Annotated in this window: 36 protein-coding genes, 2 tRNA genes and 6 pseudogenes (1 of these 44 cut by a window edge); 17 read left to right on the top strand and 27 right to left on the bottom strand. The window is 70.4% G+C overall.

Translation table 11 applies throughout. The annotated features are described in order from the left end of the window. Positions 1 to 184: 184 nt before the first annotated feature. Positions 185 to 1,036, bottom strand: a complete 852-nt coding sequence (locus tag JGS22_RS09370; protein WP_211041731.1) for a ScbR family autoregulator-binding transcription factor — start codon at positions 1,034 to 1,036, stop codon at positions 185 to 187. Positions 1,037 to 1,559: 523 nt separating this feature from the next. On the opposite strand from JGS22_RS09370, the gene JGS22_RS09365 reads away from it, so the two are divergent. Together JGS22_RS09365 and JGS22_RS09360 are read left to right on the top strand one after the other, a co-directional pair. Next, positions 1,560 to 2,858: an IS701 family transposase gene (locus JGS22_RS09365; RefSeq protein WP_211041730.1), complete on the top strand. Its 1,299-nt coding sequence runs from the start codon at positions 1,560 to 1,562 to the stop codon at positions 2,856 to 2,858. A gap of 866 nt (positions 2,859 to 3,724) precedes the next feature. Further along, positions 3,725 to 5,260 (top strand): FG-GAP-like repeat-containing protein, encoded by a 1,536-nt coding sequence (locus JGS22_RS09360; RefSeq protein ID WP_211041729.1) that lies wholly within the window; start codon positions 3,725 to 3,727, stop codon positions 5,258 to 5,260. 55 nt (positions 5,261 to 5,315) lie between these two features. Here the strand turns inward: JGS22_RS09360 and JGS22_RS09355 are convergent. After that, positions 5,316 to 5,666 (bottom strand): annotated as a pseudogene (locus JGS22_RS09355) (IS110 family transposase); the annotation flags it as partial. Between JGS22_RS09355 and JGS22_RS09350 the strand changes: the two are divergent. Then, positions 5,626 to 5,961, top strand: a pseudogene (locus JGS22_RS09350) (methyltransferase, FxLD system); the annotation flags it as partial. The pseudogenes JGS22_RS09355 and JGS22_RS09350 sit on opposite strands and share 41 nt — an antisense overlap. Positions 5,962 to 6,520: 559 nt before the next feature. On the opposite strand, the gene JGS22_RS09345 reads toward JGS22_RS09350, so the two are convergent. Beyond that, positions 6,521 to 6,593 (bottom strand) — tRNA-Ala (locus JGS22_RS09345). Between the two features lie 128 nt (positions 6,594 to 6,721). Here JGS22_RS09345 and JGS22_RS09340 point away from each other — a divergent pair. Next, positions 6,722 to 7,270 carry a helix-turn-helix domain-containing protein gene (locus JGS22_RS09340; protein ID WP_211041728.1) on the top strand — a complete coding sequence of 183 codons (549 nt, stop codon included), beginning with the start codon at positions 6,722 to 6,724 and terminating at the stop codon, positions 7,268 to 7,270. 237 nt (positions 7,271 to 7,507) lie between these two features. Beyond that, positions 7,508 to 8,824, top strand: a complete 1,317-nt coding sequence (locus JGS22_RS09335; protein WP_211041727.1) for a serine/threonine-protein kinase — start codon at positions 7,508 to 7,510, stop codon at positions 8,822 to 8,824. Between the two features lie 390 nt (positions 8,825 to 9,214). On the opposite strand, the gene JGS22_RS09330 is transcribed toward JGS22_RS09335, so the two are convergent. Together JGS22_RS09330 and JGS22_RS09325 are read right to left on the bottom strand one after the other, a co-directional pair. Beyond that, positions 9,215 to 10,612 carry a hypothetical protein gene (locus JGS22_RS09330; RefSeq protein WP_211041726.1) on the bottom strand — a complete coding sequence of 466 codons (1,398 nt, stop codon included), beginning with the start codon at positions 10,610 to 10,612 and terminating at the stop codon, positions 9,215 to 9,217. Positions 10,613 to 11,338: 726 nt separating this feature from the next. After that, on the bottom strand, positions 11,339 to 11,476 hold the full coding sequence (locus JGS22_RS09325) for a DLW-39 family protein (RefSeq protein WP_211041725.1): 138 nt from the start codon (positions 11,474 to 11,476) through the stop codon (positions 11,339 to 11,341). A 330-nt stretch (positions 11,477 to 11,806) separates the two neighbouring features. Here JGS22_RS09325 and JGS22_RS09320 point away from each other — a divergent pair, with 330 nt between their 5' ends. Then, positions 11,807 to 12,730, top strand: coding sequence for a PE-PPE domain-containing protein (locus tag JGS22_RS09320; protein ID WP_211041724.1), 924 nt, complete (start codon positions 11,807 to 11,809; stop codon positions 12,728 to 12,730). A gap of 199 nt (positions 12,731 to 12,929) precedes the next feature. On the opposite strand, the gene JGS22_RS09315 is transcribed toward JGS22_RS09320, so the two are convergent. From JGS22_RS09315 to JGS22_RS27590, 10 genes and pseudogenes are all read right to left on the bottom strand, one after another. Further along, positions 12,930 to 13,003 (bottom strand) — tRNA-Ile (locus JGS22_RS09315). 150 nt (positions 13,004 to 13,153) lie between these two features. Then, positions 13,154 to 13,771, bottom strand: coding sequence for a DUF3566 domain-containing protein (locus JGS22_RS09310; protein WP_211041723.1), 618 nt, complete (start codon positions 13,769 to 13,771; stop codon positions 13,154 to 13,156). Between the two features lie 105 nt (positions 13,772 to 13,876). Next, on the bottom strand, positions 13,877 to 16,534 hold the full coding sequence (gyrA, locus tag JGS22_RS09305; protein WP_236073091.1) for a DNA gyrase subunit A: 2,658 nt from the start codon (positions 16,532 to 16,534) through the stop codon (positions 13,877 to 13,879). 41 nt (positions 16,535 to 16,575) lie between these two features. Further along, complete coding sequence (gyrB, locus tag JGS22_RS09300; RefSeq protein ID WP_211041722.1) at positions 16,576 to 18,654, bottom strand: DNA topoisomerase (ATP-hydrolyzing) subunit B; 2,079 nt, start codon at positions 18,652 to 18,654, stop codon at positions 16,576 to 16,578. Between the two features lie 316 nt (positions 18,655 to 18,970). Then, positions 18,971 to 19,480, bottom strand: a complete 510-nt coding sequence (locus JGS22_RS09295; RefSeq protein ID WP_308405587.1) for a DciA family protein — start codon at positions 19,478 to 19,480, stop codon at positions 18,971 to 18,973. 200 nt (positions 19,481 to 19,680) lie between these two features. Next, positions 19,681 to 20,835: a DNA replication/repair protein RecF gene (gene recF / locus JGS22_RS09290; RefSeq protein ID WP_211041720.1), complete on the bottom strand. Its 1,155-nt coding sequence runs from the start codon at positions 20,833 to 20,835 to the stop codon at positions 19,681 to 19,683. Between the two features lie 143 nt (positions 20,836 to 20,978). Next, a complete protein-coding gene (gnd, locus tag JGS22_RS09285; RefSeq protein WP_211041732.1) occupies positions 20,979 to 21,857 on the bottom strand; it encodes a phosphogluconate dehydrogenase (NAD(+)-dependent, decarboxylating) in 879 nt (292 codons plus the stop codon). Between the two features lie 171 nt (positions 21,858 to 22,028). After that, positions 22,029 to 23,159, bottom strand: coding sequence for a DNA polymerase III subunit beta (gene dnaN / locus JGS22_RS09280; protein ID WP_211041719.1), 1,131 nt, complete (start codon positions 23,157 to 23,159; stop codon positions 22,029 to 22,031). A gap of 1,413 nt (positions 23,160 to 24,572) precedes the next feature. Further along, a pseudogene (dnaA, locus tag JGS22_RS09275) lies at positions 24,573 to 26,120 on the bottom strand (chromosomal replication initiator protein DnaA); the annotation flags it as partial. A 344-nt stretch (positions 26,121 to 26,464) separates the two neighbouring features. After that, positions 26,465 to 26,729, bottom strand: a pseudogene (locus tag JGS22_RS27590) (chromosomal replication initiator protein DnaA); the annotation flags it as partial. Between the two features lie 652 nt (positions 26,730 to 27,381). Here JGS22_RS27590 and rpmH point away from each other — a divergent pair. The 8 genes and pseudogenes from rpmH to JGS22_RS09235 all read left to right on the top strand — a co-directional run bounded on the left by rpmH (position 27,382) and on the right by JGS22_RS09235 (position 33,032). Further along, positions 27,382 to 27,519: a 50S ribosomal protein L34 gene (gene rpmH / locus JGS22_RS09270; RefSeq protein WP_211041706.1), complete on the top strand. Its 138-nt coding sequence runs from the start codon at positions 27,382 to 27,384 to the stop codon at positions 27,517 to 27,519. 23 nt (positions 27,520 to 27,542) lie between these two features. Next, positions 27,543 to 27,911, top strand: coding sequence for a ribonuclease P protein component (rnpA, locus tag JGS22_RS09265; RefSeq protein ID WP_211041707.1), 369 nt, complete (start codon positions 27,543 to 27,545; stop codon positions 27,909 to 27,911). Then, a pseudogene (gene yidD / locus JGS22_RS09260) lies at positions 27,908 to 28,153 on the top strand (membrane protein insertion efficiency factor YidD); the annotation flags it as partial. The gene rnpA and the pseudogene yidD, both read left to right, overlap by 4 nt. Positions 28,154 to 28,198: 45 nt before the next feature. After that, a complete protein-coding gene (gene yidC, locus JGS22_RS09255; RefSeq protein WP_211041709.1) occupies positions 28,199 to 29,248 on the top strand; it encodes a membrane protein insertase YidC in 1,050 nt (349 codons plus the stop codon). A gap of 11 nt (positions 29,249 to 29,259) precedes the next feature. Further along, a complete protein-coding gene (locus JGS22_RS09250; protein WP_211041710.1) occupies positions 29,260 to 29,763 on the top strand; it encodes a Jag family protein in 504 nt (167 codons plus the stop codon). Beyond that, the gene (rsmG, locus tag JGS22_RS09245; RefSeq protein ID WP_211041711.1) at positions 29,760 to 30,503 is read left to right on the top strand and encodes a 16S rRNA (guanine(527)-N(7))-methyltransferase RsmG; all 744 of its coding nucleotides are present in this window, start codon (positions 29,760 to 29,762) and stop codon (positions 30,501 to 30,503) included. The genes JGS22_RS09250 and rsmG overlap by 4 nt, the downstream gene beginning before the upstream one ends. A 325-nt stretch (positions 30,504 to 30,828) precedes the next feature. Continuing rightward, the gene (locus tag JGS22_RS09240) at positions 30,829 to 31,878 is read left to right on the top strand and encodes an AAA family ATPase (RefSeq protein WP_308405586.1); all 1,050 of its coding nucleotides are present in this window, start codon (positions 30,829 to 30,831) and stop codon (positions 31,876 to 31,878) included. Beyond that, complete coding sequence (locus JGS22_RS09235) at positions 31,875 to 33,032, top strand: ParB/RepB/Spo0J family partition protein (protein WP_211041712.1); 1,158 nt, start codon at positions 31,875 to 31,877, stop codon at positions 33,030 to 33,032. The genes JGS22_RS09240 and JGS22_RS09235 overlap by 4 nt, the downstream gene beginning before the upstream one ends. 273 nt (positions 33,033 to 33,305) lie before the next feature. Here JGS22_RS09235 and trxB read toward each other — a convergent pair whose 3' ends face one another. The 6 genes from trxB to JGS22_RS09205 form a co-directional block, all read right to left on the bottom strand. Continuing rightward, positions 33,306 to 34,289, bottom strand: a complete 984-nt coding sequence (trxB, locus tag JGS22_RS09230; RefSeq protein WP_211041713.1) for a thioredoxin-disulfide reductase — start codon at positions 34,287 to 34,289, stop codon at positions 33,306 to 33,308. Between the two features lie 177 nt (positions 34,290 to 34,466). After that, positions 34,467 to 35,507, bottom strand: a complete 1,041-nt coding sequence (locus JGS22_RS09225; RefSeq protein WP_211041714.1) for an RsmA family anti-sigma factor — start codon at positions 35,505 to 35,507, stop codon at positions 34,467 to 34,469. After that, positions 35,504 to 36,277, bottom strand: a complete 774-nt coding sequence (gene sigM / locus JGS22_RS09220; protein WP_211041715.1) for an RNA polymerase sigma factor SigM — start codon at positions 36,275 to 36,277, stop codon at positions 35,504 to 35,506. The genes JGS22_RS09225 and sigM overlap by 4 nt, the downstream gene beginning before the upstream one ends. Positions 36,278 to 36,290: 13 nt before the next feature. Beyond that, positions 36,291 to 38,069: a protein kinase family protein gene (locus tag JGS22_RS09215; RefSeq protein WP_211041716.1), complete on the bottom strand. Its 1,779-nt coding sequence runs from the start codon at positions 38,067 to 38,069 to the stop codon at positions 36,291 to 36,293. A 296-nt stretch (positions 38,070 to 38,365) separates the two neighbouring features. Continuing rightward, complete coding sequence (gene murJ, locus JGS22_RS09210; RefSeq protein WP_308405585.1) at positions 38,366 to 40,486, bottom strand: murein biosynthesis integral membrane protein MurJ; 2,121 nt, start codon at positions 40,484 to 40,486, stop codon at positions 38,366 to 38,368. A gap of 49 nt (positions 40,487 to 40,535) precedes the next feature. Next, positions 40,536 to 43,130 (bottom strand): DUF6049 family protein, encoded by a 2,595-nt coding sequence (locus tag JGS22_RS09205; RefSeq protein ID WP_372454213.1) that lies wholly within the window; start codon positions 43,128 to 43,130, stop codon positions 40,536 to 40,538. 330 nt (positions 43,131 to 43,460) lie between these two features. On the opposite strand from JGS22_RS09205, the gene JGS22_RS09200 reads away from it, so the two are divergent. Continuing rightward, a complete protein-coding gene (locus tag JGS22_RS09200; protein WP_211042145.1) occupies positions 43,461 to 44,915 on the top strand; it encodes a CCA tRNA nucleotidyltransferase in 1,455 nt (484 codons plus the stop codon). A 164-nt stretch (positions 44,916 to 45,079) separates the two neighbouring features. Here JGS22_RS09200 and JGS22_RS09195 read toward each other — a convergent pair whose 3' ends face one another. The 5 genes and pseudogenes from JGS22_RS09195 to JGS22_RS09175 all read right to left on the bottom strand — a co-directional run. After that, on the bottom strand, positions 45,080 to 45,631 hold the full coding sequence (locus JGS22_RS09195; RefSeq protein ID WP_211042144.1) for an LppU/SCO3897 family protein: 552 nt from the start codon (positions 45,629 to 45,631) through the stop codon (positions 45,080 to 45,082). Between the two features lie 390 nt (positions 45,632 to 46,021). Further along, positions 46,022 to 47,326 carry an MFS transporter gene (locus JGS22_RS09190; protein ID WP_211042143.1) on the bottom strand — a complete coding sequence of 435 codons (1,305 nt, stop codon included), beginning with the start codon at positions 47,324 to 47,326 and terminating at the stop codon, positions 46,022 to 46,024. 248 nt (positions 47,327 to 47,574) lie between these two features. Further along, a complete protein-coding gene (locus JGS22_RS09185) occupies positions 47,575 to 49,113 on the bottom strand; it encodes a glycosyltransferase family 87 protein (RefSeq protein WP_372454212.1) in 1,539 nt (512 codons plus the stop codon). Between the two features lie 121 nt (positions 49,114 to 49,234). Beyond that, positions 49,235 to 50,158: a carbohydrate kinase family protein gene (locus JGS22_RS09180; RefSeq protein ID WP_211042141.1), complete on the bottom strand. Its 924-nt coding sequence runs from the start codon at positions 50,156 to 50,158 to the stop codon at positions 49,235 to 49,237. Positions 50,159 to 50,220: 62 nt separating this feature from the next. Then, positions 50,221 to 50,979: pseudogene (locus tag JGS22_RS09175) on the bottom strand (substrate-binding domain-containing protein); the annotation flags it as partial. A 103-nt stretch (positions 50,980 to 51,082) separates the two neighbouring features. On the opposite strand from JGS22_RS09175, the gene JGS22_RS09170 reads away from it, so the two are divergent. Both JGS22_RS09170 and JGS22_RS09165 read left to right on the top strand, forming a co-directional pair. Continuing rightward, positions 51,083 to 51,847 carry a sulfite exporter TauE/SafE family protein gene (locus JGS22_RS09170; RefSeq protein ID WP_211043731.1) on the top strand — a complete coding sequence of 255 codons (765 nt, stop codon included), beginning with the start codon at positions 51,083 to 51,085 and terminating at the stop codon, positions 51,845 to 51,847. Between the two features lie 306 nt (positions 51,848 to 52,153). Then, a complete protein-coding gene (locus tag JGS22_RS09165; protein ID WP_236073089.1) occupies positions 52,154 to 52,675 on the top strand; it encodes a DNA-binding protein in 522 nt (173 codons plus the stop codon). 115 nt (positions 52,676 to 52,790) lie between these two features. Here JGS22_RS09165 and JGS22_RS09160 read toward each other — a convergent pair whose 3' ends face one another. After that, positions 52,791 to 52,823, bottom strand: partial view of a class I SAM-dependent methyltransferase gene (locus JGS22_RS09160; RefSeq protein WP_211043729.1) — the final stretch only. 576 nt of this gene lie beyond the right edge of the window; the window shows 33 of its 609 coding nt (coding positions 577–609); the start codon falls outside the window, past its right edge; the stop codon is at positions 52,791 to 52,793.

Raw genomic sequence — 52,823 nt, 5'->3', positions numbered from 1 at the left:
CCCCGGTGCACGCCGAACTCCGCGCACACCGGGGCCCGTTCGCCCCGACGAGCCCGGCCGATCAACCGGAAGCGACAGGCCGGACAGGCGAGACAGGCCGGCCGGGCCAGACCTGCTCGACGCAGCACAGCCCCGGCGCGGCCCGGCCCGGCGCACGCTCGGGGCCGGGCCCTGCGGCCGGCACTCAGCCCTCGAGGAGCCGTCGCCGCGCGGACCTGCCTGCCGGCGCCCGGCAACCGGGCCGCGCCGCGGAGCCCGACGCGGCGGCAGCACCGGGCCGGGCAGGGTCGGTGGGCTGAGCAGGGTCGGTGGGCTGAGCAGGATCAGAGGACAGGGCGGGAGCACCGGGCCGGGCGGGAGCGCCGGGCGCAGGCGCCTGCGTCGGGGGCGCGCCCGGCTCGCCAGGCGCACCCGCATCCGGCTGCCCGACGCCCTCCGCACTGAACTGCCACCCCTCGACGCTCGACGCGAGCGAGGGCAGCAGCATCGCCCAGAGTTCGGCGACCCGTCCACGGACCTCCGCATCCGCCTTGCGGTGCCTCGCGTGCGCGTACGACACCACCGAGATCGCCAGGGTCGCGACGGCCTGCGGCGCGTGACTGGGCAGCAGGCTGCGGTCGCTCTCGGCCTCGGCCGCCACCTCCCGGAAGGTTTCGTACCAGGTGCCGAAGAAGTGCATCGGCGAGGCGCAGTCCGTGTCGCGCTCGGCGGCCAACCGGACGCCGGCTCTCACCAGTTCGTCCCGCATCAGCTGGTCGGCGATCAGATGGGTCATGTCGACCAAGGTCTGCAGCGCGGGCCGCCCGCGGTCCCGCAGGCGTTCGAGGCTCTTCCTGGACGCCTCGCAGCCCGCCGTCTGGACGGTGTCGGCGAGTTGGGCCTTGTTGGAGAAGTGGAAGGACAACGCCCCCTTGCTGACGGACGCGCGCCGGCTGACGCCGGTGAGCGTCGTGCGCTCGTAGCCCTCTCTGTCGAACATCGCCGCGGCGGACAACACGAGTGCGGCTCTCGTCCGTTCGGCCCGCTCTTGTCTCATCACGCAGTCCTTCGGCCGCCGGTGGCCCCTCCGCGCTTCGCCCCCGCGCGTACCGACCGGCAGGCGGGCGAAGGACTGCGGGGCCTGAAAGAGATTGGTCCTTGCAAGAGTAAAAACAGCACGAGCGGTATGTCAATGAGCCGGTCACTCTCCTTACGGCCTCCCGGAAGGCGCCCCGCACCCTCCGCACGGCAGCGCAGACACGTCCCGTACGCACCACGCAGGAAACACCGCCGATCCACCCTTTCCCCCGAACACCGCGATGACCTGCGATTTCCCCCATATCCCCCGAAGCCTCCACCCTGCACCACCAACAACTCCTTCTTCTGGGCTTTACAAACATACGGGTTGGTTTGTTATCGTCGTCAACACGATGCCTGCGGTGTTGGCGCGTACAGCACAGAGCGGTGGTCGACTCACCGCCAGTGCTCCCACCCACCGCCGGAGGCGTCCCACCCCCCGCGGGAGAAGCGGCTGCGAGGGCCTTCCCAGATCCGCAGAAGACGGCACCGAGGGGGATGAAGTGAGCACGACGACGAGTCCGGTTCTCCGACATCTCACGCCAGACACTCCTGCCCACGAACTGAGCACCGTCGCCTTCGCCCCGCTGCGCCGGAGCGACCAGCGCCGGAAGGCCGCGAGCTACGTGCGCGGACTGCTGGAGGTGGAGGGGCGCAAGTCGATGCGCGGCATCGCCACTCTCGCCGGCGACAAGTCGCTGGAGCAGAGCCTCCAGCACTTCGTCAGCAGCTCCACCTGGCGCTGGTCCGAAATGCGCGCGGCCGTCGCCCAGTACCTCGACCACACCCTGCGCCCCAGCGCCTGGGTGGTGCGCCGGCTCGTGATCCCCAAGGCCGGTTCGCACTCCGTCGGTGTCGCCCGGAGGCCGCTGGTAGGGTCGGGCCGCGCGGTCAACTGCCAGGAGGCGTACGGGGTCTGGCTCGCCAACGAGCAGGTGGGCGTGCCCGTGCAGTGGGAGTTACAGCTGCCGCCCGAATGGCTCGACTGCCCCGAGCGCCGCAGCGGCGCCGGCATCCCGGACGACATCCACGCCCGTTCGCCGCTGCACATCGCCGTCGCCGCCGCTCGTGAGATGGCCGACGACTGGGCCCTGAGCCGACGCCCCGTGGTCTTCGACTGCGGCGAGGACGTCACCGCCGCGGTCGCGGCCCAACTCATCGCCTCCCGCCTCCCGTTCATCGCCAGGATCGGCGTGAACACCGAAACCCTGACCCCGGCGGACACCGCGCTCTCCGGCTACCGAAGACAGCTGGTGTCCGCACGGCAGGTCACGGACGCGGCGCGGCGGATGCGTCGCCCCGTGGAGTGGATCGATCCGGTCTCGGGCCTGCTGCGGACCAGCCTGGCCGCCAAGGTCCCGGTCTCTCTCGGCACCCCGCAGCCCGGCCGGACGAGAGGCGAGCTCCGTACCGCCGGCACAACCCAACTCACTTATCAGCCGGGTCAGTTCAGCCTCGTGGCCGAGTGGGAGAACCCGTACGGCAGGCTCTCGCACGCCTGGCTGACCGACCTCACGGACGCGCCCGTGGACACGCTGCTGCGGCTGACCAAGCTCGTCCGCAGGGTGGACCGGGACCTGGTCGACATCTCCTACCCCGTCGGCCTGCGGGACTTCGAGGGACGCACGTACGCCGGCTGGCACCGCCACACCACGCTCGCCTCCGTCGCGCACGGCCTCGTCGCACTGTCCGCCGACCGGGCCCGCCGGCAAGTCCGGCACGTCCCGCGCACCGTCGGTGCCGCCTTCCGCACTCCCGCACCCACGCCCGCCCCCGCCGCTGCCGCGATGCGCACGGGCTGAACCGGCCTCGCCGCGACGGGCACCGTCCCGGCCCCGGGCCGGGCCCGGGCCGGGCCGGGCCCGGGACTGCCGGCCTCCGGAGGCGGGGGCCGGCAGTGCGCGCCCCCGTCCGCCCGTCGAACGCGGTTCGTGCGAGCGCCCGCGCGAATTGCCGACTCCGCGCATCGGGGCTCGTACCGGTGGCCCCGAGTCGCCCGCGGGCCCGCTCGTCCCGTCCGTCCGCGCCGCGGGTGCCGCCGGGCACCCGCGGGCCCGGCAGGCGATCCGCGGCCCCGCGGACAACCGTCGCCGCCCGACGGCGAGAGGCACAGCCCACATGCGCCCCGCAGGCCCCCGCGGGCAACGCGGACCCCCGCGATCACAGCAGCCGTTCACAGAAACCGAAAGAGGTCCCCCGACCTGCTCGGACACAGGTAGGGGGACGTCTTTCGGAGTGGAGCCCAGGAGAGTCGAACCCGAAACAAGCGACGCTCCCACCTGCGGCTTTACCGAGTCTTTGCGGGAGAATCGGACTTTCCCACCCGTTTCAGTCCCGTTCCATCCTGCTCGATCCCACTGCCCCGACTCGATGTGCCCACTGATGGGCACACCCTCAAAACCTGTCGCGGCTGCAACTCTGATGCATTCCTCGCCCGAGAATCACAGGCTTTCGGCCCTCCACGTCCGGCAAACACGCAAAGAGAGTGTGAGCGCCGGTTCCGTGGGCGGCGAACGTTCGGCCTCCCCGTCGGGCCACCGGGACCTGGAAATGCTCTCGATCGATGACATCCCTCGTGCAACCCCGCTGTGCTCTCGCTCGTCTGACTTCTCGTAGTTCGCCACGTGTACACCGCTGCGCAAGGCCCAGCCGACCTGGGGGAGGACCCATGGAACAGCCACCCACATCGACCACACACGGGCGTTCGCGCCGTGCGCGGGTGCGCCGTACCGCCGCACTGAGCACCGGTGTGGCCACCGCCCTGGCCGCGGCGATCCTCGTGCCGACGTTCGCATCGGCCGGTTCGGAGGACGACTCGAAGCCGAAGGAGCCCCAAGGCCCCGCCGTGAAGGAGGACTTCAACGGTGACGGCTTCCAGGACATGGCCGTCGGCGCTCCCGGCAGTCCGAGCGAGGACTCCGGCAACGCCGGCTACGTCACCGTCTTCTACGGCACCCCCGACGGCCTCGACCGCGACAACGCCGTCACCGTCAGCCAGGCCACGGACGGCGTCCCCGGCGACCCTGCGCCCCACAACCACTTCGGCCAGAAGGTCGCCGGCGCGGACCTGGACCAGGACGGTTACACCGACCTCGCCGTCCATGTTCCCGGCGCCCGGCAGGTCATCGTGCTGTGGGGCGGCAAGACCGGCATCAACGGCAAGGGCTCCAGCGTCATCGAGGCCGACGAGGACTTCGGCTCCGTCGGCAGCCGGCTCACCGCGGGTGACTTCAACGGCGACGGCAGCCCCGACCTCCTCATGACCCGCGGCCACGAGCGCGGCACATACGGCGTTCTCCAGGGCCCGTTCACCCGTGACGGCGAATGGGCCGACGAGCAGCAGGTCCAGCTCACCACCGGCGACAGCGAGGCCACGGACATCCTGTCCGTCACCGCGGGCGACGTCACGGGCGACGGCGCGGACGACCTCGTCGTCCACCAGGTGTTCGAGGAGATGTCCCTCGAGAACCTCTTCTTCACCGGCGGCAAGGACGGTCTCACCCGTGCCGAGGACGTGTCCCTCCCGCACGCTGCCGCGGGCGCGATCGGCGACTTCGACGGTGACGGCCACGGCGACCTCGCCTACCGCGAGGTGCCCGGCAATCTCATCGAGAACCTGCCGTACGACGAAGGCACCGTGAAGGTCGTCTACGGCACCTCGGACGGCCTGGGCAACCGCGAGCAGACATTCACCCAGGGCACGCCGGGCGTACCGGGCACGCCCGAGGAGGGCGACCAGTTCGGCGCGGGCCTGAGCGCCGGGGACGTTACGGGGGACGGCGTGGACGACCTCGCCGTCGCCGTACCGTTCGAGGAAGTCAACGGGCAGGACGCGGCAGGCGGTTTCGTACTCCTCAAGGGCTCGGAGTCCAACGGCCTGTCGGGCAGCGGCGCGCAGGCCTTCCACCAGGACACCCCCGGTATCGCGGGCGTCGCCGAGGCGAACGACCTGTTCGGCGGCTCCGTACGCCTGTTGGACGTCAACGGGGACGGCAAGGCGGACATCACGGCCGGTGCGCCGGGCGAGGCCATCGGTGACGTCGCCGACACAGGCGCGATCTGGTACGTGCCCGGCGCCGCCGACGGACTGACCGCAGAGGGCAGCAACGCGGTCAACCCCGGTGAGATCGACGCCGAACTGCCCGGTGTGCGTTTCGGTACGACTCTCACCAACTCGGGTTACGCGCCCCTGCCGGCTCGTTGAGGGCTGTCCCACGATTGCGAGCGGTGACCCGAACCGGTCGAGCAGGCGAGGACGGCCGGGTGCTGATCCTGGTCGCCTCGCCGGCAAGGTCGTCGTCGAAGCCCACGACCATCTCCAGCTCGGCGATCGCCTCATCTTCGAGGGCGATCGTGCGGAGGGTATGGGGCATGGAACGGGCGGCGTCCCCGATGGCGAAAGCGTCGCGGGCGACCGCGACAGGCAGGGCTCCTGCGGAGGCCGGCTGGTCGACGACCACGAGCACGGTGCCGTGCTTCGCGGTCAACTTGCCAAGAACTTCGCGGAGTTCGGGTTCGCTGTTGGGCAGTCGCTTGTCGAAGGCTTTCTTCCCGGCCGGGGTGACGGCGAAGGTCGATGTCGTCCCGGTGACCGCCGGGGCCTGGGACATCGCCCCGCCGTGGATCGCCCAGCTCAAGCAGGGCGGTCGGCTCGTGGTGCCGCTGCGGATGCGCGGCCTGACCCGTTCGATCGCCTTCACCCGGGTCACGGGCGAGTACGGCCCCTGCCTGGAGAGCGAGTCGGCGCGGATCTGCGGCTTCGTCCCGATGCAGGGCTCCACCGCCCACCGCGAAGAACTCCTTCTGGTCAACGGAACCCCGGAGATCGGGCTGAAGTTCGATGACGGGCTGCCGGCCCTCCCGCACCGGCTGGACAACGCGGTCACCCTCCCCCGCCACGAGCTGTCGGTCCGGGGTTTCCGGTCGCGGGGGTCGAGCGGAGCGAGACGACCGGCTTCGAGGTCGTTGACCCAGCCCTGGACCATGGCGCGGACGATGCTGCCTTCGCCGTCCTCCATCGAGTAGGGGCCGAACCAGGGAACCATGCTCTCCCTGATCTCCCTCTTGTACTTGCTTCGGGTGTCACCCTGAACACCAGTGAGGCGATCGACGCAGGCCAGAGCAAAGGGCTCGAACATCGTCTCCTTGCGGCGCCGGTCTACAACGAAACCGTGGCCTCGGGTCCACCCGGGCGGCCAGTGCTCCCCGTGCGCCTTCACGAGGTCACGGAACCGCTTAGCGGAAGTGAGGTCGTCGAACGTCTCCGACTCTCGGTTGCCGCTTCGGGCTCCGGCTGCACGCCGGCGGACGACGAACGTGGGGTCTCCGCCCCTTCGCTCCTTGGTTTCGATGTAGGCCGTGGGACGACGGTAATCGACCGGATGTGCCCACCGTGTGCCCACCAGAGGAAACAAAAGAGCCCTCCTGACCTGCGTTTCCGCAGGTCAGGAGGGCGTTCCTTCTGTGGAGCCTAGGAGAGTCGAACTCCTGACATCTGCCATGCAAAGACAGCGCTCTACCAACTGAGCTAAGGCCCCGAAGCACCACAAGCGTACCTGGTCCCCGGACTGATCACCGACCGGGTATCGCCCCGCACATCCGCGCTCCGTAGGATGCGGGGAAGTTCGCTGGCGCGAAGCGGACAGGGGAGACCAGGGGAGACACCATGGACGCAACGCAGCAGGACTCGACGGCGAAGGCCAGGGAGCTCCAAAGCTCCTGGTACGGCGAGCCGCTGGGGACTCTGTTCCGGCGGCTGATCAGCGACCTGGGTCTCAACCAGGCCCGGCTCGCGACCGTGCTCGGGCTGTCCGCGCCGATGCTCTCCCAGTTGATGAGCGGCCAGCGCGCGAAGATCGGCAACCCGGCGGTCGTCCAACGGGTGCAGGCGCTCCAGGAGTTGGCCAGCGAGGTCGCCGGCGGACACCTGAGCGCGGCCGAGGCCACCAAGCGGATGGAGGAGATCCGCCGGACCGCCGGCCAGAGCGTGCTGGGCAGCACCGCCGGCGCGGCCGGCACCGGACAGCAGACCACCGTCAAGCGTGCGGTGCGCGAGATCCAGTCGCTGCTGCGCGCGATCTCCGACGCCCAGGGCATCATCGAGGCGTCCCAGCTGCTCGCCGACGACCATCCGGAGCTCGCCGAGTTCCTGAAGGTGTACGGCGCGGGGAAGACCTCCGACGCGGTCAAGCACTACGAGGCACACCAGGGTTGAGCACGGTCCGCTCGGCCGGAACGTCACGGCTGAAGCGGTTCCGGCCGGATCGTCCCCAGCAGACCGCGGAGATCCGACAGGTGTCGGTCGCCCGGCGGCGATCACCGGCCCCTGCGGCGCTCCGCAGTCCCGAGCGCGACCGGCGGCACCAACAGCGAGCGGCAGTGCCTGCTGTCGGCAGCAGTAACGAACAACCCGAGCAGATGGTCGACAGTTCGAGAGGGCGGGCACAGCAGCATGGGTGAGGTCTTCGCGGGCCGGTACGAACTGGTGGACCCGATCGGGCGCGGCGGCGCGGGCGCCGTCTGGCGCTCGTGGGACCACCGGCGAAAGCGCTACGTCGCGGCGAAGGTGCTGCAGCAGTCGGACGCGCACACGCTGCTGCGATTCGTGCGCGAACAGGCGCTGCGGATCGACCATCCGCACGTTCTGGCACCCACCAGTTGGGCCGCGGACGACGACCAGGTGCTGTTCACCATGGACCTGGTCAGCGGCGGCTCCCTCGCCCATCTCCTCGGCGACTACGGGAAGTTGCCGCCCGCGACCGTGCTGACGCTGCTGGACCAGCTGCTCGCCGGACTGTCGGCCGTGCACGCGGAGGACGTCGTCCACCGGGACATCAAACCGGCCAACATCCTGCTGGAGGCGACCGGTACGGGCCGCCCCCACCTGAGGGTCTCCGACTTCGGCATCTCGATGCGCAAGGGCGAGCCGCGGCTGACCGAGACCAATTTCATCGTCGGCACGCCCGGTTACTTCGCTCCCGAGCAACTCCTCGGTGCCGACCCGGACTTCACCGCCGACCTCTACGCGGTCGGCCTGGTCGCGCTCTACCTGCTGACCGGCGTCAAGCCGGACTCGCGCGCGCTGGTGGAGACCTACCGGCGCGAGGGCGGCGTACCGGCGGCACCCGAGTACGTGCCCGAACCGCTGTGGCACGTACTCGGCACGCTGCTCCAGCCCGACCCGGCGGCGCGGTTCAAGACCGCGCTCGGCGTGCGCAAGGCGCTCGCCGACTGCGGAGAACTGATCAAGAACCCGGCCGACGGGGGCAGTTCACCGACCGTCGAGGTCTTCGACCAGATCGGTCCGCTGCCGGCGGGCTACGGACCGGACGGCCCTCAGCCGTCCGGCGCCCGGGCCCTCCAGGACGAGCCGACCAGGACAGCGGCCGGCCCGCCACCGGGCGCGCCCCCGACCGGCGCGGGTTCCACCGGCACCGCCCGCCCCGGTGCGGCTTCGGAGACCGGCAGCTTCCGCCTCGCCCCGCCGAGTTCACCGCCTCCCGCTTCACCGCACTCCCCGCCACCGGACCCCGCCGCCGTATCGCCCGGGGCGCCGTACCCGTACCCGACGGAAGGCACGTACGGGTATCCCCCGCACGGGGGCGGCGCGGCGCCGCACCCGTCCACGGGCCAACCCCCGGGCTCACACCCGCAGTCGGCCCGGAGCGCCGCACCACGTCCCGGCCCCTCGGCGAAGGTGGCCGTACCGGTGCTGATGCTGGCGTTCGTCCTCATCGCCGTCGGCGTCTGGGCACTCACCCAGAGCTGACCCGCCGCCCCGTACGCCGGCCTGCCCCGCAACTCCGCCCGCCCGCAACCGGGTTCCGCCCGTTGCCGGCCCGTCCACAGGCCGGCTCGGCAGCGCCCGTGCCGCGTGCGCCGTACTGTCCGTACTCCTGTCGGCCGCAGCTTCGTACCGCGGTACGCCCGTACCGCCCGTCGGCCCGTACCGCCGTACCGTTCGCGGGTTCGCGGCCCTCGGCGCCCGGCCCGGAGGGAGCGCGCGTCGTACCCGCCGCCGGTGCGGCAGCTCGACTCAAGTCGGGCCGGCGGGCCCGACCGCCGGATACACACGCCCTGCGCGGCCGTACCCGGGCATACGCGGGTCCGTGGCGCATCGCCGTCCCGGGCCGGTACGGTCCCCGCACCGGCCGCCGCTCTACTGCGGCGGGCCGACCGGTCCGCCGCCGCCAACGCCCGCGCCCGCGCCCGCGCCCGCCGCGGGAGTACGCCTGCGGGCGAGCGCCGCCCACGCTCCCAGCCCCAGCACCAGCGCGACGCCGGAACCGATGCCCACGATGCCGACGACCAGCATCGCCCCGCTCCCCGCAGCCTCGTCGGCGCTCAGCCCGTCCCGCGCGGCGTCCCGGTCCTCGTCGGTGACGGCGAAACCGGCGGCCCTGGCGTCCCCGTCGTAGTCGGGCGCCTCCTCGGGCGCACCGCGGAGGTTGACCCGCAGAGTGACGGCCGCGCCGTCCTCGGGGAAGTACTGCTGGAGGTCGGCGCTCATGGTGACGGCGAGGGTGTAGAAGCCGGCGGTGCTCAGCGCCCGGCCTTCGCGGTCGTAGCGGTTGCCGTAGTCGATCGGACGCAGCCCGAGGGAGGCGGCGCTCTGGCCGCCGTCGTAGGACTCGAAGTTGTCGTGGACGACCGCGCAGCCGGCGGAGGTGTAGGCGTGCAGGGCGAAACCCTTGTACGCCGTCTCCCGGCTGCTCTCCTCGCCGGCCTTCGGGGCGTTGGGCAACTCGACCCGGGCGAAGAGCTGTTGGCCGAAGTCCACCGGCACCCGGTAGTACCGCGTCTCGCCGGGCAGCACCCGGTCGCGCCAGACGCCGGCGCCGACCGGCCGGGCGGTGCTCATGCCCGTACCGCCCCTGACCTCCTTGGCCTGCCCGCTCGGCGGCGCGGGCGGCTCACTGCTCCAACTGCCCTTGGGCGGAACGGCCGGGCGGCTGCCCTTGAGACCCGGTTCGAGTGCGTAACGGATCTCGATCGGCCAGTCGCCGGGGTCCGAGCCGGATTCGTCCGACCGCGTCACCGCGAAGAGGTACTGGTCCGCCTTCTGGCACTCGTCCGAGTCCCCACCGACGCGGCGCGAAGCGTACGCCACGACCGGGTACGGCGTCGTGTCGCCCCGGAAGGAGGCGTCGTCGGAGGAGCAGGAGGTGCCGTCGGTGCCGGCCAACTCCACTTCCAGCGAGTCGTGGTCGCCGAGCTTGATGCCCGCTGCGGGATGGGCGAGGGCGGACAGGTGCGCGGTCTGCTCGGAGTCCAGATCGACGCGGTAGTGCTTGGTCTCGCCGGGCCCGAGGGAATCCTTGTAATAGCCGGTGTCGGTCAGCTCCGGGGCGTCGGTGCTGCCCTCGGTGCCCTCGACCTCCCGGGCGTCCTCCGCGACGGTGTACGCGGCGGGCTCCGCCGCACTGCCGCCCTGCTCGTCGGCCGCACGGGCCGTGGTCGCGGGCAGCGCGACGGCCGCCGTGCACAGGGCGGCCAGCGCCGCGACCGACAGGTTGGCCCGAGGCCGACCGGTCCTTGCCCCACTTCGCGTCTTCATCCGCGCCCCTCGTTCGACTCCCCTGCCCGGCCGCTCCATCGTGCCCGGGCTCCAACTCTCCCGCCGCGCGGGGGTGTTCGCTCTCCACTGAACGGCCCTCGGGCCGTCCCAAGCCGCCGGCCGTCCGTGCGCTCGGCGGCCGGACCGCCCGCACCGCGGGGTACGACGGCACCGCGGCGCGCCCGTTACGACGCGCCCCTGTCCCCTCGCCCGGCCCGCGCCGCCAGGAACACCGACCCTCTGTTGCCATCAGCAACGTTCGCGAGCGCCGGCGCTCAACTCCCCTTCTGCACCGGGCACATGAGCACGTTCCGCCTCCGGACGCGCGCGCCTCGACACACCTCGCCCACGACGTGTACGGCTCATGCCTCTTCCCCTGGTCCGGAAAGCCTGCGGTGCACCGGCGCACGGCTCCGGGCACAGACGGGGTGCGTCGGCGTTCCGGAACTGTCACGACCGTATGAGTTTGCTCTCGCACAGCTCAAGTGGAGGACCGTCACGGTCCTGCAACACGTGGGCCCCGGCGCCGCTCGCACTCCGGCGCACACAGCTCGCGAGCCGGCCCCGCGTCGCAGGTCGCACGCCCACAGCAAGCCCCCGCCAAGCCGCACCCGCACCCCCCGCACGACGGAGCCCGCACGACAAAGCCCGCACGACAAAGCTCGCACGACGAAGCCCCGGCCTGCACAGCCGGGGCTTCACCAGACTCTGGACTGCTCAGGGGCGTCAGACACCCTGACCCGAGGACGGCACGGGGTCGGTGGCCTCCGTCCACAGGTCCTGCTCGGCCCGGTCCGCCTGGATCTGGCGGTACACGAGGAGTCCACCGATGGCGGCCAGCGCGACCAGGAGAAGCTTCTTCACGGCGCTACCTCGTCCTTCTCAAAGACGTCGAAAACCATTCTGGCGCCCGATGATACCGAACGTACGCGCTCACGACGGAGGCGTGCTCCCGGCGTATCGGGCCTGTCGGCCCCACCCTCCCGGACGGCACCACGGCGGCGACAACCAGCACCGTCCTGTGCATTTCGTGTGCGCGCTGTGCGGATCTGATGAATTGCCGCGCATCCCTCTCCCCTTCGGAGCCCCTTCACCTCGACTCTGTGAACACTGACGTTCGTGAAAAACGTGGGCCCGCCCCTCAGTCCCGCGAACGCCAACCGACCGTCACCACACGCGAGATGAGGTGCGTACGTGCGCACGAGAATCCGTAACACGGCCCTGCTTGCCGGCGCCGCCCTGATACCCGTGACCGCCCTGGCGGCGAGCACGGCCCACGCCGCCGACCCGGCCGCCGCGCCCAGGGCCTGCGTCGACACGATGCTCTTCCAGGCCGGCGGCAACGGCGACGGGGAGGGCAAGGTCTTCGACGCCAGCAACGCCAAGCTCCCGGCCGGCGTCGGCTTCACCAAGATCTCCTACTCGGCGTCGATCTGGCCGCTGCCGGGCCAGACCGTCTCCCTGGACGACTCCGTCGCCGAAGGCGTCGAGAAGATGACCAAGGAGGTCAAGGACTTCCACGCGGCCTGCCCGGGTTCGAAGATCACCATCACCGGCTACTCGCAGGGCGCCCTCGTCGCCGGCGACACTCTCAAGGTGTTCTCGGACTCCGGCGCCGTCCCGCACTCGCAGATCAACGGCGTGCTCTACGCCGACGCCCGCCGTCCCGGCGTCAACGGCGGCCCCGGCGGCGTCATGACCAACCTGCCGTCCTTCATGCCCGGCATGACCATGCGCGGCCCGCGTCCGATCGAGAACATCAACGTCAAGACCGTCTGCAACAAGAACGACGGCATCTGCCACTCCGAGAACCCGATCACCAACCTGCTCGGATTCGCCAATGGCGTCGTCGGCTACCTGATGACCGACCACCAGTACGCCATCGACCCGCACAACGAGCAGGGCACCGGCAACTTCGTCATCGACCAGCCGCCGCGCATCCCGCACGGCGCACCACTGCCGATCCCGATCCCGCCGCCCTACGAGTGGCTCAACGGCGACATGCCCGCCGCCAAGGCGAAGGTCGCCGAGATCCGCAAGCTCGTGGCCGCCGCGCTCCCGGCCGAACAGCGCGACCGCCTCAACGAGTTCCCCTGGCTCTCCGTCCCCACGGACTGAGCCGACGCACCACCCCGACCGGCCAACAGCCGCCGCACGCGCCACAACCGGCCCGTGCGGCGGCCCCACCTCCCCGGCCGACCGGCGCAGCCGCACGAAACGCGCCTGCCGCCCCGCCGGATGCCTCCCGCCGGCGGGGCCGACAGCAGGGAACACGAAAAAGGCCCCCGACGGAAATCCGTCGGGGGCCTCGCTGCTGTGGGGCTAACAGGACTTGAACCTGTGGCCTCTTCCTTATCAGGGAAGCGCTCTAACCGTCTGAGCTATAGCCCCGCGCTGCACCGAAAGATTAGCGCACATCAGCCTGTGCCCCAAATCGTTTCCCGAGCGCTCGCGGGCCGCTCCCCGACGGGTGGCGGGCGCCGGCGGCAGGAGTGCCGCCGGCGCCCGCCAACTGCGAGGATCCGTGCCGGACGAGAGGTGCTACTCGTCCTCCGCCAGCGTCAGTTCCACTCCGCCGACGAAGCCGGCCGAAAGGTTGTAGACGAAGGCGGCAAGGGTGGCGAGCGCGGTCGCGAGCACCACGTCGATCGCCGCGATCACCGAGGTGAACAGCAGCACCCTGGGCAGCGAGAGGAAGGACTCCAGATCGAAGCCGCCGCCGTCCGCGGACTCGGTCGCCTCGCCCAACGTGGCGCCGATGGAGGAGAAGACGCCCATCGCGTCGAGCACCATCCACAGCACCGAGACGGCGACGATCGTGCAGATGCCGAGGGCGATGGACAGCAGGAAGCTGACCTTCATCACCGACCACGGGTCGATCTTCGCGACGCGCAACCGCGCCTTGCGCACCCGGGGAATCGTCCGCGCGTTGGTCCGAGGGCGCCGGGCGCTGGCGTGCCCCGTGTCCTCGGCCTCGTCCTCCGCGGGGACTCCGGCCGGGCCCCGGCCGGAGTCCCGGGCCGCCCGGTCCCGTTCGCCGGAGTCCCGCGGGGGGCGGGCCTGCGGAGGCTGGGGCCCCGGGCCGCCCGGCGGGGCCGGGTAGGCCTGCGGGGGATAGTGCGGCTGTGCCTGGGGCTGAGAAGGCTGGGCACTGGTCATCGTCGCTCCCGCACGGTGGGGTAGGCGCTGTACGCCGCGCGCGTGCGGACGAGCGCGGCCGGGCACACGACCCGGACCGCCTCATCCACAGTCCCGCTCACGACGTCAGTCCTCGCTGCCGGTGTTCTCGCTGCTCTCCGAGGTCCCGCCGCGCTGCTCGTCGGCCTCCGCGTCGGACGGCCGCTGCTCCGCGGCAGCCTCCACGGCCGCTTCGACGACGGCCTCGACTTCCTCGGCCTCGCGACCCTCCTCGGCGTTGCGGGCGACACCGACGACGGCGTCCCGCTTGCCCAGGTTGATCAGCGAGACGCCCATGGTGTCACGACCGGTCTCCCTGACACCGCTGACTTGCGTGCGGATCACTCCGCCGCTCAGCGTGATCGCGAGGATCTCGTCCGTCTCCTCCACCACGAGCGCGCCCACGAGTTCGCCGCGGTCCTCCACGATCTTCGCCGCCTTGATGCCGAGGCCGCCGCGGCCCTGCACCCGGTACTCGTCGACCGGGGTGCGCTTGGCGTAGCCGCCGTCGGTGGCGGTGAAGACGAAGGTGTTCGCCCGTACGACGTTCATGGACAGCAGCTCGTCGCCCTCGCGGAAGCTCATGCCCTTCACGCCCGAGGTCGCCCGGCCCATCGGCCGCAGGCTGTCGTCGGAGGCGGTGAAACGGATCGACTGGGCCTTCTTGCTGACCAGCAGCAGGTCGTCCTCGGCGGACACCGGCTCGGCGCCGATGAGTTCGTCGTCGCGGCCGTCCGCCATCTGCCGGAGGTTGATCGCGATGACGCCGCCGGAACGGGGCGAGTCGTAGTCCTTGAGCGGCGTCTTCTTCACCAGGCCGGACTTGGTGGCCAGCACCAGGTACGGCACGGCCTCGTAGTCGCGGATGGCCAGGATCTGGGCGATCTGCTCGTCCGGCTGGAAGGCGAGCAGATTGGCCACGTGCTGGCCGCGCGCCTCCCGCCCGGCGTCCGGCAGTTCGTACGCCTTGGCGCGGTAGACCCGGCCCTTGTTGGTGAAGAAGAGCAGCCAGTGGTGCGTGGTGGAGACGAAGAAGTGGTCGACGATGTCGTCCTCCTTCAGCTTCGTCCCGCGAACGCCCTTGCCGCCGCGCTTCTGCGCCCGGTAGTCGTCGGTCTTGGTGCGCTTGACGTAGCCGCCACGCGTGATGGTGACGACGATGTCCTCCTCGGCGATCAGGTCCTCGATGGACATGTCACCCTCGAAGGGCACCAGCTTGGTGCGCCGGTCGTCGCCGAACTTGTCGACCAGCTCCGTCAGTTCCTTGCTGATGATGCTGCGCTGGAGCTCGGGCGAGGCGAGGATCGCGTTGTACTCGTTGATCTTCGCCTGGAGGTCGTCGTGCTCCGCGGTGATCTTCTGCCGCTCCAGGGCGGCCAGTCGGCGCAGCTGCATCTCCAGGATCGCGTTCGCCTGGATCTCGTCGATCTCCAGCAGGCCCATCAGGCCGCTGCGCGCCACATCGACCGTGTCGCTGCGCCGGATCAGCGCGATGACCTCGTCGATGGCGTCCAGCGCCTTGAGCAGACCGCGCAGGATGTGGGCCCGCTCCTCGGCCTTGCGCAGCCGGAAGCGGGTCCTGCGGACGATGACGTCGATCTGGTGCGCGACCCACTGGCGGATGAAGGCGTCGACCGACAGGGTCCGCGGCACTCCGTCGACCAGGGCCAGCATGTTGGCGCCGAAGTTGGTCTGGAGATCGGTGTGCTTGTACAGGTTGTTCAGCACGACCTTGGCGACCGCGTCCCGCTTGAGGACGATCACCAGCCGCTGACCGGTGCGCGAGCTCGTCTCGTCCCGTACGTCGGCGATACCGGCGACCCGGCCGTCCTTGACCAGGTCGGCGATCTTCAGCGCGAGGTTGTCCGGGTTGACCTGGTAGGGCAGCTCGGTGACGACCAGGCACTGGCGCCCCTGGATCTCCTCCACCTCGATGACGGCCCGCATGGTGATCGAGCCGCGCCCGGTGCGGTACGCCTCCTCGATGCCGCGGTGGCCGACGACCAGCGCGCCGGTGGGGAAGTCCGGGCCCTTGATCCGCTGGAGCAGCGCGTCGAGCAGCTCCTCGCCGGTGGCCTCCGGGTTCTCCAGGAACCACTGGGCGCCGGCGGCGACTTCGCGCAGATTGTGCGGCGGGATGTTGGTGGCCATGCCGACCGCGATACCGGCCGAGCCGTTCACCAGGAGGTTCGGGAAGCGGGACGGCAGAACCGTCGGCTCCTGGTTGCGCCCGTCGTAGTTGTCCTGGAAGTCGACGGTCTCCTCGTCGATGTCCCGGAGCATCTCCATGGCGAGCGGCGCCATCTTGCACTCGGTGTAACGCATCGCGGCGGCCGGGTCGTTGCCCGGCGAGCCGAAGTTGCCGTTGGAGTCGACCAGCGGCATCCGCATCGACCAGTGCTGGGCGAGGCGTACGAGCGCGTCGTAGATCGAGGTGTCGCCGTGCGGGTGGTACGTGCCCATGACGTCGCCGACGACGCGGGCGCACTTGTAGAAGCCCTTCTCGGGCCGGTACCCGCCGTCGTACATCGCGTACAGCACACGGCGGTGCACGGGCTTGAGCCCGTCCCGCACGTCCGGCAGCGCACGCGAGACGATGACGCTCATCGCGTAGTCGAGGTACGAGCGCTGCATCTCCGATTCGAGCGTGACGGGCTCGATGCGCTGGGTCGGCTCCTCGGCGGTCACCGCGGGGCCGGGCTGCTCCGCCGGGGGCGGGGTGCCTGGGGTGTTCTCGTCGGCCATTGCTGTTCAAGTTCCTTTTCTGGATGCGGCTTCGGGCCGACTCAGATGTCGAGGAAGCGGACGTCCTTGGCGTTGCGCTGGATGAAGTTGCGCCGCGACTCGACGTCCTCGCCCATGAGGATGGAGAACAGGTCGTCGGCCGCTGCCGCGTCGTCGATGGTCACCTGGCGCAGCACCCGGGACTCGATGTCCATCGTGGTGATGCGCAGCTCCTCGGCGTTCATCTCGCCCAGGCCCTTGAAGCGCTGGACGGAGTCGTGCTTGATCCGCTTGCCCTGCGAGCGGCCGAGCGTGATCAGCTGGTCCCGCTCGCGGTCGGAGTAGGCGTACTGGTGGTCGTCGCGGCCCCACTTGACCTTGTAGAGCGGCGGCTGGGACAGGAAGACGTGGCCGGCCTCCACCAGCGGACGCATGAAGCGGAACAGCAGCGTCAGCAGCAGGGTGTTGATGTGCTGGCCGTCGACGTCGGCGTCCGCCATCAAGATGATCTTGTGGTAGCGGAGCTTCTCGATGTCGAAGTCCTCGTGGATGCCCGTGCCGAAGGCCGAGATCAGCGCCTGGACCTCGGTGTTCTGCAGGACCTTGTCGATCCGCGCCTTCTCGACGTTGAGGATCTTGCCGCGGATCGGCAGGATCGCTTGCCACTGCGGGTCCCGGCCGGACTTGGCCGAACCGCCGGCCGAGTCGCCCTCGACGATGAAGATCTCGCACCGCGACGCGTCGTTGGACTGGCAGTCCGAGAGCTTGCCGGGCAGCGAGGCCGTCTCCAACAGGCCCTTGCGCCGCGTCAGATCACGCGCCTTGCGCGCCGCCACGCGGGCCGTCGCCGCCTGGATGCTCTTGCGGATGATGTCCGCGGCCTCGACCGGGTTGCGGTCGAACCAGTCGTTCAGATGCTCGTGCACGACCTTCTGCACGAAGGTCTTCGCCTCGGTGTTGCCGAGCTTGGTCTTGGTCTGGCCCTCGAACTGCGGCTCGCCGAGCTTGACCGAGATGATCGCGGTCAGCCCCTCGCGGATGTCCTCGCCCGTGAGGTTGTCGTCCTTCTCGCGCAGCAGCTTCTTGTCCCGCGCGTAGCGGTTGACCAGACCGGTGAGCGCCGCCCGGAAGCCCTCCTCGTGCGTGCCGCCCTCGTGGGTGTGGATGGTGTTCGCGAAGCTGTAGACACCCTCGGTGAACTGGGTGTTCCACTGCATCGCGATCTCCACCGAGAGCATCCGCTCGGTGTCCTCGGCCTCGATGTCGACGATCGAGGGGTGCACCGGCTCGCCCTTGCGGGAGTTGAGGTGGCGCACGAAGTCGGAGATACCGCCTTCGTAGTGGTACGTGACCGTGCGCGCCTTGTCGTCGTCCGCGGAGTCCGTGGTGTCGGCGCCCGAGGTCTGCTTCGCCGACTCGCGCTCGTCGGTCAGCGAGATGGTCAGGCCCTTGTTGAGGAACGCCATCTCCTGGAGCCGCCGCGAGAGCGTCTCGAAGGAGTACTCGGTCGTCTCGAAGATGTCGCCGTCCGCCCAGAACGTCACGGACGTCCCGGTCTCCACGGTGGCCTCGTTCTTCTGCAACGGCGCGGTCGGGACGCCCAGTTCGTAGTCCTGGGTCCAGCGGTGGCCGTCCGTCCTGACCTCGACGGCGACCCGCTTGGACAGGGCGTTGACCACGGAGACGCCGACACCGTGCAGACCGCCGGAGACGGCGTACCCGCCACCGCCGAACTTGCCGCCCGCGTGCAGGACGGTCAGCACGACCTCCACCGCGGGCTTGCCCTCGGAGGGAACGATGCCCACCGGGATGCCGCGGCCGTTGTCGATGACGCGCACGCCGCCGTCGGCCATGAGTGTCACGTCGATGGTGTCCGCGTGGCCGGCCATCGCCTCGTCCACGGCGTTGTCCACGACCTCCTGCACCAGGTGGTGCAGGCCGCGCTCGCCGGTGGACCCGATGTACATGCCGGGCCGCTTGCGTACCGCGTCCAGGCCCTCCAGGACGGTGATCGCGCTCGCGTCGTACGACGCCTCCCCCGCGGCCACGGGAACTGCGTCCCCCGGCACGGAGTCGGCGGACGACGGATTCTCGTTGGGGTTGCCGGAATCGGCCACGAAGCGCCCTTTCTGGCACAGCACAAGCCGGACTCCCGGCTCCGGGAGCGGCTGCGTCGTTCGACTGGGTCCGCGAGCTCGCGGATACGAGTCAGTCTACCGCTACCGAAGGAGTGAATGGGGGTTTGAGGCCGCCTGAGTCCGCACGTGCCGCCCTGAACCTCCTTCCGCCGACTCCCCATATGGGGACCAGGGGCCGGGGACGCTCACACCGGCACTCAGCGCTTCTCACCGACAACGACTCGTCACTGTGTGCGCAATCACCCTGCACACCGCTTTGACCTGCACAGACGGCACGGTCACAGCGCCGTAGGGTCGGCCGGCCGAGGCGGCCCGCCGCTCACCAGCCGTCGGCATCCCGACGCGAGGTGCCAGGCACCCGCAGCGACCCGTACCGACGCGGCCCGCCGCCGGGCGGCAGCACCTTGATGGCGCGCACCGTGCCCCGCCCCAGCTCCTGGTTCAAGCGGCGTACGAGATCCGGGGCCATATGGCGCAGCTGCGTGGCCCACGCCGCCTCGTCGCAGCGCACCGCCAGCACCCGACTCTCCTCGTCGTACTTGTCGGGCTGCCAGTGCTCCGCGTTCTTCTCCCCAACGATCTCCGCCCAGCGCCCGGCGACCCCACCGACCGCCATCGGCATCTCCCAGCCGCGCTCGGCCTTCAGCCGCTCCAGCGCCACCCCGAGCGGCAGCGGATCCCGGCCGTCCCTGCGCGCTCCCGAGCGCGGTCCGCCGCCCTCGCGCACCTGGCGCCGCTGCCGGGCGTCCGCGCCGCGCTCCTTCGCCCGCTCCCGGGCCGCCTGGAGCGCCACCCGGGCGAGGTCGAGCCCCGAGTGGCGGGGCGCCACCGGCGTGCTCTGCCGCCCGCCGTCCGAGGGCCCGTCCGCACCACCGTCGGAAGCGCCGCCGTCGGACGGGCTGCTTCCGTCCGCACTGCTCCCGGACGTGCCTCCGGACGGACTCGGCGCACTGCCTCCGGACGGCCCGTCGGCCGGCCCCGGCCCTCGGCCCGACGCAGCCGCGCCCGGCCGCGGCTCCCGCTCGGTGCTCACGCCGGCGTCACTTCCCCGCCGGCGACCGCGTACCGGGCGCCCGCCAGGGCCCCGGGCACGTCCTCGGCGACCGCCGCCGTCACCAGCACCTGCTCACCGGGCGCCACCAGCTCTGCCAGGCGGTCCCGCCGGCGGCTGTCCAGCTCGGCGAAGACGTCGTCCAGCACCAGGACCGGCTCGTTCCCCTCCGCTCTCAGCAGGTCGTACGAGGCCAGCCGCAGCGCCAGCGCGTACGACCAGCACTCGCCGTGGCTCGCGTACCCCTTCGCGGGCAACTCGCCCAGCCGCAGCAGGAGTTCGTCGCGGTGCGGGCCGACCAGGGTCGTGCCGCGCTCGATCTCCTGCTTGCGCGCCGCCGCCAGCGCCTCCAGCAGCCAACGCGTCAGCTCGTCCCGGTCACTGCCGGGCTGTGCGCCACCGGGCAGTGCGGCCCCCGGCAGTTCACCGCCGGAACCGCGGTACGCCAGCCGTGCCGGGCCACCGCCCGGGGCCAGCTCCTCGTAAGCCTTGTCCACCAACGGCTCCAGCACATGCAGCAGTTGGAGCCGCTGGGCCAGCAACTCGGCGCCGGCGGCGGCCAGATGCTGGTCCCAGACGTCGAGGGTGGACAGGTCCATGGTGCGTCCGCCGTGCCGCCTGGCCATGGCCGCGGTCTTCAGCAGGGTGTTGCGCTGCTTGAGCACCCGGTCGTAGTCGGCCCGCACACCCGCCATGCGCGGGGAGCGGGCGGTCATCAGCTCGTCGAGGAAACGCCGCCGCTCACCGGGGTCGCCCTTGACCAGGCTGAGGTCCTCCGGCGCGAACAGCACGGTGCTCAGGATGCCCAGCACATCGCGGGGCTTGACCTGCGAAGAGCGGTTGATCCGGGCGCGGTTGGCCCGGCCCGGGTTGAGCTCCAGCTCGATCAGCTGGCGGCGTTCGCCCTGGACGACCGAGGCGCGCAGCACCGCGCGCTCCGCACCCTGGCGCACCAGCGGGGCGTCCGTCGACACCCGGTGGCTGCCCAGATGGGCCAGGTAGCCGACGGCCTCCACGAGGTTGGTCTTGCCCTGGCCGTTGGGCCCGACGAAAGCGGTGACGCCGGGGGAGAGCGCCACCTCGACGGCCGGATAGGAGCGGAAGTCGGCAAGCGAGAGGTGGGTGACGTGCATCGCCGTTCACCCACCTTCCACAGCCGGCGTCGGGAACGCTCCCGCCCGGCCTCTCACTGCCTGCTCTGATCGTCAACCTGCTTGATCCACAGGGCTGTTGACACTCTGTGGACAACGCGCGTCGGGCAACTGCCCGCCGTCGGCTACTTCTTGCCCTCCACCGCGTGGCCGCCGAACTGGTTGCGCAGCGCGGCGATCATCTTCATCTGCGGCGAATCGTCCTGGCGCGAGCCGAAGCGCGCGAACAGGGAGGCGGTGATGGCCGGCAGCGGCACCGCGTTGTCGATGGCGGCCTCCACCGTCCACCGGCCTTCGCCGGAGTCCTGGGCGAAGCCGCGCAGCTCGTGCAGGTGCTCGTCGTCGTCCAGCGCACGCACCGCGAGGTCGAGCAGCCAGGAGCGGATGACGGTGCCCTCCTGCCAGGACCGGAAGACCTCCCGCACATCGGTCACCGAGTCGACGGCCTCCAGCAGCTCCCAACCCTCCGCGAAGGCCTGCATCATGGCGTACTCGATGCCGTTGTGGACCATCTTCGCGAAGTGGCCCGCGCCGACCTTGCCGGCGTGCACCGCGCCGAACTCGCCCTCGGGCTTGAGCGCGTCGAAGACCGGCTGCACCTTGGCGACGTCCTCGGCCGCGCCGCCGTACATCAGCGCATAGCCGTTCTCCAGGCCCCAGACGCCGCCGGAGACGCCGCAGTCGACGAAACCGATGCCCTTGGCCGCCAGCTCCTGCGCGTGCTTCTCGTCGTCCGTCCAGCGGGAGTTGCCGCCGTCCACCACCACATCGCCGGGGGCCAGCAGCTCGCCGAGCTCGTCGATCGTCGACTGGGTCGCGGCGCCGGCCGGCACCATCACCCACACCACGCGCGGCCCGCTGAGCGAGTCCACCAGCTCCTTGAGGCTGTGGACGTCGGCGAGCGCCGCGTCGCGGTCGAATCCCACGACGGTGTGGCCTGCGCGGCGAATGCGCTCGCGCATGTTGCCGCCCATTTTGCCGAGACCGATGAGACCGAGCTCCATCAGCGGGCCTTTCTGAAGATCACCACGCACGGGATGCACCGCACGCGGGCGGGCGAGAACCGCACCGCCTGTGTACTGCCTGACGGAACGAGCCTACGCCCGCCCCCCGCTGCACGTCTGTGGGCTCCGCCGCTCATACGAACAGCGTGAAACCCCTGCTCGGACGGGCAGTCAGCCGCTCAACCTGACAGGCATGATCAGGTACTTGTACGTGTCGTCCGCCTCCGCGTCGACGGCCGGCTTGCCACCGAGCAGCGCGGGCTTGGTCGACGTGGTGAACGAGAGCTGCGCGACCGGCGACTCGATGGCCTTGAGGCCCTCCAGCAGGAAGCCGGGGTTGAAGGCGATCGAGATGTCGTCGCCGTCGAGCTGGGCGTCGACCCGCTCCACAGCCTGTGCGTCGTCGTTCGAGCCGGCCTCCAGAATCAGCACGCCCTGCTCGAAGCTGAGCCGCACCGGGGTGTTCCGCTCGGCGACCAGGGCTACACGCTTGACGGCCTCCTCGAAGGGGCCGGTCTCGATCACGGCCACCGAGTTGAACTCGGTCGGGAACAGCGTGCGGTACTTGGGCAGATCGCCCTCCAGCAGCCGTGTCGTCGTACGGCGGCCCGCGCCCTCGAAACCGATCAGGCCCTCGCCCGCGCCGGAGCCGGAGAGCGCCAGCGAGACGTGGTCGCCGCTGCTGAGCGCCTTGGCGGTCTCCAGCAGCGTCTTTGCCGGCACCAGGGCCACGGCGGAGGTGTCCGCCGACTCGGGCTTCCACAGGAACTCGCGGACGGCGAACCGGTAGCGGTCGGTGGAGGCCAGGGTGACGGTGTCGCCCTCGATCTCGATCCGCACGCCGGTGAGCACCGGCAGGGTGTCGTCACGGCCGGCGGCGATGGCCACCTGCTGGACGGCAGAGGCGAAGACCTCGCCCGGCACCGTCCCGGTCGCGATGGGCATCTCCGGCAGCGAGGGGTACTCCTCGACCGGAAGGGTGTGGAGCGTGAAGCGCGACGAGCCGCAGACGACGGTCACCCGTACACCGTCTGTGGAGATCTCCACCGGACGGTTCGGCAGGGCCCGGCAGATGTCGGCGAGCAGCTTGCCGGAGACCAGGACCGTGCCCTCGTCCTCGATCTCGGCCTCGACCGAAACCCGTGCCGAGACCTCGTAGTCGAAACCGGAGAGGCTCAGCGAGCCCTCCTCCGCCTTGAGCAGCAGTCCGGCGAGTACCGGGACCGGTGGGCGGGCAGGGAGGCTCTTGGCGGCCCATGCCACCGCCTCCGCCAGGACGTCTCGCTCTACCCGGATCTTCACCTTCAGCCGCCTCCTGCTGTTGCTGGTTGCCGGGGACCAGTCTGACGCACACCGCTGACACCTGTTGCTGCTCGGGGTCAAGTCATCGAGGCGGGAGCCGAGCCTGTCGAGCCCAAGTTGTGCACAGGACCTGCTTCAAACCGAATTCTGAGCTCTAACTATGTGGTCTCAGTAGTAGGTGCTGTGGAAACGGTGGAGAACTGCCTTTTCGCAGCTCAGAGGCGCTTTTTTATCCACGTCGCCTGTGGGCGGACCGGTGGATGAACAAGGGGTTTCTGTGGACAGCCGGAAGTTGTGCACATCTCGTACACAGGTGAGCGGCACTTGCCCACAGCTCCGTCCCCAGGATTACCCCGGTTCTCAACAGATCAATCTCGCGGTTCCGTGTGACGCGCTTCACTCGAACCAGTGAGAGGGCGAGTTGGGTTTCCGAACAGTGGACAGAGGTGTGGAGAAGCTGGGGACAACCGGCCCCGTCCTGTGGGCGAGCAGTGGACAACCGACTGCGGGCCCTGACGGGCTCTCAGGTTTCCCCAGGCTGTGGACAAGTTTGCTCCACAAATCCACAACCCTCCGACCTGCGATGACGCTACCTCAACTGCCTTGTATGTGGACGCAGTCTGGAAAACTGAGTACTCCCCAGGGTGTGGAAGTCCAACCCTGGGGGTTTCTGTGGATGACACCCCCTGTGAGCTGTGGATTCGAACACTTCGGAGACGCCGGACGAGGCCGTCGGACCTTCCGCTTGCTTGCTGCGGCTGGCGGATATGCGTGGAATAAGATGGTTTGCGAGTTCTGCGAACGGGCAGCATCGCGGCCCTTCAGCCCGGTTGGAGGTGCGCGTCGCGCATCAGGAGGTCGCGAGAAAGCTTCGCCGGGGCCCGTCGCGGAGCACGAGCGCTGCTGGGATCCGGCGCCGGATCCGCGTGCGGGGAGCCCTCGGCGGCACGAGCCGCACCCGCGAGCCGCACCGAGAGCCTCGCCGAGGGCCGGGGCGCAGGTGTCCCGGCCCGTGCGGTGGTTCCCGCCGCGAAGCCCTGCCCCGTCGGGCGTATGCACGACGGGGTGACACAGGGAGAGGAGCCGAGGAAGGGTGACGGGCGCCGGGCACGGCACAGGGCTGTGGCTGCCGTCCGGGGCGGGGTATGGCGGGGCAGGCACCAGTGGCGGCGCCACGGAAGAGCCCGGGCACGAGGCGGTGTCGCGGTGTCGCGCGCTGCCGGCGTGGGCCTCACTGGGCCTTCGGCGGGACCGCGCCGGGGAGGGAGTACGGCCACCGCCTCCCGAGCCGCTTCGACCGCCCGCCTACCGGGCGACGCCCCGACCGTCCGCCCACCGGCGTCCGCCCACCGGCGTCCGGCGGGGCCGGCCGCCGGTCCACCGAAGTCGCGGTGGCGCCCAAGTCGCAGGCGGTCAGCCGTTCTTGATGCGGTTGGTCAGCTCGGTGACCTGGTTGTAGATGGAGCGACGCTCCGCCATCAGGGCACGGATCTTGCGGTCCGCGTGCATCACGGTCGTGTGGTCCCGGCCGCCGAACTGCCCGCCGATCTTCGGCAGCGAGAGATCGGTCAGCTCCCGGCAGAGGTACATGGCGATCTGACGAGCCGTCACCAGCACTCGGCTGCGCGAGGATCCACAGAGGTCGTCCACGGTCAGGCCGAAGTAGTCGGCGGTGGCCGCCATGATCGCGGGAGCGGTGATCTCCGGGGTCGCGTCCTCGCCGCCGGGGATGAGGTCCTTGAGCACGATCTCGGTCAGCCCGAGGTCCACCGGCTGCCGGTTGAGGTTCGCGAACGCGGTCACCCGGATCAGGGCGCCCTCCAGCTCGCGAATGTTGCGGGAGATGCGCGAGGCGATGAACTCCAGCACCTCGGGCGGGGCGTTGAGCTGTTCCTGCACCGCCTTCTTGCGCAGGATCGCGATCCTGGTCTCCAGCTCGGGCGGCTGGACGTCGGTGATAAGGCCCCACTCGAAGCGGTTGCGCAGCCTGTCCTCCAGGGTGATCAGCTGCTTCGGCGGGCGGTCGCTGGAGAGGACGATCTGCTTGTTCGCGTTGTGCAGGGTGTTGAAGGTGTGGAAGAACTCCTCCTGTGTCGACTCCTTCTGTGCGAGGAACTGGATGTCGTCGACGAGCAGGATGTCCATGTCGCGGTACCGCTTGCGGAACGCGTCGGCCTTGCCGTCCCGGATCGAGTTGATGAACTCGTTGGTGAACTCCTCAGAGCTCACGTACCGCACCCGCGTACCGGGGTAGAGGCTGCGGGCGTAGTGGCCGATCGCGTGCAGCAGGTGTGTCTTGCCGAGCCCGGACTCGCCGTAGATGAAGAGCGGGTTGTACGCCTTGGCCGGTGCCTCGGCGACCGCGACGGCGGCGGCGTGCGCAAACCGGTTGGACGCCCCGATGACGAAGGTGTCGAAGAGGTACTTCGGGTTGAGCCGCGCGGTCGGCTCGCCGGGGCCGGTGGCCGGCGCCGGCTGTGCGGCGAGCGGACCGGGTGCGCCGCTGGGCGCGGGCAACTGCGGTGCCTCGTCGAAGCGTTGGGGGGAGAGACCGGGGCGGGTGCCGGGGTGCGTGCCCGGGTGCGGGTCGTAGCCGGTGTGGCCGATCGCGCCCCCGGTGCCGCCGGCGGGCGGACCCGGCCGCCCGGCCCCGGAGGCCCCACCCTGGTGGCCGGGGCCCGGCCGGTCGCCACCGGGGTGCGAGCGCTGGCCGGGCGGGCGGGCGTCGTAGCCCTCGTACCCGTCGTAGTTCTCGTACGTGCTCTCGTAGCCCTCGTACCCGCCGTACGAACCGTTGTCGTATCCGCCGGGTGCGTGCGTCTGGGGCGGGTGCCCGTAGGCCTCGCGCGGCTGCCAGGAGCTGCCGTCCCGGCGCGGCCACGCCCCGGGCTGGTGCTCGGGCCGGGGCTGCGGTCGCGGGGCGTGCGGGTAGTCCGGGTAGGCGGCACGCGCGGTGGGCAACTCCCGGTCCTCGTAGGTCTTCTGCTCTTCGTAGCCGCCCTGCTCGTAGCCGCTCTTCTCGTAGCCGGGCTGGGAGTCGTAGCGCTGCGGCTGCTCGTAGCCGTGCGGTTCCTCGTAGCGCTGGGAATCCTCGGGCCTGCGCCCTTCCTCGGCGCGGCCCGGATCGAAGCCCTGCTGTCGCGACTCGGGCGTGTGCCGGGCCTCCGCGGCGTGACGGGGTTCGGAGGCGTGGCGGCTGTCCGGGGAGTGCCGCGCCTCGGAGGTGTGCCGTGCTTCCGAGGTGTGCCGTGCTTCCGAGGGGTGCTGTGCGCGCGGCTCGGGAATCGGCGCGGGCGCGGGCAGCGGGTCGGTCACGGTGATCGCGAGCCGGATGGCCTGCTGGCACTCGCGGCTGAGCGCTTCGGTGATCATCGGCGCCAGACGTCCTTCGAGGACCCCCTTGGCGTACTCGTTGGGCACGCCGAGCAGAGCCGTACCGGAGACCAGGACCAGGGGCTGGCAATCCCGCAGCCACCGCTGGTCCTTGGCCTCGACGCCCTGCCCCTCGTCGAGGAGCTGGTCCAGCACACGCGGCCACACTGCGGCAAGATCGGCAGGCAGTTCAGCCACGGGGCACGCTTCTCTCAACTCGGGGGAGGACGCTTCTTCCCGGAGCCGCTGAGGGCCTCGCCGGGTCTCGTCGGGTTCTTGCTCTGGCTGTGTTCGGTGCCGTCGGGTCTCGTCCGGCTGGTCGGGTCTGTCACGGCGCGGGCCGCGCGCAGCTGTCCCGGCGTGACCCGTGGTGGCCCCGGGCGACGGGCCCGACTGTGCGGTCGGTGCTCGACGGAGGGCGGCCCACGGGACGGTCGGGAGCAGGGCGAAGTACGTCACGGTAGTGCGCCGGGCAGCGGCGCCTCAAGTCGTTGTCCACAGGGTGTGTGTAAAGGTGCCGTGCCGGCTCGCCCCTGCGGGTACGGGGTGTCGGCGCCTGACGTACGGTGTAGCCCTACTGCCGGACCGTCGGACGACGTCGGACAGTCCGGCGGGCGATGGGTGCGCTCGCGATCACCTGGCCGGGTTTGACCGGATGGAGTAGCCGCGCGTACCGTATCGAGGTCGAGTTGTCGATGGCTGCTGCCGCCTGCCTCCGATGGGCAACGATCCACTGGGATCCGAAGCGGTGCACTCGGGCGTTGCGAGCTACTCGTGGGCGCACGGTGACAGCCATTCGGCGCCCACATTCCGTCTCAACCGAGACGCACGTCTTTACTGGAGCCCCCGAGTGAGCAAGCGCACCTTCCAGCCGAACAACCGTCGTCGCGCGAAGACCCACGGCTTCCGGCTGCGCATGCGGACCCGTGCCGGCCGCGCGATCATCGCGTCGCGCCGTGGCAAGAATCGCGCCCGCCTGTCGGCCTGACAGCCTGACCCGCAGGTCATGACGTGCTGCCTACCGAGCACCGGCTGAGGCGGCGCGAGGACTTCGCGGTCGCAGTACGGCGAGGGCGCCGAGCCGGACGCCCGTCACTCGTCGTACATCTACGCAGCGGTAGAAACCCGCACGCGCCCGGGGACACGACTCCTCCCGCGCGTGCGGGTTTCGTCGTCAGCAAGGCCGTGGGGAACGCCGTTGTCCGCAACCGCGTCAAGCGTCGCCTCCGTCACCTGATACGCGACCGGCTGGCCTCGGTGCCCGCAGGTAGCCTGGTGGTGGTGCGGGCGTTGCCCGGCGCGGGAGAAGCGGACCACAGGCAACTGGCCCGGGATCTCGACGCTGCGTTGCAGCGGCTGCTTGGAGGGCCACCGTCGTGAAGTACCCGCTGCTGGGGTTGATCAAGCTCTACCAGTGGACCATCAGCCCGATGCTCGGGCCGGTCTGCCGGTACTACCCATCGTGTTCGCACTACGGGTACCAGTCGATCGACCGGCACGGAGCGGTGAAAGGGACGGCACTGACCGCCTGGCGCATCCTGCGCTGCAATCCGTGGTCGCCCGGCGGCGTCGACCACGTTCCTGCCCGGAAGCACCCGGTCTGGCATCAGCGGATTCGCAACCGCTGGCAGCATCGGACCCAGTCCAACGCCCAAGGAGCCTGATTCGTGGACACGATCCTCGGTCCTCTCTATATCGCAGTTTCCTGGATCATCGTCCAGTTCCACTCGCTGTTCAGCCTGGTCTTCCACGAAGACAGTGGTTGGGCCTGGGGACTGTCGATCGTGTTCCTGGTCGTCGTCATCCGTATCGCCCTGATCCCGCTCTTCGTGAAGCAGATCAAGGCGACGCGGAACATGCAGGCGATCCAGCCGAAGATGAAGGCGATCCAGGAGCGCTACAAGAGCGACAAGCAGCGCCAGTCCGAAGAGATGATGAAGCTGTACAAGGAGACGGGCACCAACCCGCTCTCCAGCTGTCTGCCAATTCTGGCGCAGTCGCCGTTCTTCATCGCGCTCTTCCAGGTGCTCAACAAGATCGCGCAGAACAAGGAAGTCGGCGTTCTCGACGCCGGCCAGGTCGAGAGTGCCCGTGAGGCCACCGTCTTCGGCGCTCCGATCGCCACGAAGTTCATGGACTCCGCGGACAAGCTCGCTGAGCTCGGCGCCTCGCTGACCGAGGTCCGCGTCGTCACGGTCATCATGATCGTGATGATGTCGCTGTCGCAGTTCTACACACAGCGGCAGATGATGACGAAGAACGTCGACCTCACGGTCAAGACGCCGTTCATGCAGCAGCAGAAGATCCTGATGTACGTCTTCCCTGTCATGTTCGCCGTCTTCGGCATCAACTTCCCCGTGGGTGTCCTCGTCTACTGGCTGACCACCAACGTCTGGACGCTCGGTCAGCAGATGTACGTCCTCAAGCGCAACCCCACCCCTGGCTCGATCGCCTACAAGCAGCGCCAGGAGAAGCTGATCGCCAAGGGGAAGATCAAGGTCGACCCGGCCGAGGTCGAGGCCAAGGAAGCCGCCGAGCGCGCCCGGGCCACTCGTACGCAGCCCAAGCGCCAGTCGAAGTCGCAGCGTGACTCCACCGTCTCGATGAGCAAGCCGGAAGAGAAGAAGCCCGCCCAGAGCAAGACCCACCAGGGCAAGGCGCAGGGCAAGCGCCCGAATCACGGCAAGAAGAAGCAGTCCGCGAAGAGCAAGAAGTGAGGAGTCCATCGGTGACCGACACCACCGAGGCCGCTGAGGGCACCGACACCCTGACCCGACTCGAGCAGGAGGGTGAGATCGCGGCTGACTATCTGGAGGGTCTGCTCGACATCGCAGACCTGGACGGCGATATCGACATGGACGTCGAGGGCGAGCGGGCGCTGGTCTCCATCATCAGCGACGCCCACACCCGCGACCTCCAGAAGCTCGTGGGCCACGACGGCGAGGTGCTGGAGGCGCTCCAGGAGCTGACCCGTCTCGCGGTCCACCGGGAGACCGGTGACCGCAGCCGGCTGATGCTGGACATCGCCGGCCACCGTGCGCGCAAGCGCGAGGAGCTCACCGAGCTGGGCACCAAGGCGGTCGAAGAGGCGAAGTCCGCGGGCGAGCCCGTCAAGCTCAGGCCGATGACCCCCTTCGAGCGCAAGGTGGTGCACGACGCGGTCGCGGCCGAGGGCCTGCGGAGCGAGTCCGAGGGCGAGGAGCCGAACCGCTGTGTGGTCGTCCTTCCGTGACGGAGCAGAGCGGAACGCCGCGACTTCAGGAGCTGCCTGCCGCTCCTGAAGTCGCGCGCGAGTTCTTCGGTGAGTCCTTCGGCGAGGCACAGCGTTACGGCGAGCTCCTTGCCGAGGCGGGCGTCAAGCGCGGTCTCATCGGACCCCGTGAGGTCCCGCGGCTGTGGGAGCGCCATCTGCTCAACTGCGCGGTGCTCTCCGAAGTGGTGCCGGAAGGCGTCACGGTCTGCGATGTCGGCTCGGGCGCCGGACTGCCGGGCATCCCACTGGCGTTGGTGCGTCCGGACCTTCAGATCACGCTGCTGGAGCCGCTGCTGCGTCGTACGACCTTTCTGCGGGAGGTCGTCGAGTTGCTGGGCCTGGACCATGTGACGGTCGCGCGCGGCCGGGCGGAGGAAGTGCTCGGCTCGCTGGAGCCGGTGCATGTCGTCACCGCCCGCGCGGTGGCGCCGCTGGACCGGCTGGCCGGCTGGGGCGTACCGCTGCTGCGCCCGTACGGCGAGATGCTGGCGATCAAGGGTGACACCGCGGAGGAGGAACTGCTGGGCGCCCGCGCGGCGTTGCAGAAGCTCGGCGTGGTGGAGACCTCCATCGTGCAGGTCGGCGACGGTGTGGTGGACCCGCTCTCCACGGTCGTACGAGCCGAGGTGGGCGAGAGCCCCGGTGGCGTCCGTTTCGCCGCGAAGCGCGCCAGGGCCGCCCGGGTCGGACGTGCCACCCGTCGACGTCGTACCCGCTGACACCTCACCCGCTGACCCCGGGCCGTCGAGTCCGGCGCGGGGTTCGGGGGTGTCGGAGCCGGCGCGCTGAGCCGTATGGTGAGGGGCTTGTGCTCCAAGCCACCGTCGTGGCGGTGCGGTGCGGAGTGTCGCTGCGTACGTTGTGCGGCCCAGGTGCATCGTGTTTCACGTGAAACGTCGCTCTCTGCTTCAGGGAATCATCAGTCGTGGTCGTGCGGCTGCCGCTCCTCGCGACCGTAAGCACAACCAGAGCCCCGCTGCTCCGTCGACAACGGATAGGTTGTCCACAGGTAAGCGGGGCTCTGTGGTTCAGAACCCCGAAGGCATGGCAGGCTTTGAGACTGTCAACGCGCCTTGCGAGGAGAGTGAACCGTTGCGGTCCGACGCCAACTTTGCGGGACCGATGGCCGAGCCGGTCCCCGGTCCCCGTTCCGAACTGGCGGATGTTTCACGTGAAACTCGGGAAACGCCGCCTCCGATGGACGACGCCCCCGTCGGTCGTGCCGCGCAGCAGGCTGTCGAGGCGATGACCCGCGCTGCCGGCGAGGGTCTTCCCAGACCCGAGGAGACGCGGGTCATGGTCGTCGCCAACCAGAAGGGTGGCGTCGGCAAGACCACTTCGACCGTGAACCTGGCGGCTTCGCTCGCTCTGCACGGCGCGCGTGTGCTGGTCGTCGACCTCGACCCGCAGGGCAACGCCTCGACGGCTCTGGGTATCGACCACCACTCCGATGTGCCCTCGATCTACGACGTGTTGGTCGACAGCAGGCCCCTCTCCGAGGTGGTTCAGCCGGTCAAGGACGTCGAGGGTCTGTTCTGTGCCCCGGCGACCATCGATCTGGCGGGCGCCGAGATCGAGTTGGTCTCCCTGGTCGCACGAGAGAGCCGCCTCCAGCGTGCGCTCAGCGCGTACGAACAGCCCCTGGACTACGTGCTCATCGACTGCCCGCCGTCGCTCGGCCTGCTGACGGTCAACGCCTTGGTGGCGGGTGCGGAGGTCGTCATCCCGATCCAGTGCGAGTACTACGCGCTGGAAGGACTCGGGCAGCTGCTGCGGAACGTCGACCTGGTGAAGGGCCACCTCAATCCGACGCTCCACATCTCGACCATTCTGCTCACCATGTACGACGGTCGGACCCGGCTGGCGTCGCAGGTGGCAGAGGAGGTCCGCAGCCACTTCAGCAACGAGGTGCTGCGGACCAACATCCCCCGTTCGGTACGGATTTCCGAGGCGCCCAGCTACGGCCAGACCGTTCTGACGTACGACCCGGGTTCCAGTGGTGCGCTCTCGTACCTGGAGGCCGCGCGGGAGATCGCTCTGCGGGGAGCTCACCCGCACCAGGAACAGCACAGCACGGTGGAGGGCAAGCAGTGAGTGATCGACGGAGAGGGTTGGGCCGCGGGCTCGGCGCGCTGATCCCTGCCGCTCCCAAGACGGATGACTCCGCCGGAGGGCAGACCGGCGTCAGGGGCGGCAACACGGCGGCAGGTGTGCTCGGTTCGGACCGTGGCGTGGCTGCGGCGAAGGTGGTCGCAGGCAAGGGCGGCGCTGCGGGCGGTGGCTCGGCCAAGTCCGGCGGCCGGGCGGAGGAGGCCACCACCACCGGCGAGCGCGGGACAGGCGGTACGGTGCCGGCGCAGAACGACGGCGACTCGGGCGCGGCGTCCGACGCGGTGGCGGGCGCCTACTTCGCCGAGGTGCCGATCGACGCGATCAGCCCCAACCCGCGTCAGCCGCGGGAGGTCTTCGACGAGGACGCGCTGGCGGAGCTGGTGACCTCCATCCAGGAGGTCGGTCTTCTCCAGCCGGTCGTGCTCCGCCGGCTGGGCGGTGACTCCTACGAGCTCATCATGGGTGAGCGACGTTGGCGGGCCTGCCGCGAGGCGGGGCTGGAGAAGATCCCCGCGATCGTACGGGCGACCGAGGACGACAAGCTCCTCCTGGACGCCCTGCTGGAGAATCTGCACCGGGCACAGCTCAACCCGCTCGAGGAGGCCGCGGCCTACGACCAGCTGCTGAAGGACTTCAGCTGTACGCACGACCAGTTGGCGGACCGCATCGGGCGTTCGCGTCCGCAGGTCTCCAACACGCTCCGCCTGCTGCGGCTTTCGCCGCCGGTGCAGCGCAGGGTCGCGGCGGGTGTGCTCTCGGCCGGCCACGCTCGGGCGCTGCTCTCCGTGGACGACGCGGAGGAGCAGGATCGGCTGGCTCACCGCATCGTCGCCGAAGGGCTCTCGGTGCGCGCGGTCGAGGAGATCGTGACCCTGATGGGTTCGGAGAGTGCCAGGAAGCGTCCGCGGAAGCCGCGGGCGGGAAAGCGCATCTCGCCTTCGCTGGACCAGCTCGCGGGTCGGCTGTCCGACCGCTACGAGACGCGGGTGAAGGTCGATCTGGGTCAGAAGAAGGGAAAGATCGTCGTCGAGTTCGCCTCGATGGAGGATCTGGAGCGCATCCTGACGCAGATGGCGCCCGGCGAGGGGAAGGTCCTCGACCAACTCCCCGGGCCCGAGAGCGAGGACGAAGAGTAGGAACGGTTCTCGGAGAAGCGTTCTGAGCGAAGTGCACGAGCGCCGTGCGGAGGTGATCCGCGCGGCGCTCGTCTGTACGGAGGCCGCCTGTGTGGCGGTGTGTGCCTGGTTGGAGGCCGCTCAGCCTCGTTGCCTGGCGCGAACCCCTGCCGGGGCGCGCTGCGTGCGGGACGGGCGGGACGCGGCGACTACGGCGAACGGGCTGCCGCGTGGCGCGGCAGCCCGTTTCACGTGAAACGCGAGGAGCGATGATCAGCGAGAACGCGTCGTCCCTCAGATCGCGGCGGCGGCCTGCTCGGGCTCCGCTGCCTCGGCGATGCCGTCAGTGAGCGCGGCGAGAAAGCGCTCAGCGTCGAGTGCGGCGGAGCAGCCGGTGCCAGCCGCGGTGATCGCCTGGCGGTAGGTGTGGTCGACGACGTCACCGGCGGCGAAGACGCCCGGGATGTTCGTACGGGTGGAGGGGCTGTCGACGGTGAGGTAGCCCTCCTCGTCGAGCGCGAGCACATCCTTGAACAGCTCGGTGCGCGGGTCGTGGCCGATGGCGACGAAGAGGCCCGACACCGCGAGCTCCTTGGTCTCGCCGGTCTTGGTGTCGGCGAGCGTCAGAGAGGAGAGCTTCCCGTCCGCCGAGTGGATCTCCTTGACCTCGCTGTCCCAGGCGAAGGAGATCTTCGGGTCGGCGAACGCCCGCTCCTGCATGGCCTTCGAGGCGCGCAGGGTGTCCCGGCGGTGTACCACGGTGACGGACTTGGCGAAGCGGGAGAGGAAGGTGGCTTCCTCCATGGCGGTGTCACCGCCACCGATGACGGCGATGTCCTGCTCACGGAAGAAGAAGCCGTCACAGGTGGCGCAGTAGGACACGCCGCGACCGGAGAGCTCGTCCTCGTTGGGCAGGTTGAGCTTGCGGTGCTGCGAGCCGGTGGTGATGATCACCGTCTTCGCGCGGTGGACGGTGCCCTCGGAGTCGGTGACCGTCTTGATCTCGCCGGTCAGATCCACCGCGGTGACGTCGTCCGGCACCAGCTCGGCACCGAAACGCTCGGACTGGGCACGCATCTGGTCCATCAGCTCGGGGCCCATGATCCCGTCTTGGAAACCGGGGAAGTTCTCCACCTCGGTGGTGTTCATCAGGGCGCCGCCAGCGGTGACCGAGCCCTCGAAGACCAGCGGCTCGAGCGAGGCGCGTGCGGTGTAGAGCGCAGCGGTGTAGCCCGCGGGCCCGGAGCCGATGATGATCACGTTACGGACGTCGCTCACGGGGGGTCATCCTTGTCTGCCGAGGTTTCCTGCATCTGCCGGGCGGTGCCTTCACTCCACCCAACGCGATCCTACGGGGCGCGCATTCCCGCTCGACGACGCCTCATGCCGAGTCCCACCCGCCGGCGAGCCCGGCGAGTGGGTACAGCCCGGTTTCAAGTGGGTACAAGCCCGGTTTCAGGGGCGGTCGACAGTCCGCTCGGCGAGTACCTTGCCGGGCCCGCCGTCGGCGGCGTCGGTGCAGTCGGCGCCCACGACGTAGGCGTCCACCTGACGCTGCTCGCCCGCATGCGGCAGGACGACGACGTAGGACTCCACGCCCTCGTACGTCTCGCGGCTGACGGCGAGCGGTGTCTCGGTGCGGTCGATGGCCTTGCTGACGCATTCGGGCACCTCGGCCGCGGTCTCCGCGCCGAAGGGGCTGGCGCTGGAATCCTCCTGACGGCTCGGCTGCCCGGGGTTCCTGCTGCCCTCGGCGGACGGCGGTTGTTCCCGGGAGGTGTCCTGGGGCGAGGCGTCCAGCAGCTCTCGCACCTGGGCGGCGAGGTCGGCCGCGGCGATGCCGCGCTCGCCGTCCTTCGTGGTGTCGCTCTGAGCGATGCCCGCGCTGTCGTCGTTGTCCTGCATGAGCAGCGGAACCATCAGTCCGCCGACGACGAGCGCTGCGCAGGCTGCTGCGGAGGTCAGGATCAGCCGACGGCGACGGGAGGAACGCCCCGGACCGGCGCTTGCGCCGCTGCGTGACGGTGGCCGACGGGAAGCGCCGCCGGCGCGGCGCTCGCGCAGGGGAGCGGGCTTGCCTGTTTCACGTGAAACAGGCGCTGCCGCATCAGACTCCGCAGAACCAGTCTCAGCAGAGCCGGGATCCACCGCAGGATCCGCTGCCGCCGTACGGCCGACGGCGGTTCTGCCCGGTGCGGAAGAGGCGGTGGCCGCCGACTCGGCGCGGGCCTCCGCGTTCAGCAGCGCTTCGGCGGCCAGCGCCGCGTCGATGCGCCCGGCCACGTCCTCCGGCATCCGGACCGGCCCCGGCAACGTACCGAGTGCCGAACGGATCTCCTCCAGCGACTCCCGCACATCTGCGCAGAGCGTGCAGGAGGCGAGGTGTGCGGTGACGTCGGCGGAACGGTCGGGCGGCAGCAATCCTTCGCCCAGAGCGGAGATATCGGCGACCTCAGGGTGCTCGTCAGCTCCGGACGTCGGGAAAGGCTCGGTCATGAGGGTGCACCTCCGTCCTTCACTGCTCCGGCTCCTTCGCCCTGTCCTGCCGGTGGGACGGATGTCCCCCGCGTCCGGTTCCGTTCCCGTTCCTTCACCGTGGGGGCTCTGGTGGAGCCGCGGCCGGTGGCGCCCGGCGGGCTGCTCCCCCGGTCCTCGGGGTCGCTGCCGGGACGCAGATGTCTGACGAGCGGGAGCAGCCGGGCTCTGCCGCGGGCGCACCGGCTCTTGACCGTGCCCGGTGGGATGTCGAGCATCTGGGCGGCCTCGGCGACCGGGTAGCCCTGCATGTCCACCAGGACCAGGGCTGCGCGCTGGTCGGTCGGCAACTCGTCGAGCGCTGCGACCACTTGGCGTTGGAGATCGGCCCGCTCCGCCGGTACGGCCGCAGACTCCTGCGGTTCGAGCAGCTGATCCAGCTTCTCCGTGTCGTCGGTCAGGGACATCCGGCGCGAGGCCGCCTTGCGTGCGCGGTCGATGCACGCGTTGACGGTGATGCGGTGCAACCAGGTCGTCACCGCGGACCTGCCCTGGAAGGTGCGCGCCGACCGGTACGCCGAGACCAGCGCGTCCTGCACGGCGTCCGCGGCCTCCTCACGGTCGCCGAGCGTCCGCAGCGCCACGGCCCACAGCCGGTCGCGGTGGCGGCGTACGAGCTCGCCGAAGGCGTCGGGGTCGCCGTCGACATGACGGGTCAGAAGCTCGGCGTCGGTGGCCTCGGCAGGGGCGGACGGGCCGGGTGACTGCCTGGCGGGATCGTGATCGGTCATGGTGGGGCAGATCCTAGGACCCCTTCACCACCACATGCGAGATCCCCTGCTTGTATCCGGCTGAACTGAAGCCGTCGCTGCCCGAGTGCGGCATCGCCGTCAGCCACACCAGCACGTAGCGGGACTCCACCGGCTTCTTGAGCTTCACCGCGGCCGAGGCACCGGTCGTCCTCGCGGCGCCGATCCGGGGCAGCGACCCCGGACCGCTCGACGGGGCGAGGGAATCGGGGGCGTAGAGCGCGATCTCGGTGTGCTCGCCGCTGTTGCGCAGGTTGAGGGAGACCGAGGAGATCTTCTTCGCCTTGCCGAGGTCGTAGACGATGCCGACGCCGTCCTTGTACGGGGCGGTGGCCGGGCCGTCCTGGAAGCTCTTGGTGTTCCAGTGGGTCTTGGGGTCGCCGTCGTAGCTGAGCGCCACCTTGTCGGCGGCCTGCGGGCGGCCGTCGGGGTAGTACTCACGGGCGTCCTGGATCGTCAGCCTGCTGCCGGCGGCCTGCTGCTTCGGCTTGTCGTCGGAGCCGGAGTCGTCGGCGTCCTGCTCGCCGCCGCTGGGCCCGCCGCCGTTCATCAGCGCGTCCGCCACCTGCCAACTGCCCAGGCCGAGCGCGGCGATGAGTAGCGCCGAGACACCCCACTTGAGCGCCTTGCCGGTGCGTCCGGGCAGGGTGGGGGCGGGCGCGGCGACGACAGGCTCGCGAGGAGCTGCCGCCGCTGCCGGCTTGTTCGAGTAGGCGCCCCGGGCGTACGGCGGGTACTCCCGGCGCTGGTAGGCGGCGGGGAACTCCGGCTCGGGCGCCTTGATGCGGGGCAGCTCGGTCAGCGCGGTGACAAGCTCCTGCGGCGTGGTGCAGGGCGGGTCCTGGCTGGCGGCGGTCGCGCCCTTGTTGACCAGCGCTCGCATGGCGACGTCGGACAGGCCGCGGTGCACTCCGGCGCGGACCTGGTCGGGCGGGAGGGTGCCGCCTGCGAGGCCGCCGACGCCGGTGAGCCCGTAGGCGTCCCGCTCGTAGGGCCAGCGTTGGGTCAGCGCGGCGTAGAGCAGGGCGCCGATCGCCTCGGTGTCCACCCGCTCGGGGCGGTCGTCGGTGATGCCGCGCAGAGCTGCGTTCACCGCGAGACCGCGGATGCGGTACTGGCCGGAGCCGGTGCGCAGCACGGCGCCCGGGGTCAGGCGCAGATGGGCGAGCCCCTCGCGGTGCGCCGAGGCCATGGCCTGGCCGACCTGGTGGGCGAGCTGGTACGCGTCGTACGGCTCCAGCGGCCCGGCCGCGAGCACCTCGGTGAGCGGCACCGCGTCGGGCAGCCATTCGTGGACGACGTAGACCATGTCGCCCTCCTCCACCGCGTCCAGCACCTGGACGAAGCGGGGGTCGCCGAGCAGCGCGGAGGAGCGGGCCGCGTCGAGCACGGCACGCGCTCTGCTGTGCCCCGAGGGCAGCAGGTGGACGCCCACCGCGCGCCGGAGCTTCTCGTCCACGGCACGCCAGCTGCTGAAGCCGTCGAGCCTGGTGGTGCACTCCTCCAGGCGGTACCGGCGGGCGAGCTTGTGACCGCTGTGCAGCTCGCTCGGAGCGCCTTTGGTACCTGCGGGGGTGCGATGCGGCTTTCTGCCGTCGGCCGTGGCCTTCTCCTCGGATCCGTCGGAGTCCTCGGACCTCTCGGTCGTCGTCGAGGCCTTTTCGGGCCTCGACGCACTCTTCGGTTCCTTCGGCGCGCTCGCCGGGGGCGAAGTCTCCTCGCTCCCGGCGGTCGCGCTCGCCACGTCAACGGCAGCTGTGTTTCGTTCCGCCACCGTCGCTCCTGCCTCCCCATCCGCTTGCTGCCGTCGTCGGTGCACCTCGGTCGTCGGCGCACATCGCGCGACTACCCGACACCGGGCGGCAGATTCGGCCTTTCGGCTCCGCCGCCCTGTGACCTTGGTGACCTTTCCCGCGTGGCAGTGCGGGAGAGGTCGCTGTCTCCTTGACGGATCGACAGCGCCATCGGATCCCCTGGCGGCTGAACTTCAGCCGTGAGCGGAACCCGGCCAAGACAATTGTGCCTGTAGTCCTCGACATGCACGACACATGGCCCCGGTGAAGGGTTGTATCAGCGCCCGAGCTTGGCGCGAACCATCCCCACCATCGCGGTCATCTCCTGCACACGCAGCCGCTTGGCGGCGAGTACGAAGACCACGGCGAGCACCACCGACCCGGCCAGCAGCGAGGCCGCGCCGCCCAGGAAGCCGCTGCCGACGGCGCCCAGAACGAAGTACGCGGTGGCTCCGGAGAGCGCGGCGGCCGGCACGCTGGCCAGCGCAAGACGGGTGTAGGTCCGGATGATCGGTCCCGATTCCGGGGTGGCGTTCTCCTTGCGGCTCAGGCGGCGCCAGGCGATGAGCACGCCGACCGCGTAGGCCACGCCGTAGAAGCCGGCCATGCCGACGACCGCCCAGCGGCTGGGCAGCACGATGTAGCAGAGGCCGGCGCCGGCGGCGTTTCCGGCGGCGACGATGACGGTGTTGTAGAACGGCGTGCGGGTGTCCTCGAAGGCGTAGAAGGCCCGTAGCACGACGTACTGCACGGAGAACGGAATCAGGCCGACTCCGAAGGCCATCAGGATGAAGCCCATGGACGCCGCGGCGGTCGTTCCCGCCGAGAAGAAGAGCACCATGCACATCGGCACACCGAGTGCGACGAAACCGAACGAGATGGGGACGATGGCGACCGCGGAGGTGCGCAGCCCGTGCGAGAGGTCGTCGCGCACGGCGCCGAGGTCGCCGTCGTGTGCGGAGCGGGAGAGCCGCGGCAACAGCGCTGCCATGACCGAGACCGTGATGATGGCCTGCGGCATCTGCCAGATCAGCAGGGCGTTGTTGTAGCCCATGATGCCCGCGCCCGCGTTGCCCGCCTCGGCGGCGTCCGCGCCGGCCGAGGTGGCGAGCTGCGAGATGACCACCAGGCCCGCCTGGTTGGCGAGGACGAAGAGGATCGTCCACTTGGCGAGCTTCGCGGCCTTGCCGAGGCCGTGGCCGCGCCAGTCGAAGCGCGGGCGGAAGTTGAAGCCGGCGGCGCGCAGGTAGGGGATCATCGCCAGGGCCTGCACGACGAGGCCGAGCAGCGTGCCGATGCCCAGCAGCCGTACGCCTTCCTCGCTGATCGTGGTGACGCCGAGCTCCGAACTGCTCTGCGTTCCGTACACCCAGATGAAGGCGCCGAAGGTGGCGATGATGACGATGTTGTTGAGGACGGGGGTCCACATCATCGCGCCGAATCGACCGCGGGCGTTGAGGATCTGGCCCATGACGACGTGCACGCCCATGAAGAAGATCGTCGGCAGGCAGTAGCGGGCGAAGGTGATCGCGACGTTGCTGGCGTCGTCGTTGCCCGCGATGGGCACCGAGAGCATCTTGATCAGCAGCGGGGCGATGAGCACGGCGATGCCGACCAGCGCGGCGAGCGCCACCATCACGAGGGTGAGCAGCCGGTTCGCGTAGGCGACTCCGCCGTCGTCGTCGTTCTTCATCGCCCGGACGAGCTGGGGCACGAAGACGGAGTTGAGGCCGCCGCCGATCGACAGCATGTAGATCATCGTCGGCAGCATGTACGCGATCGTGTACGTGTCGCCGAGCATCGCGGCGCCGAGCGCGGCGGTGATGACCACGGTGCGCAGGAAGCCGGTGAGGCGGGAGACGAGCGTGCCGGCGGCCATGATCGCGCTGGACTTCAGCAGCCCGCCGCCGCCTCCGCCCGACTTCTGGGCGGCTGCGGACTTCTGGGCGGCTGCGGACTGGGGGGGGGCTGCGGCCGGAGCGTGCTGAGCGGCCGGCGGGGCTGCGTTCTGGTCGCGGAACAGGTGCGCGAAGGCGTCGTCGTTGGGCAGCGCCCGGGGAACTTCGTCACCGGGCTGCTGCCCGGAGCGATCCCGGTCGCTGTCCTGGGCGTGCGCGAGGAGGTCGTCGACCCCCGTGTACTGGGCGCGCGGGCGCCGGCCGTCGTCGCCGTACGGGCGGTCGTGGGGCTCGAGTGCGGGGGGAGCAGCCCACAACTGCGGGTCGTACGCGCCGTGCGGGCCCTGGCCCGTGCCGGGGTGCGCCTGTGGGGAGTGCCCCGGTGACTGCTGCCCCAGGAGCGGGTCGCGCCGGAAGGCGTCGCGCAGATACGGGTCAGGGGCAGCGCCCTCATCGGCGCCCGGGTCCTGGCCTGGCTCCCGGTCGTACGGCACGTTCACTGGTACCCCACCTCGTCGTCCGCGGGCTTCTGCCGGCCCCACACCTCGCTCAACGGTCCACCTTCTCACCTGCGCCGGGTGAGTCGGGGTTTTCCGGCCCGGTGTCCGTGTCCGGCGTACCGGCGTCGGACGTTGCGCTGGGCGCGTCCGAGGGGTTCTCGGAGGAGGTGTCCGGGTCGGGCTGGTCCGACGTACCGGACGTACCGGCGGCGTGCGCTCCGGTGCCGGTGCCGCTGCCGGAGTCTGTGCCGGTGCCGGTCGGCTCGGGTGCGGGCTCGGGTGCGGGCTCGGGGCGCTGGTCGGCGTCGGCGCCCGGTACGAGCGGGGCGTCCGGGTCGGGTGCCGGGCCCTGCCGGCGGCGCTGGGTGTACATCCGTACCCCCGCGAGCACGACCAGCAGGACGCCGCCCGCGATCACCAGCAGCACTGTGGAGGTGATCTCGGTGACGTCGACCTGGAAGCGCATCGGCGGACCGTAGGGCTTGTTGTCCTTGGTGTAGAGCCTGGCCTCCAGCAGCGTGCGTCCGTTCGCCCTGGCGGAGGTCTCGAACTTCAGCGACTGGCTGTGGCCGCCCTCCACGACGACCTGCTGCCGCTCCTCCTCGATCTCCAGGCCGATGCGGCGCTGGGAGGTGAGCCGCAGCTCCAGCCCGTCGACCGGCTGGATGAGGTTGTTCTGCACGGTGACCGGAATGGTCGCGCTGCGGCCGGACAGCGTCATCCGGGACTTCTGCACCAGCCGTACCTGGCGGGTCAGTTCGGACAGATAGGCCTGGACGGACTCGCGGTAGGCGGCGGCCTCGTTCTCCCGGCCGCGCCAGGAGGTGGAGAGCTCGCGGCGCAGCGCGTTGCCGAAGGGCGTGACGACCCGGTCGTCCTGGCTGAGGATGACAGTGAAGTCGTCGAGGGTGCTCTGGGTGCGCTGCAGCTGCTTGAACGCGTTGGTGTCCAGCTCCTGTCGCCGCAGCCGCCCCGGGTAGGCGCCCGTGTTCGGTACGCTCTTGGCGGCCTTCGGGTCGGGCTTCGCCTTCGAGGCCTCCCCGAGCTCGGTGAAGTCGCTCCAGCCGGCGTCCTCCAGCGCCTCCACCGCTGCCGCCATGGCGCGTGCCTGGCTGCCGGAGGGCATGCGCTGCGGTGCGACGACGAGGTTCCGGGTGCCGGCGGCGTTCTGCTCGGAGAGCGCCAGACTCTGGGCGACGAACTGCTGAACCGCCGAGGTGGCCTTCTCCGCGCTCGTCATGTCGTCGCGGAACATCCTGGAGAGCCGGGCGTCGGCCGACACCGCCGTCACGCCGCCGCCGATCGGACGGGCGGCGCTCGGGGTGTAGGACAGCCCGTCCGTCTCCCGGAGGCTGTCGCTGCGGGTCAGGATGGAGCGTGCGCCGCCCGAGGTGGCGACCGAGACGACCGACGGGTCGATGGCGCCCTCGATCGGCCAGGCGAAGTCGGTGTTCGGCGTGGTGTGCAGGATCGTCTCGACGGTCTTGCGCGCTCCGTCGGTCGCCGGGCGCAGATGTCCCAGGGTGCCGCTGACCTTCTTGCCGTGGTGGGCCAGCGCGGCGAGGTCGGGGTCGCCGAACGGCAGCGCCACGACCTCCTTGTCCTCGACGGCCTCCTGGAGGTCGTTCAGCCAGCGCCTGGCGTCCGCGTTGGACCTGGTCTCGCCGGAGACGACGCCTTCGGGCGTCTCGACCTTGTACGGCTTGGTCATCGCGTCGACCGAGGCCAGCAGATCGGGGTCGACGACCCAGCTCACCGGCAGGTTCTTGCCGAGCGCGACCAGCTGCTCCAGCCGGCCGCCGGGTGCGATCTCCTTCGCCAGCCGGTCGTCACGGAAGACGGGCGTCTGGCGCCGGTCGGACTCGGTGCGGGCGGTGAGGTGCGAACCGGAGATCAAAGGCCAGACGAAGGTCATGTCCGTCTCGCTGCCCGAGCCGCCGTACTGCGGCAGGAAGGTGCGGGAGACCCCGAGGACGTGCTCGTACGGTTCCGCCCGGCTCTGGCCGGTGAGCGTCACGCTGAGCTGGTGGACCCCGTCGTCGCCGATCCCCAGACGTTCGACGGGCACGCGCAGACTGAACGACCGGGTCTGACCGGGGCGGAGGTCGTCGACCTCGACGGTGGTGCCCTTGCCGGAGACGCGGGTGCCCTCCTGGCCCGGTTGGAAGCCCGTCCGCTTGCCCGCCTGCTCGATCGCGCTGCGCGAGGCGAGGCGTTGGCCGGAGTAGAGGACGATCTCGCCGTCCGAGAGCGCGGTGCGGCTGCGGTTGGTCGCAGTGCCGCTCAGAGTGAGCGTGCCGTCGGCGTCGGGTACGGCGGGGCTCACGGTGTTCAGCGTGACCTCGGCGCTGCGTGAGCCGGTGCCGTTCTGCGGGCGGTGCGGTGCGCCCGGACGGCTCTGCGCGGCGGGGTGCACCGTGGCCTGCTGTGCGGTCGGCTGAGTGCCTGCCTGCCGGGCGGCGCCCTGTGCGGCAGGCAGGGGCGTGCCGGGTGCGGAACGGTGGGCGTCGGCGTGTGCGGCAGTCACCGCGCCGGGAGTGCTGAGAATCAGCGGTACCAGCACGCACAGGGTCGTCGTACGACGTGATCGGCTCCTGCGGGCAGACGCGCCAGAGGTACCGTGCTTGTTTGCCGCTTCGGCCACGCGCTGGTCCGTCCTGTGTCGATGCGCTGGTGCTGGTGATGGTCTTGCGCACTGCAGATGCTAACGATTGCCGCAGGCCGCGCGTGCCGCGGAGTGTTTCACGTGAATCGTCGCCCACCGTCACCGGGCGGCAGGTTGTGCACCGGTGCCGCCGACGGGTTCGGCACCGCTGCGTGCAGAGGTGCGGCAACCGGCCACGTAGGCTCTTCTGCTGTGTCGAACGCCAAGACGGGCCAGCCCGAGAACGCCGAGAATTCAGACCACCGGGACACCGAGCGGAGTGCGGGTGACGGTGCAGCGCCGGCTCCCGGGAGCAGCGAGCTCAGCGCCGTGCAGCAGCAGGCGGTGACCGAACTGCTGCGGGTTGCACCGGTCGCCGACGAGCTCGCGCGCCGCTTCGAGCGGGCAGGCTTCTCGCTCGCGCTGGTCGGCGGCTCAGTGCGCGACGCACTGCTCGGCCGGCTCGGCAATGATCTCGACTTCACCACCGACGCCCGCCCCGAAGATGTGCTGCGCATCGTCCGGCCGTGGGCCGACGCGGTCTGGGAGGTGGGCATCGCCTTCGGCACCGTGGGCTGCCAGAAAGCCGCAGGCGGCGGAGGCGACGGGGAGGGCGACGGGAGCGACGGGGAGGCGACCACCTATCAGATCGAGGTGACGACGTACCGGTCCGAGGCGTACGACCGGGTCTCGCGGAAGCCCGAGGTCTCCTACGGCGACTCGATCGAGGAGGATCTGGTTCGCCGCGACTTCACGGTGAACGCCATGGCTGTGGCGTTGCCGGGGAAGCAGTTCGTCGACCCGCACGGCGGCTTGCGGGATCTGGCCGAAAAGGTGCTGCGTACACCCGGTACGCCGGAGGAGTCGTTCTCCGACGACCCGCTGAGGATGATGCGGGCTGCACGCTTCGCGGCCCAGCTGGACTTCACGGTCGCCGAACCGGTCGTCGCCGCGATGACGGAGATGGCCGACCGGCTGGACATCGTCTCCGCGGAGCGGGTGCGCGACGAGCTGAACAAGCTGCTGCTGGCGGCACATCCGCGCAAGGGCCTCGCACTGCTGGTCGACACCGGCCTCGCGCAACGCGTGGTGCCGGAGATCCCGGCACTGCGACTGGAGCGCGACGAGCACCACCGCCACAAGGACGTGTACGAACACTCCCTGATCGTTCTGGAACAGGCGATGGACCTGGAGGAGAACGGCCCCGATCTCACGTTGCGACTGGCTGCGCTGCTCCACGACATCGGCAAGCCGAAGACGCGGCGCTTCGAGAAGGACGGCCGAGTCTCCTTCCACCACCATGAGGTGGTCGGCGCGAAGTTGACCAAGAAGCGGATGGTCGCGCTCAAGTACCCGAACGAGCTGATCAGGGATGTGTCGCGGCTGGTGGAGCTGCACCTGCGCTTCCACGGCTACGGCGCGGGCGAATGGACGGACTCGGCGGTGCGCCGCTACGTGCGGGACGCGGGCCCGCTGCTCGACCGGCTCCACAAGTTGACGCGTTCGGACTGCACCACGCGCAACAGGCGCAAGGCGAGCGCGTTGTCGCGCGCGTACGACGGTCTGGAGGAGCGCATCTCCCGGCTCCAGGAGCAGGAGGAGCTGGACGCCATCCGACCCGCTCTGGACGGCAACCAGATCATGGAACTGCTGGGTGTGGGTCCGGGGCCGATGGTGGGCCAGGCGTATCGGCACATGCTGGAGCTGCGGCTCGAGGAAGGGCCGATGACGGAGGACGAAGCGGTGGCCGCGCTCAGGAAGTGGTGGGCGGCGCAGGAGGACTGAGCTCCGCCGCGACCGCATGCGAACCGGGGGTGTGTTTCACGTGAAACACACCCCCGGTTGTCGCTCGGCCGGCCTCGGTCGGGCGGGTTGAGGCTGCCGGTCGCGACGGCATCGTCCGTCCACTGGGCCCGCAGGAGCGCGGGCCGGTCAGTGGTCGGCTGCCGTTACTTGGCAGGGCCCAGGCAGAGGACGAAGGAATCGCCCTTCTTCTGCTGGGTGTAGCTGGTGACGGTGCCCTCGACGCTGTTGCACGAGAAGCTCAGCGAGCTGCCCTCGATCTTCTTCAGCACCTTGTGGGTGGCCTCCGAGTCCGAGCAGTCGAGCTTCTCGATGTCGGGTTCACTGTTGGAGCCGGTGTTCCTGAGGCAGTCGCCGGCAGCGACGTCCTCGGCGTCGTCCTTGGTCAGGAAGCCGTAGGCGGCGAGACTGAGACCTGCCACGACGACGATGCCGACGACGATCGTCTTGATCTTCTTGAACTTCTCCCACGGCGAGCTCTGCTGCGGAGGCTGCTGCCCGGGTATCCCGCCCTGGGGTGCGCCGGGCTGGCCGTACGGCTGGCCGTAAGGAGGCTGGCCGCCCTGCTGCGGGTAGCCGTAGCCGCCACCCTGGGGCGGCATACCGCCCTGCGGGGGCTGCCCGGGCTGACCGCCGTAGGGCTGGCCGGGCTGGTTGCCCTGCGGGAATCCGCCCGGGGGCGGAGGAGGTACGGACATGGGTGGTTCCCCCTGTGGTGTTCTGTACGCGCTGGTGCTCGGTACGCGTCCGTGTTCGGTACGCGCCGCGCATGTTCGAAGCGCAAAGCTAGCGAGCGGAGTTGGGCAGCGGAGAGGCAGGGTCCTCCAGGACGCGAGAGGGGCTCGGCCACTGGCGGGCCGCGCACTTCTCCACCGGGTGAACCCCCTTTCTCCGCAAGGCAGTTGGGCACAGAAGCAGAAACTGCTCTCTGGCCGCGCACGCCGGGGGTCCGACGGACGTTCGTAACCTAGCCGCAGCCACTGACAGTTGGGCAGGCGGCGGCAAGGGCTGTGACAGTGCTGATGCACATGACACACAGATGAGACCGCTGGCCGTACGGACGAGGGGCGGCGTCTGTCCCGGTCCCATCAGCTGCGTGCGAGCTCGCCACCGTCGTCGCGCGCGAAACGGCGTACTGCCAGTGCGGTGGCGCCGTAGAGCACGGCGACCAGCACCACCAGCATCGGGGAACGGCCGTCGGGCGGCAGTATCACCGCGGCCACCGCGGCGGCGCCGACGAAGGCGACGTTGTAGAGCATGTCGTAGAGCGCGAAGACCCGGCCGCGGAAACCGTCGTCCACCTCCGACTGGACGACGGTGTCGGTGCAGATCTTCGCGCTCTGGGTGGCCATCCCCACGAAGAACGCTGCCGCCAGCATGGAAGCAGGGTGGAACGGGAGGCCGAGCACCAGCGTCAACACCGCTGCTGCGGCGGCGCAGAGCGCCATGTAGCCGAGTCGGCCGAACCGCTGTGCGGCCCAGGGAGTGATCACGGCGGCGATGAAGAAGCCGACGCCCGAGAGACCGAGCGCCACGCCCAGCAGCGCCATGCCGTCGGAGACGTCGTCGCTCCAGGCGTAGCGGCACAGCATCAGTAGCATCACCGTCAACGCGCCGTAGCAGAAGCGCAGCAGGGTGACCGCTGCCAGCGATTTCGCGGCGACGGAACGGCGACGCAGATGACGCAGTCCCATGAGCAGCCCGCGAGCGGTGTCGGTCAGTGCGGCGCGCAGGCGCGGCTGGAGGAACGACGGGTCGGGGCCGAGCTGTTCGCGCTGGAGCCGCAGCGCGGCGGCGGCGCTCAGCAGATAGATCGCGGCAGCAGCCAGGACGACGAGGGCGTCGGCGGCGGCTCCGTCCGGGCTGACGACTCTGATGGCGATGGCGACACCGCCCCCGAGGGTGGCGGCGAGCGTACCCGCGGTGGGGGAGACCGAGTTGGCGATGACCAGCCGTTCCTCGTCCACGACGCGTGGCAGCGAGGCGGAGAGCCCGGCGAGGACGAAGCGGTTGACCGCGGTGACGCAGAGCGCGGAGAGATAGAAGAGCCAGGTCGGCACGGAGGCGACGATCAGGGCGGCGGTGGCTGCCGCGAACAGCGCCCGCAGCACATTGCCGTAGAGGAGCACCTGGCGGCGCTTCCAGCGGTCGAGCAGGACGCCGACGAACGGGCCGAGAAGCGAGTAGGGCAGCAGCAGGACGGCCATCGCGGCGGCGATCGCACCGGGCGAGGTCTCGCTCTCCGGCGAGAAGACGACATAGCCGGCGAGCGCCACCTGATAGATGCCGTCGGAGAGTTGAGAGGTGAGACGGACGGCCAGCAGGCGACGGAAGTCGCGGAAGTGCAGAAGTGTGCGGGCGTCGTTGATCGAACCGGTGCGCGCCTCAGCCATGCGAGCAGCTTCGCAGATCACAGGCGGAGCGTGGATCGTGGCATCCGGTTGGTGCGAGGTGCGACGCCGGGGTCGCGTGCGGGAGGCGGAATCGAGGGTTCCTGGATGCTGTTTCACGTGAAACAGGCCGCCCTGGCGTCGGAGTTGAGACGTTCGCACGGGAGAGCACGGGAGAGCACGGGAGAGCACGGGAGAGCGCGGAGGCCTGACGGCGGGGGTGTGGCCGGGAAGCTGGGGCGCCGCGGGGGTCAGGGCGCCGGGGTCGTGCCCCAGCGGACGGTCATCGGCCGCTCGTCCCGGCCTCCGTGGCTCTCCGGGTCGGTCGCACCGGCTGCCGCCGCTGAGTCGGCCCCTGCCGGGTGGCTACCTTCGGGGTACCAGGGGGTCTTCGTCGGGTCGGCGAGCGAGAAGCGGTCGGGGGTGTGGTCGAGCACTCCGCCCGAGGGGTCGTCCGAACCGTCCCAGCGGACGCAGTCCCGCTCGGGTCGCATCGCGTCCATGACCACGGCGCCGCAGAGGTACAGGGTGCCGAGGATGTGGGCGGCGATGGCGAGGTGGTACGCCTCGGGGGTCAGCCCGTGGTTGTTGTCGCCGCCGTGGTTGTAGAGCAGGTAGTACCAGATCCCGAGGAAGTAGAGGACCTCGCAGGTCTGCCAGATCAGGAAGTCCCGCCAGCGCGGGCGGGCCAGTGCGGCGAGCGGGATCAGCCACAGCACGTACTGGGGGGAGTAGACCTTGTTGGTGAGGATGAAGAGCGCCACGACCAGCAGCGCGAGCTGGGCAAAACGCGGCCGACGCGGCGCGGTGAGTGCCAGGAGCGCGATGCCGGCGCAGCCGACCAGCATCAGCACGGTGCCGTAGGTGTTGGCGTTCTCCAGTGGATCGCCCGTGCGCTGGGAGATGATCAGCCAGATCGAACCGAAGTCGACGGGGCGTTCCTGGCTGAAGGAGTAGAACTTCGACCAGCCGTCCCAGGCGACCAGCATCACCGGTACGTTCGTCGCGAGCCAGGCGCCGGCCGTGCCGGCCAGTGCGAGCCCGAAGTCGCGGAACTTCCCCGCCCGCCAGCAGAGCAGCAGCAACGGGCCCAGCAGAAGCACCGGGTAGAGCTTGGCCGCGGTGGCCAGTCCGAGCAGCACACCGAAGAGCACCGGGCGGTTGCGGGACCAGGCGAGCATCGCGGCGGCCGTGAGTGAGACGGCCAGCAGATCCCAGTTGATCGTCGCGGTCAGGGCGAAGGCGGGGGCCAGCGCGACGAGCAGCGCGTCCCAGGGCCTGCGCCGGTGCACCCGGGCGACACAGACGACGAGCAGCGCGGTGCAGGCCATCAGCATGCCGGCGTTGACCAGCCAGTACATCTGCTGGGCGTGCACCATGTTCTCGGATCCGGGCGTCAGCCAGGCGGCCACCTGCATGAACAGCCCGGTCAGCACCGGGTATTCGAGGTACTCCATCCCGCCGCTGTACTTGGTGATGCTGTCCAGGTACGGCACCGCGCCGTCCGCGAAGCCGCGTCCGGTGTAGAGGTGCGGGATGTCGGAGTAGCAGGCGCTCACGTACTGGGCGCCCTGCCCGAAGAACCAACCGCCGTTGTAGCAGGGCAGCTTCTGCACCATGCCGAGCGCGAACATGCCGAGCGCGACCAGCGCCACGACCCGCACCGGGGTCCACCAGTTGGTGCCGGTCAGTGCCCGGCGGCCGAGCGGGCCGCCGATCAGCTCGGACCCGGCCGAGGCGACCTTGTCCTGAGCGGTGGGCGGTACCGGGCTGTCGTCACGCACGCTCATGGGGGCCATCCTGCCTTACGGTGCCCGCCGGGTCCGTTGAGGAGGCGGACACCGCAAGGCGTCGGAGTCGGCGTCTGAGTCGGGGTCGGATCCGGTGTTCGAGCCGGGGTCGGAGTCGGTGTCAGTCCCGTGGGAGGGCGGCGGTGAGCTCGGCGAGATCCGGCGGGTTGGCGCCCGCGCGCGAGACGGTGACGGCGGCGGACGCGGCACCGTACCGGAGCACCTGGCGCAGGGTCGCGGTGTCGAGTGCGGCGAGCCGTTCGCGGGCGGCTGCGCCCAGCAGCCCCGCGCCGTCGAGCGCGTGCAGGGTGCCGGACATGAAGGCGTCGCCGGCGCCGACGGTGTCCACCACCTCGACCGGGGCCGAGGGCTGCTCCACGGTCAGGGTGGCGGTACGTGCGAGCGCGCCCTCGGCGCCCCGGGTGATCAGCACCAGCGCGGGGCCGGCTTCGGCGGTGGCCCACTGCGCGGCGATCGATTCGAGCGGCCGGCCCGGGTAGAGCCAACTCAGGTCCTCGTCACTGGCCTTGACCAGGTCGCTGTGGGCCACACACCGTTCCACCTGGGCGACGGCGTCCGCGTGGTCGCCCATCAGCGCGGGCCGGACGTTCGGGTCGTAGCTGATGGTGGCGGTGGGGCGCAGTTTCTCGGCGAGCGCGAGGACGGTCGTCGCGCCCGGCTGCACCGCGGCGCCGATGGAACCGAGATGCAGATGCGTCCGGCCGTCGGGAACCGGGGTCTCGCGCAACGTCCAGGCGATGTCGAAGGAGTAGCGGGCGGATCCCGCGGAGTCCAGGTGCACGACGGCGGAGGGGGTGCGTACGTCCTCGGGGCCGTCGGTGTGCAGGACGACGCCGGCGGAGCGCAGGTGCGCGGCGATGAGCTCGCCGAGGCGGTCGTCGCCGAGCTGGGTGAGGAAGTGCGCCTCGTGGCCGAGCCTGGCGAGCCCGTACGCGACGTTCGCCGGGCTGCCGCCCGGGTGTACGCGGTCCGCGAGGCCCGGCTCCTGGACGATGTCCGCGACGCATTCGCCGGTCACGAGCATGGTTGAACTCCCTTGCTGTACGGGGGGATTGGGGGCGTCCGCAGGGGTGCGTGCCCGGATGGTCAGACCGAACCGCGTTCGATGAGCGGACAGTCGAGGACGAGCTGGACGGGGGCCGGCGTTCCGGGGCGCGGGGTACGGCCGGTGGAGGCGGTGGTGTCGGTGCCGGTGGCAGGAGCGTCGGTGGTGCCGGGAGCGGCGGTTGCGGTGAGGCGGGTCAGCAGCTCCACACCGCGTACGCCCATCTCGTGGAAGGGCAGTGCGACGGTGGTCAGCCGGGGGCGGAGGCCGGTGGCGATCAGCTCCTGGTTGTCGAAGCCGATGATCGCGAGATCGTCGGGTATGCGCAGCCCGAGCTCCCGTGCGGCGTCGTACGCACCCATCGCCATCCGGTCGTTGGCGCAGAAGAGCGCGGTGGGCGCCGTGGCCGTGCCGAGCATGGCGCGGGCGGCCCGGTGACCGTCCTCGGCAGTGGTGCCCGCGGTGATCACGAGCCCCGGATCGACGGGCGACTCCGCGGCGCGCAGTGCCTGTTCGTAGCCGCGACGGCGGCCCTCCGCGGCGGGCATGGTGGCGGCGAGGTTCAGGAGTGCGATACGGCGGTGGCCGGCCTCCAGCAGACGGCGGGTGGCAGTACGGGCGCCGCCCTCCTCGTCGGGCAGCACGCTCGGCAGCCGGCCCTCGGCGTCCCGGCAGTGGACGAGGACGGTGGGCACCTCGTACGCGGCCGGCGGCAGGACGACGATCCGGTGCGAGGCGGTGGCGTACAGCAGGCCGCCGGGGCGCTGCTCCAGCAGTTTCTCGACGGCGACAGCGTCGAGTTCGTCGTGAGATGTGCGGGGGTGGTGGGTTGACTGCTGCTTTCGCGTTGGTCGACGATCACTGTGGCGCCGTCACGTCGTGCGCGCCCCGAAGGGTGGTCCAGTGGACGCGGTCGAGGCTCTGGCGATCGGTGCCGCCGCCATCGCCGCCGGCGGTATCAACGCGGTCGTCGGATCGGGCACGCTGATCACCTTTCCCACGCTGCTCGCCTTCGGCTATCCGCCGGTGCTCGCCAACGTCTCCAACACCCTCGGGCTCGTCCCCGGCACTGTCAGCGCGGCCTGGGGCTACCGGCGGGAGCTGCGCGGCCAGTTGCGGCGGGTGCTGCGGTTCGGTTCGGCCTCGCTGCTGGGCGGCCTGCTCGGCGCGCTGCTGCTGCTGAAGCTGCCGGAGTCGGCGTTCGACACCATCGTCCCGGTGCTGATCCTCAGTGCCTGTCTGCTGGTCCTGCTGCAACCGCGCATCAACCGCTGGACGCGGGAGCGGCGGGCGGCGAGCGCCCTGCAGCGCGAGGACGGCGGGCTGCCGATGTGGTGCGGTGTGCTCGGCACGGGGGTGTACGGGGGTTACTTCGGGGCGGCCCAGGGCGTCATCCTGATGGGCCTCTTCGGGAGTTTCCTCCAGGAGGACCTGCAGCGCCTGAACGCGGTGAAGAACGTTCTGGCCTCGATCGTCAACGGCGTCGCGGCCGTCATCTTCATCGCGGTCGCGCAGATCGCCTGGAAGGTGGTGCTGGTCATCGCCGTCGGCGCGACGATCGGCGGGCTGCTCGGCGCCCGGGTCGGTCGACGCCTGCCGCCCGCGGTGCTGCGCGGGGTGATCATCACGGTCGGTATCACCGCGGGTGTGACCCTGATCGTGCGCTGAGCCGCCCGGGGCCCCGGCCCGTACGGGACTTCGACGCGTACTGACGCACTGGCCTACACGCGTGCGCACCGCTTCGTGTGCGGGGCCCGGGCGGTGCGCCCGGGGCGCGGCGACGTCGAGCGGGTTCCTCAACAGCCGCCCCGGACCGGGCGGTTGGGGCGGGAATCGCCTCCCCAACACGCGGCCGGTCGTATCGACGGAAGCAACCGGGGTCTCGCTGGATCGGCGCAGGCTCGGCCCTGATGCAAACAAAATGTTCACAACGGAAAGTTGACTCTGCTGCGTTGCTCCCGCACTCTGGTGGGTATGGAGAACCCAGCGGAGCAGCAGTCCGGCGACCCCTTCGTCGCACCCCACCCGGAGCAGGTCCGGGCGGAGCGCGTGTACGCCTCCCTCTTCCGTATCGCCGAACGGCACGCGGCCACCACCGAGCAGCGCGCCCGGCAGGCGCACCCGGCCGTGCTCGGCCCCCACGAGGCGGTACGGCTGGTGTCGTTCCTGCTCAGCGGTGCCGCGATGCTCGACGAGGACGAGCCGGAGGTGGACCGGTCCGACATCACCGCCGCGCTCAGCCTCGTCCCGCTGATGCGCGGCGAGATGGACGAGCTGGAGGCGGGGTTGTTGCGGATGGCGCGCGGGCGCGGGATGACCTGGCCGGACGTGGCCTTCGGCCTCGGTCTGGCCACCCCGCAGGCAGCCCGCCAGCGCTACGCCCGCCTCGCCGAACGCACCCCTGACGCCGGAGCGGACGCCGAAGCGGGTGCTCGCGCGGACGCCGGTGCCGACGCCGGAGCGGGTGCCCCGGGCGCCGGCGCGGCGACGGAGTGAGCCCTGCCGGCGGCGCCGGCTGTCGTACGGGCGGCGCCGCGCCGGGGCCCGTGGAAGCCGGCTCAACCGGCCTGATCCCGCGGCCTGTTGGAGGCCGTGCGGCTCGGTGTGTGCGTCAGTCGCGCCGGCGGGCGCGCAGGACAGTGTC

Source organism: Streptomyces tardus (assembly GCF_018101125.2).
Taxonomy (GTDB): domain Bacteria; phylum Actinomycetota; class Actinomycetes; order Streptomycetales; family Streptomycetaceae; genus Streptomyces; species Streptomyces tardus.
The sequence above is the reverse complement of the archived record's forward strand: the minus strand, read 5'-3'. Positions and strand labels throughout refer to the sequence as shown.

What these genes read in the sequence shown, in the direction of transcription:
- JGS22_RS09370 (WP_211041731.1), bottom strand. Translation starts at nt 1,036, where the DNA reads ATGAGACAAGAGCGGGCCGAACGGACGAGAGCCGCACTCGTGTTGTCC.
- JGS22_RS09360 (WP_211041729.1), top strand. Translation starts at nt 3,725, where the DNA reads ATGGAACAGCCACCCACATCGACCACACACGGGCGTTCGCGCCGTGCG.
- JGS22_RS09340 (WP_211041728.1), top strand. Translation starts at nt 6,722, where the DNA reads ATGGACGCAACGCAGCAGGACTCGACGGCGAAGGCCAGGGAGCTCCAA.
- JGS22_RS09335 (WP_211041727.1), top strand. Translation starts at nt 7,508, where the DNA reads ATGGGTGAGGTCTTCGCGGGCCGGTACGAACTGGTGGACCCGATCGGG.
- JGS22_RS09330 (WP_211041726.1), bottom strand. Translation starts at nt 10,612, where the DNA reads ATGAAGACGCGAAGTGGGGCAAGGACCGGTCGGCCTCGGGCCAACCTG.
- JGS22_RS09310 (WP_211041723.1), bottom strand. Translation starts at nt 13,771, where the DNA reads ATGACCAGTGCCCAGCCTTCTCAGCCCCAGGCACAGCCGCACTATCCC.
- gyrA (WP_236073091.1), bottom strand. Translation starts at nt 16,534, where the DNA reads ATGGCCGACGAGAACACCCCAGGCACCCCGCCCCCGGCGGAGCAGCCC.
- recF (WP_211041720.1), bottom strand. Translation starts at nt 20,835, where the DNA reads ATGCACGTCACCCACCTCTCGCTTGCCGACTTCCGCTCCTATCCGGCC.
- gnd (WP_211041732.1), bottom strand. Translation starts at nt 21,857, where the DNA reads ATGGAGCTCGGTCTCATCGGTCTCGGCAAAATGGGCGGCAACATGCGC.
- JGS22_RS09240 (WP_308405586.1), top strand. Translation starts at nt 30,829, where the DNA reads ATGGCAGGCTTTGAGACTGTCAACGCGCCTTGCGAGGAGAGTGAACCG.
- JGS22_RS09225 (WP_211041714.1), bottom strand. Translation starts at nt 35,507, where the DNA reads ATGACCGAGCCTTTCCCGACGTCCGGAGCTGACGAGCACCCTGAGGTC.
- sigM (WP_211041715.1), bottom strand. Translation starts at nt 36,277, where the DNA reads ATGACCGATCACGATCCCGCCAGGCAGTCACCCGGCCCGTCCGCCCCT.
- JGS22_RS09195 (WP_211042144.1), bottom strand. Translation starts at nt 45,631, where the DNA reads ATGTCCGTACCTCCTCCGCCCCCGGGCGGATTCCCGCAGGGCAACCAG.
- JGS22_RS09190 (WP_211042143.1), bottom strand. Translation starts at nt 47,326, where the DNA reads ATGGCTGAGGCGCGCACCGGTTCGATCAACGACGCCCGCACACTTCTG.
- JGS22_RS09185 (WP_372454212.1), bottom strand. Translation starts at nt 49,113, where the DNA reads ATGAGCGTGCGTGACGACAGCCCGGTACCGCCCACCGCTCAGGACAAG.
- JGS22_RS09180 (WP_211042141.1), bottom strand. Translation starts at nt 50,158, where the DNA reads ATGCTCGTGACCGGCGAATGCGTCGCGGACATCGTCCAGGAGCCGGGC.
- JGS22_RS09165 (WP_236073089.1), top strand. Translation starts at nt 52,154, where the DNA reads ATGGAGAACCCAGCGGAGCAGCAGTCCGGCGACCCCTTCGTCGCACCC.